Annotated in this window: 55 protein-coding genes, 1 pseudogene and 1 riboswitch (1 of these 57 cut by a window edge); of the genes and pseudogenes, 45 read left to right on the forward strand and 11 right to left on the reverse strand. The window is 43.6% G+C overall.

Annotation, left to right across the window (positions count from 1 at the left end):
* Positions 1-27: the beginning of a methyl-accepting chemotaxis protein gene (locus tag ACHUFW_RS12500; protein ID WP_394203502.1), read on the reverse strand. It extends 1470 nt beyond the left edge of the window; only the first 27 of its 1497 coding nucleotides appear in the window; the start codon lies at positions 25-27; its stop codon lies beyond the left edge, outside the window.
* Between the two features lie 388 nt (positions 28-415).
* On the opposite strand from ACHUFW_RS12500, the gene pheS reads away from it, so the two are divergent.
* The 4 genes from pheS (at position 416) to lpxM (ending at position 5163) form a co-directional block, all read left to right on the forward strand.
* On the forward strand, positions 416-1399 hold the full coding sequence (gene pheS, locus ACHUFW_RS12505) for a phenylalanine--tRNA ligase subunit alpha (protein ID WP_394203503.1): 984 nt from the start codon (positions 416-418) through the stop codon (positions 1397-1399).
* Between the two features lie 15 nt (positions 1400-1414).
* A complete protein-coding gene (pheT, locus tag ACHUFW_RS12510; protein WP_394203505.1) occupies positions 1415-3802 on the forward strand; it encodes a phenylalanine--tRNA ligase subunit beta in 2388 nt (795 codons plus the stop codon).
* A gap of 4 nt (positions 3803-3806) precedes the next feature.
* On the forward strand, positions 3807-4103 hold the full coding sequence (gene ihfA / locus ACHUFW_RS12515) for an integration host factor subunit alpha (RefSeq protein ID WP_394203507.1): 297 nt from the start codon (positions 3807-3809) through the stop codon (positions 4101-4103).
* A 121-nt stretch (positions 4104-4224) separates the two neighbouring features.
* Positions 4225-5163 (forward strand): lauroyl-Kdo(2)-lipid IV(A) myristoyltransferase, encoded by a 939-nt coding sequence (lpxM, locus tag ACHUFW_RS12520; protein ID WP_394203509.1) that lies wholly within the window; start codon positions 4225-4227, stop codon positions 5161-5163.
* A gap of 67 nt (positions 5164-5230) precedes the next feature.
* On the opposite strand, the gene ACHUFW_RS12525 is transcribed toward lpxM, so the two are convergent.
* The 3 genes from ACHUFW_RS12525 to ACHUFW_RS12535 all read right to left on the reverse strand — a co-directional run bounded on the left by ACHUFW_RS12525 (position 5231) and on the right by ACHUFW_RS12535 (position 8450).
* Positions 5231-6337: a phosphoribosylaminoimidazolesuccinocarboxamide synthase gene (locus ACHUFW_RS12525; RefSeq protein ID WP_394203511.1), complete on the reverse strand. Its 1107-nt coding sequence runs from the start codon at positions 6335-6337 to the stop codon at positions 5231-5233.
* 139 nt (positions 6338-6476) lie between these two features.
* Positions 6477-7289 (reverse strand): substrate-binding periplasmic protein, encoded by an 813-nt coding sequence (locus ACHUFW_RS12530; RefSeq protein WP_394203512.1) that lies wholly within the window; start codon positions 7287-7289, stop codon positions 6477-6479.
* Between the two features lie 321 nt (positions 7290-7610).
* Positions 7611-8450: an isopenicillin N synthase family dioxygenase gene (locus ACHUFW_RS12535; RefSeq protein WP_394203514.1), complete on the reverse strand. Its 840-nt coding sequence runs from the start codon at positions 8448-8450 to the stop codon at positions 7611-7613.
* 438 nt (positions 8451-8888) lie between these two features.
* Here ACHUFW_RS12535 and ACHUFW_RS12540 point away from each other — a divergent pair, with 438 nt between their 5' ends.
* Positions 8889-9794, forward strand: coding sequence for a bifunctional methionine sulfoxide reductase B/A protein (locus ACHUFW_RS12540; RefSeq protein ID WP_394203515.1), 906 nt, complete (start codon positions 8889-8891; stop codon positions 9792-9794).
* Positions 9795-9836: 42 nt separating this feature from the next.
* Here ACHUFW_RS12540 and ACHUFW_RS12545 read toward each other — a convergent pair whose 3' ends face one another.
* Together ACHUFW_RS12545 and ACHUFW_RS12550 are read right to left on the reverse strand one after the other, a co-directional pair.
* Positions 9837-10664: a DUF2797 domain-containing protein gene (locus ACHUFW_RS12545; protein WP_394203517.1), complete on the reverse strand. Its 828-nt coding sequence runs from the start codon at positions 10662-10664 to the stop codon at positions 9837-9839.
* A 178-nt stretch (positions 10665-10842) separates the two neighbouring features.
* Positions 10843-11343, reverse strand: coding sequence for a glycine cleavage system transcriptional repressor (locus tag ACHUFW_RS12550; RefSeq protein ID WP_394203519.1), 501 nt, complete (start codon positions 11341-11343; stop codon positions 10843-10845).
* 178 nt (positions 11344-11521) lie between these two features.
* On the opposite strand from ACHUFW_RS12550, the gene ACHUFW_RS12555 reads away from it, so the two are divergent.
* From ACHUFW_RS12555 to ACHUFW_RS12575, 5 genes are all read left to right on the forward strand, one after another.
* Positions 11522-13780: an ABC transporter permease subunit gene (locus tag ACHUFW_RS12555; protein ID WP_394203521.1), complete on the forward strand. Its 2259-nt coding sequence runs from the start codon at positions 11522-11524 to the stop codon at positions 13778-13780.
* Between the two features lie 60 nt (positions 13781-13840).
* Positions 13841-15493, forward strand: coding sequence for a phosphate ABC transporter permease PstA (gene pstA, locus ACHUFW_RS12560; protein ID WP_394203522.1), 1653 nt, complete (start codon positions 13841-13843; stop codon positions 15491-15493).
* A 79-nt stretch (positions 15494-15572) separates the two neighbouring features.
* On the forward strand, positions 15573-16391 hold the full coding sequence (gene pstB, locus ACHUFW_RS12565) for a phosphate ABC transporter ATP-binding protein PstB (protein ID WP_394203524.1): 819 nt from the start codon (positions 15573-15575) through the stop codon (positions 16389-16391).
* A 320-nt stretch (positions 16392-16711) separates the two neighbouring features.
* On the forward strand, positions 16712-17413 hold the full coding sequence (gene phoU / locus ACHUFW_RS12570; RefSeq protein ID WP_394203526.1) for a phosphate signaling complex protein PhoU: 702 nt from the start codon (positions 16712-16714) through the stop codon (positions 17411-17413).
* 243 nt (positions 17414-17656) lie between these two features.
* On the forward strand, positions 17657-18019 hold the full coding sequence (locus ACHUFW_RS12575) for a YajD family HNH nuclease (protein WP_394203528.1): 363 nt from the start codon (positions 17657-17659) through the stop codon (positions 18017-18019).
* Positions 18020-18200: 181 nt separating this feature from the next.
* Here ACHUFW_RS12575 and ACHUFW_RS12580 read toward each other — a convergent pair whose 3' ends face one another.
* Positions 18201-19157 (reverse strand): integron integrase, encoded by a 957-nt coding sequence (locus ACHUFW_RS12580; RefSeq protein ID WP_394203530.1) that lies wholly within the window; start codon positions 19155-19157, stop codon positions 18201-18203.
* A gap of 350 nt (positions 19158-19507) precedes the next feature.
* Between ACHUFW_RS12580 and ACHUFW_RS12585 the strand changes: the two genes are divergently transcribed.
* The 3 genes and pseudogenes from ACHUFW_RS12585 to ACHUFW_RS12595 all read left to right on the forward strand — a co-directional run.
* Positions 19508-19927: a T6SS immunity protein Tdi1 domain-containing protein gene (locus ACHUFW_RS12585; protein WP_394203531.1), complete on the forward strand. Its 420-nt coding sequence runs from the start codon at positions 19508-19510 to the stop codon at positions 19925-19927.
* 123 nt (positions 19928-20050) lie between these two features.
* The gene (locus ACHUFW_RS12590) at positions 20051-20914 is read left to right on the forward strand and encodes a hypothetical protein (protein WP_394203532.1); all 864 of its coding nucleotides are present in this window, start codon (positions 20051-20053) and stop codon (positions 20912-20914) included.
* Between the two features lie 246 nt (positions 20915-21160).
* A pseudogene (locus ACHUFW_RS12595) lies at positions 21161-21437 on the forward strand (hypothetical protein); the annotation flags it as partial.
* 125 nt (positions 21438-21562) lie between these two features.
* Here ACHUFW_RS12595 and ACHUFW_RS12600 read toward each other — a convergent pair.
* Positions 21563-22486 carry a hypothetical protein gene (locus ACHUFW_RS12600; protein ID WP_394203534.1) on the reverse strand — a complete coding sequence of 308 codons (924 nt, stop codon included), beginning with the start codon at positions 22484-22486 and terminating at the stop codon, positions 21563-21565.
* A 440-nt stretch (positions 22487-22926) separates the two neighbouring features.
* Here ACHUFW_RS12600 and ACHUFW_RS12605 point away from each other — a divergent pair, with 440 nt between their 5' ends.
* From ACHUFW_RS12605 to ACHUFW_RS12615, 3 genes are all read left to right on the forward strand, one after another.
* On the forward strand, positions 22927-23523 hold the full coding sequence (locus tag ACHUFW_RS12605) for a class I SAM-dependent methyltransferase (protein WP_394203536.1): 597 nt from the start codon (positions 22927-22929) through the stop codon (positions 23521-23523).
* 113 nt (positions 23524-23636) lie between these two features.
* Positions 23637-23885 (forward strand): hypothetical protein, encoded by a 249-nt coding sequence (locus ACHUFW_RS12610; RefSeq protein WP_394203537.1) that lies wholly within the window; start codon positions 23637-23639, stop codon positions 23883-23885.
* Positions 23886-23983: 98 nt separating this feature from the next.
* Positions 23984-24286, forward strand: a complete 303-nt coding sequence (locus ACHUFW_RS12615; RefSeq protein WP_394203538.1) for a hypothetical protein — start codon at positions 23984-23986, stop codon at positions 24284-24286.
* Between the two features lie 138 nt (positions 24287-24424).
* On the opposite strand, the gene ACHUFW_RS12620 is transcribed toward ACHUFW_RS12615, so the two are convergent.
* Complete coding sequence (locus tag ACHUFW_RS12620; RefSeq protein WP_394203539.1) at positions 24425-24664, reverse strand: DUF1289 domain-containing protein; 240 nt, start codon at positions 24662-24664, stop codon at positions 24425-24427.
* Positions 24665-24886: 222 nt separating this feature from the next.
* On the opposite strand from ACHUFW_RS12620, the gene ACHUFW_RS12625 reads away from it, so the two are divergent.
* The 11 genes from ACHUFW_RS12625 to ACHUFW_RS12675 all read left to right on the forward strand — a co-directional run bounded on the left by ACHUFW_RS12625 (position 24887) and on the right by ACHUFW_RS12675 (position 39052).
* Positions 24887-26074, forward strand: coding sequence for a chemotaxis protein (locus ACHUFW_RS12625; protein ID WP_394203541.1), 1188 nt, complete (start codon positions 24887-24889; stop codon positions 26072-26074).
* An 88-nt stretch (positions 26075-26162) separates the two neighbouring features.
* The gene (locus ACHUFW_RS12630) at positions 26163-27398 is read left to right on the forward strand and encodes a methyltransferase (protein WP_394203542.1); all 1236 of its coding nucleotides are present in this window, start codon (positions 26163-26165) and stop codon (positions 27396-27398) included.
* A gap of 258 nt (positions 27399-27656) precedes the next feature.
* Positions 27657-28706 carry a 3-oxoacyl-ACP synthase III gene (locus tag ACHUFW_RS12635; protein ID WP_394203543.1) on the forward strand — a complete coding sequence of 350 codons (1050 nt, stop codon included), beginning with the start codon at positions 27657-27659 and terminating at the stop codon, positions 28704-28706.
* Between the two features lie 93 nt (positions 28707-28799).
* Complete coding sequence (locus tag ACHUFW_RS12640) at positions 28800-29675, forward strand: alpha/beta fold hydrolase (protein WP_394203545.1); 876 nt, start codon at positions 28800-28802, stop codon at positions 29673-29675.
* A 37-nt stretch (positions 29676-29712) separates the two neighbouring features.
* Positions 29713-31401, forward strand: a complete 1689-nt coding sequence (oleC, locus tag ACHUFW_RS12645) for an olefin beta-lactone synthetase (RefSeq protein WP_394203547.1) — start codon at positions 29713-29715, stop codon at positions 31399-31401.
* Between the two features lie 2 nt (positions 31402-31403).
* Entirely contained in the window at positions 31404-32501 is a 1098-nt protein-coding gene (gene oleD, locus ACHUFW_RS12650; RefSeq protein WP_394203549.1) for a 2-alkyl-3-oxoalkanoate reductase, read from the forward strand.
* Between the two features lie 280 nt (positions 32502-32781).
* Positions 32782-33363, forward strand: a complete 582-nt coding sequence (locus ACHUFW_RS12655; protein WP_394203551.1) for a hypothetical protein — start codon at positions 32782-32784, stop codon at positions 33361-33363.
* A gap of 103 nt (positions 33364-33466) precedes the next feature.
* Complete coding sequence (locus ACHUFW_RS12660; RefSeq protein ID WP_394203552.1) at positions 33467-33667, forward strand: hypothetical protein; 201 nt, start codon at positions 33467-33469, stop codon at positions 33665-33667.
* Positions 33668-33828: 161 nt separating this feature from the next.
* Complete coding sequence (locus ACHUFW_RS12665) at positions 33829-37119, forward strand: nSTAND1 domain-containing NTPase (protein ID WP_394203554.1); 3291 nt, start codon at positions 33829-33831, stop codon at positions 37117-37119.
* Complete coding sequence (locus tag ACHUFW_RS12670; protein ID WP_394203556.1) at positions 37109-37474, forward strand: DP-EP family protein; 366 nt, start codon at positions 37109-37111, stop codon at positions 37472-37474. Before ACHUFW_RS12665 ends, ACHUFW_RS12670 begins: the two co-directional genes overlap by 11 nt.
* 432 nt (positions 37475-37906) lie before the next feature.
* Complete coding sequence (locus ACHUFW_RS12675; protein ID WP_394203557.1) at positions 37907-39052, forward strand: GGDEF domain-containing protein; 1146 nt, start codon at positions 37907-37909, stop codon at positions 39050-39052.
* Between the two features lie 76 nt (positions 39053-39128).
* On the opposite strand, the gene bioA is transcribed toward ACHUFW_RS12675, so the two are convergent.
* Positions 39129-40496: an adenosylmethionine--8-amino-7-oxononanoate transaminase gene (gene bioA, locus ACHUFW_RS12680; protein ID WP_394203559.1), complete on the reverse strand. Its 1368-nt coding sequence runs from the start codon at positions 40494-40496 to the stop codon at positions 39129-39131.
* Positions 40497-40659: 163 nt separating this feature from the next.
* On the opposite strand from bioA, the gene bioB reads away from it, so the two are divergent.
* The 8 genes from bioB (at position 40660) to ACHUFW_RS12720 (ending at position 49146) form a co-directional block, all read left to right on the forward strand.
* The gene (bioB, locus tag ACHUFW_RS12685) at positions 40660-41712 is read left to right on the forward strand and encodes a biotin synthase BioB (RefSeq protein WP_394203561.1); all 1053 of its coding nucleotides are present in this window, start codon (positions 40660-40662) and stop codon (positions 41710-41712) included.
* A 13-nt stretch (positions 41713-41725) separates the two neighbouring features.
* Complete coding sequence (locus tag ACHUFW_RS12690) at positions 41726-42952, forward strand: aminotransferase class I/II-fold pyridoxal phosphate-dependent enzyme (protein ID WP_394203562.1); 1227 nt, start codon at positions 41726-41728, stop codon at positions 42950-42952.
* Positions 42953-42968: 16 nt separating this feature from the next.
* On the forward strand, positions 42969-43766 hold the full coding sequence (locus ACHUFW_RS12695; protein WP_394203563.1) for a methyltransferase domain-containing protein: 798 nt from the start codon (positions 42969-42971) through the stop codon (positions 43764-43766).
* Positions 43767-43833: 67 nt separating this feature from the next.
* The gene (bioD, locus tag ACHUFW_RS12700; protein ID WP_394203564.1) at positions 43834-44520 is read left to right on the forward strand and encodes a dethiobiotin synthase; all 687 of its coding nucleotides are present in this window, start codon (positions 43834-43836) and stop codon (positions 44518-44520) included.
* A 281-nt stretch (positions 44521-44801) separates the two neighbouring features.
* A complete protein-coding gene (htpX, locus tag ACHUFW_RS12705; protein WP_394203566.1) occupies positions 44802-45665 on the forward strand; it encodes a protease HtpX in 864 nt (287 codons plus the stop codon).
* 402 nt (positions 45666-46067) lie between these two features.
* Positions 46068-46415, forward strand: coding sequence for a tetraheme c-type cytochrome CctA (gene cctA / locus ACHUFW_RS12710; RefSeq protein WP_394203568.1), 348 nt, complete (start codon positions 46068-46070; stop codon positions 46413-46415).
* A gap of 129 nt (positions 46416-46544) precedes the next feature.
* The gene (locus tag ACHUFW_RS12715; protein ID WP_394203570.1) at positions 46545-47696 is read left to right on the forward strand and encodes a tetratricopeptide repeat protein; all 1152 of its coding nucleotides are present in this window, start codon (positions 46545-46547) and stop codon (positions 47694-47696) included.
* An 817-nt stretch (positions 47697-48513) separates the two neighbouring features.
* Positions 48514-49146, forward strand: coding sequence for a LuxR C-terminal-related transcriptional regulator (locus ACHUFW_RS12720; protein WP_394203571.1), 633 nt, complete (start codon positions 48514-48516; stop codon positions 49144-49146).
* Between the two features lie 89 nt (positions 49147-49235).
* On the opposite strand, the gene ACHUFW_RS12725 is transcribed toward ACHUFW_RS12720, so the two are convergent.
* Positions 49236-49652: a TetR/AcrR family transcriptional regulator gene (locus tag ACHUFW_RS12725; protein ID WP_394203573.1), complete on the reverse strand. Its 417-nt coding sequence runs from the start codon at positions 49650-49652 to the stop codon at positions 49236-49238.
* 394 nt (positions 49653-50046) lie between these two features.
* Here ACHUFW_RS12725 and hinT point away from each other — a divergent pair, with 394 nt between their 5' ends.
* From hinT to ACHUFW_RS12775, 10 genes are all read left to right on the forward strand, one after another.
* Positions 50047-50403 carry a purine nucleoside phosphoramidase gene (gene hinT / locus ACHUFW_RS12730; RefSeq protein ID WP_394203574.1) on the forward strand — a complete coding sequence of 119 codons (357 nt, stop codon included), beginning with the start codon at positions 50047-50049 and terminating at the stop codon, positions 50401-50403.
* A 16-nt stretch (positions 50404-50419) separates the two neighbouring features.
* Positions 50420-50920, forward strand: a complete 501-nt coding sequence (locus tag ACHUFW_RS12735) for a PaaI family thioesterase (RefSeq protein ID WP_394203576.1) — start codon at positions 50420-50422, stop codon at positions 50918-50920.
* Positions 50913-51374 (forward strand): PaaI family thioesterase, encoded by a 462-nt coding sequence (locus ACHUFW_RS12740; RefSeq protein WP_394203578.1) that lies wholly within the window; start codon positions 50913-50915, stop codon positions 51372-51374. The genes ACHUFW_RS12735 and ACHUFW_RS12740 overlap by 8 nt, the downstream gene beginning before the upstream one ends.
* A 40-nt stretch (positions 51375-51414) precedes the next feature.
* Entirely contained in the window at positions 51415-51804 is a 390-nt protein-coding gene (locus tag ACHUFW_RS12745) for a YcfL family putative periplasmic lipoprotein (protein WP_394203579.1), read from the forward strand.
* A 114-nt stretch (positions 51805-51918) separates the two neighbouring features.
* Positions 51919-52027, forward strand: a riboswitch (TPP riboswitch).
* 69 nt (positions 52028-52096) lie between these two features.
* The gene (locus ACHUFW_RS12750; protein ID WP_394203581.1) at positions 52097-54247 is read left to right on the forward strand and encodes a TonB-dependent receptor; all 2151 of its coding nucleotides are present in this window, start codon (positions 52097-52099) and stop codon (positions 54245-54247) included.
* A 50-nt stretch (positions 54248-54297) separates the two neighbouring features.
* A complete protein-coding gene (locus ACHUFW_RS12755; RefSeq protein WP_394203583.1) occupies positions 54298-54558 on the forward strand; it encodes a YkoF family thiamine/hydroxymethylpyrimidine-binding protein in 261 nt (86 codons plus the stop codon).
* A gap of 26 nt (positions 54559-54584) precedes the next feature.
* Positions 54585-55235 carry a nicotinamide riboside transporter PnuC gene (pnuC, locus tag ACHUFW_RS12760; protein WP_394203585.1) on the forward strand — a complete coding sequence of 217 codons (651 nt, stop codon included), beginning with the start codon at positions 54585-54587 and terminating at the stop codon, positions 55233-55235.
* Entirely contained in the window at positions 55235-56278 is a 1044-nt protein-coding gene (locus ACHUFW_RS12765; RefSeq protein WP_394203586.1) for a phosphotransferase, read from the forward strand. Before pnuC ends, ACHUFW_RS12765 begins: the two co-directional genes overlap by 1 nt.
* Positions 56279-56392: 114 nt before the next feature.
* Positions 56393-56983, forward strand: a complete 591-nt coding sequence (locus tag ACHUFW_RS12770; protein ID WP_394203588.1) for an HvfX family Cu-binding RiPP maturation protein — start codon at positions 56393-56395, stop codon at positions 56981-56983.
* 97 nt (positions 56984-57080) lie between these two features.
* Positions 57081-57629: an NAD(P)H nitroreductase gene (locus ACHUFW_RS12775; protein WP_394203589.1), complete on the forward strand. Its 549-nt coding sequence runs from the start codon at positions 57081-57083 to the stop codon at positions 57627-57629.
* The last annotated feature ends 42 nt before the right edge of the window (positions 57630-57671 follow it).

Here is a 57671-nt window from a genome sequence, read left to right on the forward strand (position 1 = left end):
TATCCAGCGAAATTTAACTTCTTTCATAGTTTATTCTCTATTACGGCTAGCTTTTTCATTGCTTGTCTGTGTTGTTATCGGTTGAAGTTCACACAACTTAATTAAAATAGCGTGATCTTTTACTTAACTGTTGCTTATTTGTGCTGGTAGGGTTGCATTGTTGTAATTTTTATCTGCCAGAGTGTATACCGCAAATCCTCAGACCGCGAGAAATACTGCAAGCTAAGTCGAAGGTTGTTCAATTATGCCGCAGCAAACGAGAATCGGCTTTTTTGTGGTAAAAAAGAAACAATTACCCCTAGTCAAAATCGCTTAGCTCACGTAAAATTTGTCTCTTTTTCTATTTTCGTAAGATAAATAGCTAGCAATGAACGCCATGGCCTAAAAAGCTAGGCCAAACGCACTGGAAGAGATGATGTCAAACTTAACAGAGATCGTAGAACAGGCCTTGGAGGCTATCGAAAGGGAAAATGATTTAAAATCCCTCGATGAGATTCGTGTCGATTACCTAGGTAAAAAAGGTAAAATTACTGACATGATGAAGATGATGGGGAAACTAAGTGCAGAAGAGAAGCCTGCATTTGGTCAAGCTGTCAACCAAGCTAAACAAGCTGTTCAAAAGCAATTGACACAGCGCATAGAGAAACTCAAAGCGGCTGAATTAGAAGCTAAGCTTGCGGCAGAGAGTATTGATGTCACCCTGCCGGGACGTCGCATTGACAATGGTGGGTTACACCCAGTCACTCGTACTATCGAACGTATTGAAACTTTCTTTGGTGAGTTAGGTTTTAGCGTTAAGCAGGGCCCAGAAATTGAAGATGATTTCCATAATTTCGATGCGTTGAATATCTCTGAGCATCATCCTGCTCGTGCGGATCACGATACCTTCTATTTTAATCCTAAAACCATGCTGCGTACTCAGACCTCTGGCGTGCAGATCCGTACCATGGAAACGGAGCAACCTCCGCTTCGCATTATTTCTCCAGGCCGTGTTTATCGTAATGATTATGATCAAACTCATACACCGATGTTCCATCAGGTAGAAGGCCTATTGGTTGACGAAAATGTTAACTTCGCAGAGTTAAAAGGCATTTTGCACGACTTTTTACGTAACTTCTTCGAAGAAGACCTACAGGTTCGTTTCCGCCCATCTTACTTCCCGTTCACTGAGCCGTCTGCAGAAGTCGACGTGATGGGTAAAAATGGTAAATGGCTAGAAGTGCTTGGATGCGGCATGGTTCATCCAAACGTGTTGCGCAGTGTCGGCATTGACCCTGAAAAGTATCAAGGGTTTGCATTTGGTATGGGTGTTGAGCGGTTATCAATGTTGCGCTATGGCGTAAATGATTTACGTTCATTCTTTGAGAACGACCTACGTTTTCTCAAGCAATTCAAATAGCGGAGCAGTATTAGCATGAAATTTAGTGAATCTTGGCTCCGCGAGTGGGTCAATCCATCAGTTACTCGCGATGAGCTTTCTCATCAAATCACCATGGCCGGCCTTGAGGTTGATGGTGTCGACCCAGTTGCTGGCACCTTCAGTGGTGTGGTTGTGGGTGAAGTGGTTGAGTGTGGACAACATCCAGACGCAGACAAACTACGTGTGACGAAAATCAACGTAGGTGAAGCAGAATTAATCGATATCGTTTGTGGCGCACCTAACTGCCGTCAAGGGCTTAAAGTTGCTGTGGCAATGGTCGGCGCTAAGCTACCTGGCGATTTTAAAATCAAGAAAGCCAAACTACGTGGTCAGCCATCGTTTGGCATGCTGTGTTCATACGGTGAGCTAGGCATTGATATTGAAAGTGATGGCATTATTGAATTGCCAAGCGATGCACCGATTGGTCAAGACATTCGCGAGTATCTCGATCTTGAAGATGCTGTGATTGATGTCGACTTAACAGCGAACCGTGCTGATTGTCTTGGTATGGTTGGTTTAGCCCGTGAAGTGGGAGTGTTAAACCGTCACAGCGTTACTGAGCCAACGTGGGAAGCGGTAACGGCAACGATTGATGATGTGATTGCGATTGATAACCAAGCGCCAGCATCTTGCCCAAGATATCTAGGTCGCGTGGTGAAGAACGTTAACCTGAATGCGCAATCTCCTCTTTGGATGCAAGAAAAATTGCGTCGTAGTGGTATTCGTTCAATCGACCCGATTGTCGATGTGACTAACTATGTGTTGATTGAATACGGTCAGCCAATGCATGCATTCGATTTAGCAACCTTAAATGGCGACATCACTATTCGTTTAGCTGATGGTAAAGAGAAGCTAACATTACTTGATGGTAACGAAATCACCGTCCCTGATGACACGTTAGTGATTGCTGATCAGCAAAATGCGTTGGCGTTAGCCGGTGTGTTTGGTGGTGAAGCTTCAGGTGTGACTGATAAAACTCAAGATATTATGCTTGAGTGTGCATTCTTTGCACCACTTGCCATTATGGGCAAATCTCGTCGCCTAGGGTTACACACTGATTCTTCGCATCGTTTTGAGCGCGGTGTTGATCCAGAACTGCAACATAAAGTGATTGATCGTGCGACTCGTCTAATTCTTGATATCTGTGGCGGTGAAGCTGGGCCAGTTGTCGAGTCTAAGTCCGATGAGCACCTACCAAAACCTGCCGATATTGTATTGCGTCGTAGCAAGCTAGATCGCGTTTTGGGCCATCATATCAGCGATGAAGATGTCTCGGAGATCTTAACTCGTCTAGGTTTCAGCGTAGAAGCATCTGCAGACAGCTGGAAAGTGACTACTGCAACTTACCGTTTTGATATGGCCATTGAAGAAGACCTTATCGAAGAAGTTGCCCGCATCTACGGTTACAACAACATTCCTAACGTAGCGCCTGTTGCTTCACTTAGCATGCCAGATCACAAAGAGTCAGACATTAGCTTGCGCCGCGTTCGCAGCATGCTTGGTGCCCGTGGTTTCCAAGAGGCTGTGACCTATAGTTTCGTTGACCCTAAATTGCAGGCTTTAGTACATCCTGAGCAAGAAGCGATGGTGTTGCCAAACCCAATTTCTGTCGAAATGTCAGCGATGCGTTTGTCAATGTTTACCGGACTATTGGGCGCAGTGGGTTATAACCAAAGCCGTCAACAAAGTCGGGTGCGCTTATTTGAAACAGGTCTGCGTTTTGTTCCTGATGAGACGGCTGATTCTAATGTTCGCCAACAAGCGATGTTAGGTGCGGTGATTTCAGGTACTCAAAACGATGAACACTGGTCAATGGATGCTAAAACAGTTGATTTCTTCGATTTGAAGGGCGACCTTGAAGCAATTATCGGCTTGACAGTTTCAGAACAAGAATTTACTTTTAGATCAGCAACACACCCAGCGCTTCACCCTGGGCAATGTGCTGAAATATTAAGAAATGATCGAGTAATTGGTGTCATTGGTGCGGTTCATCCATCACTTGAAAAGCCTTTTGGTCTAAATGGAAAGACCATCGTTTTTGAGCTTGAATTAGACGCTTTATTACATGCAAGTTTGCCGCAAGCCCAGACTGTATCTAAGTTTCCAGCAAACCGCCGAGACATCGCAATCGTAGTTGATGACAGTGTTTCTGCAGGTAATGTTGTAAAATTGATAAGAAAAGTTGGCGAAAATCAGTTGGTTGGCTTAAACTTGTTCGATGTATACCAAGGTAAAGGTGTTGAAACAGGCAAAAAGAGTCTGGCGATCGCACTTACACTACAAGACAACACTCGTACACTTGAAGAAAAAGAAATTGCTGAGATGGTAGATAAGGTAGTTTCTGAACTCAAGTCAGAGTTCAACGCATTGTTGAGGGATTAAAAGTATGGCACTTACCAAAGCCGAAATGGCAGAGCATCTTTTTGAAACACTTGGAATTAATAAACGAGTAGCAAAAGAGATGGTTGAGTCGTTTTTCGAAGAAATTCGTCAAGCGTTAGAAAGTGGTGAGCAGGTCAAGTTATCTGGCTTTGGCAACTTTGACCTAAGGGACAAGAATCAAAGACCGGGAAGAAACCCTAAAACAGGTGAAGATATCCCGATCTCAGCTCGTCGCGTGGTGACTTTCCGTCCAGGACAGAAGCTTAAGAGCAGAGTTGAAGTCGCCAACGCAGATAAGTAATACTGCGCGTTAATCATTAAAGGCCACTCCTATGAGTGGCTTTTTCTGTTAGGCGATTGATTAATCAATAAAGAATTTACGTCAATACGATTGCATTGTCGTGTTAGTTTGAGGTTTATTTTTGTCCAGAAAACCTAAGTATTTTGATCGGCGATTTCGCTGGTCTTTATTGCATCCTAAGCTGTGGTCCACATGGTTAGCGATAGCTATTCTCGTTGGCTTTGGTTTGTTACCTGCGTGGCTAAGAGATCCTATTGCTAAGCAACTTGCCAAGTTAGTAAAGAAAATCGCTAAAAAGCCGTTGAAAGTGGCGCGAGCCAATTTAACCGCTTGTTTTCCTGATAAATCAGCGGCAGAGATTGAGCAGCTAGTTGATGAAAATGTCGAAAATTTTGTCATGATCTTGCTGGCTCAATCGGAGTTAATGGTGCGCTCTACGTCCAACCTTAAGCGTCGAGTCGAGCTTCACGGTTTTGAGCACGTAGAAGCCGCTAAAAAGGCCGGTCAACCTGTCATATTCATCATGCCCCATGTATGGGGAATCGAATACGCGGGCTTACGTCTTAATACGCAGTTGCCTATGGTCACTATGGCAAAAGCACATCGTAATGAGCTATTTGATTGGTTTAATAACCGCATGCGTAGTTCTCAAGGTGGGAATGTGTATATGCGTGAGGCGGGTATACGCGCGTTATTATCTGAGTTAAAGCTGGGTAATAGCTTTTTTTACTTACCCGATGAAGACCTAGGCCCGGATAAAAGTGTGTTTGCGCCATTTCTTGGTACCGTAAAAGCAACGTTGCCAGTAGTGGGGCGATTAGCGATGGCCGGAAATGCGCAGGTGATGCCGGTGAAAATTGGTTATGACCAATCCCAGCGCAAATACCAACTTACCGTGATGGCGCCAATCGATCCTGATACCATGAAAGGTAAAGAGAACGAGGCACTGGCATTGAACCAAGCGGTAGAGCAGGTGATTAATGCGTACCCTGAGCAGTACATGTGGTTTTTGAAGGTGTTGCAAACCCGTCCTCCAGGTGAGCCTTCGATTTACCAATAATAAATAAAAAAATAAACAAAAAAGCCGTCATTATTGACGGCTTTTTTTCTGATGTTTCTATCGTGAATTATTCAACAATCAGTTGATATTCGTCACGCAGAACATCAATAATTTCTTGGCGTGGGTTATCGCTTAAAGTGAGCTTTTTACCAATAACCGTTTCAGCAATCCCAACATAGGTATTGGAGATATCCATCATCACACTGGTTGGTAGCTTGTTATCTCGCGCTAACGCATTGCGCTCAGGCATACGGTTTTTGTTTAACAAGATATCAGGATCGGGGAAGTGATTAAGCAGCCACTGTCTGAATCCTTCTTTAGACTTTTCAATAATCTTGCCGTCTTTGTGTGCCGCACCATCCCATATACGTGATGAATCTGGTGTACCGACTTCATCCATATAGATGAGTTTTTCCTTGCCACTTGCATCATTGACATAACCAAATTCAAATTTGGTATCGACAAAGATTTGATCTTGCGCAGCTAATGCATCGCTAATGACAGCAAAACCTTCTCTAAGTAGCTTCTCATACAGGTCAATATCGTCCTGGCTATGGAAGTTAAAGCCAGCAAGGTTTTGCTCCAAATTGGCGCGTGATACGTTTACATCATCAGCCTCAGGTACATCTTTAAGGCCAGTTAGAATCCCTTTAGTCGATGGTGTAATGAGAATTTCAGCTAGCTTTTGATCTTTCTCTAAACCTTCAGGCAAGGTGATACCGCAGAATTCGCGTTCACCTTGAGAGTAGGCACGCCACATTGAACCTGTGATGTATTGGCGAGCAATGGCTTCAACCATAACAGGTTGTGCTTTTTGTACGATCCATACAAATGGATGAGGTACATCGAGAATATGGCTGTCCGCTAATCCTTTATCTTTAAACAGTTTAAACCAGTGATTAGAGATAGCGTTCAGCGCTGCCCCTTTGCCTGGCACGCCATTTAATCCATTTTCACCTTGCCAGATACAGTCAAAAGCTGAAATGCGATCGCTAATTACCATGATTGCCAGTGGTGTATCGGCGGGAACATCGTAACCTTTTTGTTCAATAAGGCGAGCACTGTCTTCGGCGGTTAACCAGTAGACGCTGCGTACTTTACCTGAATGAACCGCTTTATCAGTACGGATAGGCAGGTCGTCATTGACGGCTAAAACTTTGTTTGACTGATTCATAGGGTCTATTGTTATTTATCGTATTAGTGGAGGAGGATTTTCGGCGGGAATTGTAGCAGAAGTTGCCATAGGCCACAGCTTTTTCATACGACATTTCAATGACTAAACAGTGTGTTTTAAATTAAAGATAATCTGAGTTTTATTGCTGTGCTTCCAAAGATGTGCGGTTTTTACTGGCAAGGGTATATTTAGCAATTATTTGAGCAATTTTGTGGTCTTGATGCATGCTTATGATAGCCGCATTAAGCTTATTGATCAGAGCTTGTGGCAGATCTTCACTGTGGGATAGGTGGATGGTGTTAGGTTTTATGGTGTCGCTAAAATCGGCAAAATCGAAATCTTGTTTATTAAAGTGATATCGGTTGATGGTGTAATGGCTACGAATACCCATAGACACAAACGCAATACCACGTCGGTTTTTTAACGCTTTTAACGCGCTCTGGTGGCTGTTAACCGTCACCGCATTGATTTGCCCTGACTCAATATACTGATCCAATCCAGGGTAGCTATATCCGGTTAATAAAATAACCGATTTTCCAAATAGCTCGTCGATAGTGCGGTAGTTGAGCTCGGTGGCAGCCAAACTGACTAACTGATGTTTAACGGTAAATAGTGGCGTCGCAATCAGGTTACTATTTTGAATTTCAACGCCGCTCACTTTAGCCCATGCTGGCGAGCCGTAACTTAACCATGGCTGTTTGTCTTTATCATGCATACTGCGTATATAGCGCAGAAATGGCGCATGCTCGGTGGCTAAGCTGATGTCTAAATGATGCTCTGCGAGTTCGTAGACAATATCAGTAATAATGCCACTGTAATGAATGGCATGGTGTTGCGCATCCACGATTTGGAAAGGCTCAGCTTGCTGGGCGATGACTAAGTAGGTCAGAGGTTTTGCGGTGACTGCAGTCGGTGCCAACAGGAATAGGCAAAAGACAAGCCATTTGAGCATTTCTGAGCAACCTTTATTATCAATGTGTTAGCTATTTGTTGTGCTAAAACATAATCGTTTGTGATTGCCTTGGCAAGGCTGGAATTTAAATAACTTGCTGTTTCTTTGAGTTTTTGTGAGCTGTCGCTGTAACGGTTCTATCTGATATTGAAGCCGCAAAAGTGATGTGAAATGTTAAAATTGGCTGTTTATATATCCAAAGTGAGTGTTTGTGGGGAAAGATGTTGAAATATGTATTGTTTGTGGATTTTTATCTGGCAAATTATTTCTATGCGAGGTCAGCACATTGCCCTTGGGGCAATGTGCCATAAATTAGGTTATTTAAATTACGCCAAGCTCACGTAACCGCTCCATTAAATAACTATCCGCGGTGTAGCGCTCAGATAACACCACCTCTGGTTTAGGGTGTAAAAACAGGGGTAGAGAAATTCGAGAGCGGCTCATGTCAGTCCCTTGTGGGTTAATCACGCGATGAGTCGTCGACGGGAAGTAACCATTAGACGCTTCTTGGAGCATGTCACCAATGTTGATAATTAAATTACCAAAATCACAGGGCACATCCAGCCAGCTGCCATCTTTCGCTTTTACCTGTAAGCCAGGTTCGTTTGCTGCAGGTAAAATAGTGAGTAGATTAATATCTTCGTGAGCTGCTGCACGAATGGCACCAGGCTCCTCATCACCAGACATTGGCGGGTAATGTAGCACCCTAAGCAAGGTTTTGTGGCTTTGCTCAATCATTTTAGGCAGAGCAATTGAGTAGTTAACGGCAATGTCTGCGGGCGTATGTTGCTCAACCCAATCTAAAAGCTCCGCGGCGAGATCATTGGCTTGCTGATAATAAGCTAAAATATTATCTCGCAATGCGTCAGGGATCCGGCCCCAAGGATAGACATGATAGTACTCTTTAATATCTTTGACCGTCGCGCCTTTTGCTGTCTCTGAAATTTCGGCTGGAAAAAAGCCGTCCTGAGTTTCTGGTTTAAAAAGAAACTGCTGCTTTTCATCGCTATTAAAAAACGCTTGCCATTGTTGATAAATGGTTTCAACCAGCTGTTTATCAATAGGGTGCTGTGTTAGCACACCAAAACCGGTTTCGCGTAATGACTGCACAAATTTCTCAGCACTATCTTTAGCTTGGTAATTAATCGTTGGTAGTTGCATAGTTGGTATTATTTGTTTATTCGACCCAGCAAAGATAGTAGCGTGCAAAATTATTTGCTGCAAACAAGTGTGACATAAGTCACTGTTTTATTGTTTTAAATTATAATAAGGGTGATCGTTCTTTACGAATAGCTTCGTATTAACATGAGGATAGCGATAAACAAGCCATGGTCATTTAATTTTGCTAATATCTTAGTGGTTTAGTCGGATATTGTGTTGTTAAGCGAATAAGTAAAATTCGCTGACAAGTTTTCCTGATATGGTCGGTCTATATAGGGAGCTTTTTTGGCTGCCTACTTCTTCGTTGAATAACTTTCTAATAGAACCACTATTACTAAAGTTATTCGTCTCGAACTAGTTTGCCCAAAATAGCTCTGAGTAGATCACTTTCTTATGCCGATTGGTATAAACAGAGTCAATAGAAAAGGTAACAATGAGATGCGCAAACTAACCGAGTTTGAACGTTATGTCATAGAACAAAAAGGCACCGAGCGGCCATTCAGTGGCGAATACCACATACATGATGCTAAAGGGGTTTATCACTGTAAACGTTGTGATCAGCCGCTTTATCTCAGTGAACACAAATTTAATGCCCATTGTGGCTGGCCGGCATTTGATGACGAAATTGCTGGCGCAGTTAATCGTTATCCCGACGCAGATGGTCAGCGCACCGAAATTGTATGTAGTGGTTGTGATGCACACCTTGGTCACGTGTTTACTGGCGAAAGGCTAACGGAGAAAAACTTACGCCATTGTGTTAATTCGGTGTCGATGACATTTAAGGCCATTGATAACATTGACGATGCGGCCACATCAACTCAGATGGCAACATTTGGCGCAGGCTGTTTTTGGTGCATAGAAGCGATATTTGGTCAGCTAAAAGGTGTGGTTAATGTCCAGTCTGGCTACAGTGGTGGCAGTGAAGCCGACGCCAACTATAAAGCAGTATGTCGTGGTGACACTGGTCATGCTGAGGTGGTTCATATTGAGTTTGACCCTAAAGTGATTGGTTTTGATGAACTGCTAGCAGTATTTTGGCAAAGCCATGATCCGACCACGTTAAATCGTCAAGGTAATGATGTCGGCCCGCAATATCGTTCGGTGGTGTTTATCCATAATAGCAGCCAAAGTGATTTGGTTAATCAACAGATAGAAGAGATGACCAGAGCTCGTGTATGGGCTGACCCCATCGTGACTCAAGTGGTTGCCTTTGAGCGGTTTTATCCTGCAGAGTCATATCATGATGACTATTTCGCACAAAATGGCGAGCAGCCATACTGCCAAATGGTGGTGAAGCCAAAAGTGGATAAAGTAAAGAAGTTGTTTGCAGAAAAGCTCAAGTAAACAAGGATGCGTTGCCCTGATTGCAACGCATCCACAACACGGTTAACTCAGCTCAATTTCATATGAAGTGAATTTACGAAGGTTGATGACGCCAGTGTCGAAAATTAAATATTGGCCTTTAATACCTTGCAAAATACCGGACACTTCAGGGTTTTTGTCAAAGTTGTGTGAGGCAATTTTGCTAGGGTAAACCGTCACAGGGAAGCGGATAGATTGTGGGTCAATATCCAAACGCTCAATGGCATCTGCGCCAAACTGGCTGCTAAGCTCAACCAGCTTGGGTTCAATTTGCGCAATGAGTTGTTTCGTTTTCGCCGTTAAATCAATGGCTGACTCATCGCCTTTAAGCATGGCACGCCAATTGGTTTTATCGGCAATCATCTTAGCCAGTTCAACCTCAATCAGTCCAGATAACTGCCTACTGGCCACTTTTAAAATAGCGAGTGCTTGCGTTGCACCTTGGTCAATCCATCTTGTGGGCAATTGCGTGTGGCGAGTAATACCCACCTTTAAGCCGGATGTGTTAGACAAGTAGACATAATGCGGCACAAAGCAGTTTGCTTGGCCCCACTCAGGTTCACGGCAGGTCCCTTGGTCATAGTGGCAAGTTTCTGGTTTCATAATACACATGTCGCAGCTAGCGAGTTTTTTCATGCAAACAAAACAGTGACCTTGGGAGTAGCTCTTTTTGGTCTTCTTACCGCAGTTACAGCAGTGAATATTACCGGTATGTACCAGTTTAAGTGGTTTACCAATAAATTGGTTCATATCGACGAGCTGTTCGTCTAATGGAAGTTGATAATTGACATCGCCTTGCTCGTTTAAGGCGCTTTTCATTTTTCTAATATGGCCAATAGTGGTGTTTGACATTGCGTTTCCAAAGCTATTTTTATGATTTGGTAGCAAGTCTAACAGATTATTATTGACAACTTAGAACGATTTTATCGATTAGCAGTCGCGCTAAATAGCCCAAATGGGCAGGATATATTTGTTAATAAAAAAGGCCAGCTGTAAAGGCTGGCCCATTAGCATTGAGTGTGTGGCTAATTTAGCGTTCAAGTTTGTCTAAAACAACATCATCACCAATGGTATACAGCGCTTCCGTTAAGGCTTCATCACTGTTTTGCGCGGTCTGGCCAACGGTAAAGGTGGCTTTAAACAGTGCGACACCTGTGTGGCTGGCACTTTCATATTGGGTACTAAAGTGTTCAATATTCATGCCGGTTGCGTTAATCTTGTTCGAGATTTCATGCACCAAGCCTGGGCGGTCGTAAGCCACAACACTATAGCTAAGTTGCTGTGTGGGTGGATTTTCTTTCCCGGTCTTTGCGTAAGTTAAACTTAGCCCTTCAATACACTCTAGGCTGTCGACGAGGTCATCCCAGTTATTTGCAGGAACTTCAAGTAACAAAATGGCAGCAAAAATACCATTAATGTGACGTAGTTCAGAATCTAACCAGTTACCCCCATGACGGCTGACAGCATGGGCTATTTGTTCTACTAAACCGGTTTTGTCGGCAACCTGTAAGGTTACTAAATATCGTAACATTTTGATAAAACTCCACTAATTAATAAAAAAGCTGACATTGCCCCACTGTAACACTAGTGTCATCTTTACGTCATATAATCCCACACGTCTGAAATTGGGTTGCGATGACTATTGTTAGCATAGCGATGTTCACAATCCCAGAAAAAAGTCTACTGAAACATAATAAACGAGGTTTTTAATGGAAGCTCAGGTATCTCAACCTGGTTCTACGCCGACAAACCTATTAATGGTTAAAGGCTCTAGTAGAAGGGCGATTAAAGATAGATTGACACAGGCAGGTGTAACCTTAGGTGGCACAATGGTATTTGTGGCACTACTGCTGATTTTTTTCTATCTCCTATATGTAGTAAAGCCCATTTTTGATGGGGCAGAAGTTGCGCCTGTTAGCCAAATCAGCCTAGGTAGCGATACTGCACCGGCACTGATGGTTGGTGGTGATGAGCAAAATGAAGTCCTGTACCGTGCCGGTACAGATGGTGTCGTAAGTTTTTATCGCGCATCAAGTGGCAGCGAGATTGAGACCAATACCATTGCTATTCCAGAGGGTGCGAGCATCGTAAGTAGCGCGACATCCGTCCCTAGTGAGCAACGTTTTGCTTATGGGTTATCAAATGGTCAGCTGATTATTGCGGGTATCGATTTTACTGTCACATACCCTAACAACCAACGCCTGATCACCCCAAAACTGCGCTTTCCGCTAGGTGATCAGCCGCTACAAGTTTCAGAAGATGGTTCTGGATTAAATAATCTCGCCTTTGCCTATGAAAGTGACAAAATGTCATTTGCCTACCAAAGTGACGACAAAACATGGTTTCTGACTCGCAAAGAGGGTGAAGAAAACATGATGACTGAAGAGGTTGAATGGAGCAGTTACCGTGGTGTGATTGCTGATGCCCCGCGCAATGTCGATCAACAGCTGATGACACCCGATCAGCGCCAATTGATGCTGCGTGCTAACAATAAACTGTTCGTGTATGACATTCGTGATGCAGAAGCGGTTCGCCTATTACAAGTATTAGAACTTGAAAGAAGCCAAGCTAAAGTGACTCAAGTGAGTTTGCTGGCGGGTGCCAGCTCAGTGCTTGTGTCTTATGACAACGGTTTAGTGCTGCAGTATTTCCAAGTCAATGGTGAGAAAGGTCGCCAATATCAGCAAATTCGCGAATTTAAAAACAAAAGCGCGATTGCGGCGATGGCCAGTGAATTTTACAGAAAGAGTTTTGTGACAGTCAGTGAGCAAGGTGAACTCAATCTGCTTTATACGACCAGCCAACGTAAATTACTGACTGAAACATTTGATATTAGCAATCCCGTAGCGCTTGGCTTTACACCTCGCTCTAACGCCTTAGTGGTTGAAGCAAACAATCAGCTTCACCTATTTAGTGTCGACAACACCCACCCTGAAGTCTCATGGAGCGCCATGTGGAGCAAGGTTTGGTATGAAGGTTATCCAGAGCCACAGTTTGTATGGCAGTCGACATCGGGTTCTGATGATTTTGAAGCTAAGTTAAGCCTGACGCCACTGGCATTTGGTACCATGAAAGCGGCCTTGTATGCGATGCTATTTGCAACGCCATTAGCCATTGCTGGTGCCATTTATACTGCTTACTTCATGTCGCCTAAAGTGCGCGCTGTGGTCAAACCTACCATTGAAATTATGGAGGCTTTACCAACGGTTATTTTAGGTTTCTTAGCTGGCCTTTGGTTAGCACCGCTGATTGAAGATAACTTACCCGGCATCTTAGTGTTACTGCTACTGTTACCGCTGTCGATATTAGTGACTGCCTTTGCATGGTATCAGCTACCTGGTAAGTGGAAGCAACGTTTACCAGAAGTTTACCAAGAGCTGATGCTGTTACCTGTGATTATTTTCGTCGGCTGGTTCTCTTTTTACATCAGCCCAACCATTGAACTGGCGTTCTTTGGTGGCGATTCACGGATGTTTATCACCAATGAGCTTGGGATTACCTTTGACCAACGAAATGCACTGGTAGTTGGAATTGCAATGGGCTTTGCAGTTATTCCAACCATCTTCTCTATTGCCGAAGATGCGGTATTCTCGGTACCTCGTCACCTATCAAACGGCAGTTTGGCGCTAGGAGCAACTAACTGGCAAACCTTGACTCGAGTGGTACTACTGACCGCAAGTCCAGGGATCTTCTCTGCGGTAATGATGGGATTAGGCCGCGCCGTAGGTGAAACCATGATTGTACTGATGGCAACGGGTAACACTGCGATTATGGAGTGGAGTGTATTTGAGGGGATGCGTACGCTAGCGGCGAACATTGCGGTAGAAATGCCTGAATCAGCCATTGGTAGTTCTCATTACCGCGTACTGTTCTTAGCGGCCTTTGTGTTGTTTATCTTCACCTTCTTCTTTAACACCATTGCAGAAGTGGTGCGTCAGCGTCTACGTGAACGCTATAGCTCACTTTAAGGGGAAAATGGATGTTTAACGTAAAAGTATTATCGCCTGAATCCGTAAGAGGTTGTTGCAATGGGTAAGTGGTTTAAGTCAGGGTCTCCATGGATATGGATGACAGGTGGTGCAGTCAGTATCAGCCTCATCGCCGTATTAGGATTGTTATTGTTAATTGCATGGCGTGGACTCAGCTTCTTTTGGCCTGCTGAAATTTACCAGTGGGAGCTGGTAGACCAGTATGGCAATGAATCGACACTGATTGGTGAGATTTATGACCGTGAAGAAGTGCCAACAGAGCGATTAATCTCTGCCGGACACAAGTTTAATGATCACCCAGGTGACACGGTCACACGTTATTTGATTAAAACCGGTAACCGTGAGTTTGTTGGCCTCGATTTCCGCTGGGTGTTGGCAACCGATATTGTTTCTCGCACTGTCCCTGAAGGGATTGCCAAAATGGAGCGTACCAAAAATGGTGACTTCTATGGTTATCCAATTGCGATTGTCGAGGATGGTAAACGATTAAATTCAGACGATGTCGAAGCCGAATTTGAAACCTATATTGAGCGTGCGGTAGAGCTAAGTGAAAAAGCGGTTGGTCTGCAAAAGCGTGAAATTGGTGCCATTAACCATAAGCTTGAGCAGCTGCGACTCAAAGAGCGTCGTTATGAGCTAGAAAATGCATTGACCGATAGCCGCAAATTAGAGCTACAAGCGCAGCGTGACACCTTGCAAGCTGATTACCTCGTGCTTGAAAAAGAGTTCTTTAACCTGCGCAGTGAAGCGGGTCGTGATGCAGTTATTGTTAAAGATATGCGCGGCCAAGAAGTTACCTTGAAAATGGATAGTATTCTGGGCGTGACTTACTCAAACCGTCTAGGGGTATTTGGTAAGGCGGCGCACTGGGTAAAAGGGGTGATCAACTTTATTACCCACGACCCACGTGAAGCCAATACTGAAGGTGGGGTGTTCCCAGCGATTTTCGGTACCGTGTTCATGGTGATGCTAATGGCGGTGATTGTGACCCCATTTGGCGTGATTGCCGCAATTTACCTGCATGAATATGCTAAGAAGGGCCCAATCACTAAGATGATCCGTATCGCGGTGATTAACTTAGCCGGTGTACCATCGATTGTTTACGGCGTATTTGGTCTAGGCTTCTTCGTCTACATGCTTGGTGGCTCAATTGACCAACTCTTTTACCCAGAGGCACTTCCTGCGCCAACATTTGGCTCGCCAGGGGTGATTTGGTCTGCACTGACATTAGCAATTTTGACATTACCGGTTGTGATTGTGTCGACAGAAGAAGGCTTAAGCCGTATTCCAAGCTCAGTACGCCAAGGTAGTTTGGCACTGGGGGCAACTAAAGCTGAAACCCTATGGCGGATTATTATTCCGATGGCAAGCCCAGCAATTATGACCGGATTAATTCTTGCGGTTGCGCGCGCGGCTGGTGAAGTTGCGCCGCTAATGCTGGTTGGTGTGGTGAAGTTAGCGCCAACATTGCCAATTGATATGAACTTCCCATTTGTGCATTTAGAAAGAAAGTTCATGCACTTAGGTTTCCATATTTATGATGTCGGTTTCCAAAGCCCCAATGTTGAAGCCGCACGTCCTTTGGTTTATGCAACGTCGTTTTTGCTGGTATCGGTTATCGTGACCTTGAACTTAACCGCCATTGCAGTGCGTAACCATTTACGTGAAAAATATCGTTCACTAGAACATTAATTTACAGCCAAATTTGAAAGCGCTCGCGTAGTGGTCGAGCGCTTTAAAAACAGTTATCCTGAAGTGATTAGGAATAGATATGATTTCGATAGACAAATCGGTAATGAAAACAGACACCTTAGATTTGGACAACCTAACTCCAGAGCAGACCGCGTTAGAGATCCGTAACTTGGATTTGAAATACGGCGACAAGCAAGCGCTTTTCGACGTTTCGATGAAAATTCCGAAAAAGAAAGTCACTGCTTTTATTGGACCAAGTGGTTGCGGTAAATCAACCTTATTGCGTTGTATTAACCGCATGAATGACTTGGTTGATAACTGTCATATTGGCGGTGAAATCATGCTTCATGGCCAAAATATCTATGACAAGAAAGTCGATGTTGCGTCATTGCGCCGCAACGTGGGTATGGTGTTCCAGCGTCCTAATCCGTTTCCTAAGTCAATTTATGAAAACGTGGTTTACGGCCTGCGTCTGCAAGGTATCAATAACCGTCGCGAATTAGATGAAGCCGCTGAACGTTCACTACGTGGTGCAGCGATTTGGGATGAAGTGAAAGACCGTCTACATGATAACGCGTTTGGCTTATCAGGTGGTCAGCAGCAGCGTTTGGTTATTGCCCGTGCTATCGCTATTGAGCCTGAAGTACTCTTGCTTGATGAACCTACATCAGCACTGGATCCGATTTCAACGCTGACGATTGAAGAGTTGATCACCGACTTAAAATCTAAATACACCGTGGTTATCGTTACTCACAACATGCAACAGGCGGCACGTGTGTCTGATCAAACCGCGTTTATGTATATGGGTGAGCTGATTGAGTACGCCGATACCAACACCATCTTTACCACGCCAAAACAGCGCAAAACAGAAGATTACATCACTGGACGATATGGCTAATCGCCTTATACCAATCGGTATAAGAAAGTGATCTACTCAGAGCTATTTTTGGCAAACTAGTTCGAGACGAATAACTTAAGTAATAGTGGTTCTATTGGGAAGTTATTCAACGAAGAAGTAGGCAGCCAAAAAAGCGCCCAAAGGGCGAGTTTTAGCACTTCTGATACTGTGTAAACGAACTTGAACGTAGAGTAACTATGTCCTTCATTCGTTGCCTTGTCTCAGAAGCGCTAAACTCTCGCTGAGTGATCACATCTTTATGCCGATTGGTATTAGTTTAATAGTGCTATTTTAAATCAGATTATTAAGGTTATTAGATAATGGAAAACATGAATTTAAATCGTCATATCTCAGGCCAGTTTAACGCCGAGCTTGATGATATTCGCAACCGCGTTTTGGCGATGGGTGGTTTAGTTGAAAACCAACTGCAAGAAGCCCTCAATGCATTGGTATCACTTGACGCTGACTTGGCACAAAAGGTGATTGAAGGCGACCATCGAGTTAATGACATGGAAGTGTCAATTGACGAAGAGTGTACCCGCATCATTGCTAAGCGCCAGCCTGCTGCCAGCGATTTACGTATGATTATCGCGATCTCAAAAACCATTGCTGATTTAGAGCGTATTGGCGATGCTTGCGTAAAGATTGCCAATGCCGCACTCGATAAACGTTTAAAGAACCAGCAGCCGCTTTTAGTGAGCATTGAAAACATGGGACGCCATGCCACACGTACTTTGCATGATACCTTAGATGCGTTAGCGCGTATGGATGCAGAGGTGGCGATTGAGCTGCACCGTGAAGATAAAAAACTCGACAGTGAATACGAAGGTATCATTCGTCAATTAATGACTTACATGATGGAAGACCCGCGCTCAATTCCAGAAGTGCTTGATGTACTTTGGGCTGCCCGCGCAGTAGAGCGTGTAGGCGATCGTTGTCAAAATATTTGCGAATACATTATCTACTTCGTTAAAGGTAAAGATGTACGTCATACTTCATATGAAGAGATGAAAAAAGTCTAAACCGCCAAGGGCGAATTTACGCAAGTAAGCGATGAAACTAAAAAGCAGCCATTAGGCTGCTTTTTGTTTTTTTAATGGCGCAAAGTAGTATTTGTCGATCGGGCGCCAATTGCTGAGGCTTAAGGTTGAAACTGGTGTTATCCAAGCTTATTCTTGGCAGATGCGCCAAATAAGGCAAACAATGCAAAACAGCACAAAATAAGACAAAACAACACAAAACAAATGTGAATAAGAGAGTAAGCAATGTCTGATCAACCAAGTAAACTGGACCGCGTATTGGCTCAAGCAAGAGAGTACAAAGCCAAACGCGAAATGGGGTATCGCGAGCAAGCGTTAAAACTATATCCGTGGATCTGCGGCCGCTGTACCCGTGAATTTACCCATGCCAACTTAAGAGAGCTCACAGTGCACCATGTGGATCATAACCACGACAATAATCCCTCAGATGGCTCTAATTGGGAATTGTTGTGCTTGTACTGCCACGACAACGAACATGCCAAATATGAAGAACTGATCCAGTACGGTGACACCACTGAAACCAAAGTCGAAGCCGCCACATACAATCCATTTGCGGATTTAAAAGGCATGATGAATAAGAAGAAGTAAGGGGTGGTGGCCGTTGTGGTTGAGTGATTAGATAGAAGCGAACAACTGAAGTTGGCTTAATATCATGGTAACAATTGGTTTTTCGAACTTAGGATGGCAATGTTTAATCAAATTAAACGCAACAGGCTTATCCATATGGAAATTAGGTTAGAGAGGAGTTAACGCTAGCAAGCACTTTACGTTATTTATCGAATGGACTAACAATTCCTGATTGGTGTAGGCCCGCTACGTGTGTGTATATTTGTGTCGTTTTAATATCTTTATGGCCCAATAGTTCTTGTAAAGTCCGTATATCTGCACCGCTTTTTAATATGCTGGTAGCAATTGAGTGCCTGAAGGTGTGTGCGGTAACCCGCTTTTCGATACCCACATCTTTAACCGCTGATCGTAATGCCCTAGTAAATGCTGTTGGGTGTATGTGATGACGACAGACATACCCGTCAGTAGGATGGAGGCAGCGGTGACTCGCAGGAAAAATATATTGCCAGTACCATTGTTTTGCATTGTGTTGGTATTTTCTTAATAAGGCAGAGGGTAGGGATGCAATACCGTGACCATCACTTAGATCACGCTCGTGGATTAACTTCACCAGCTCAAGATGAGTTTTTAATCTTTCATTTAAGCCTTTAGGTAGTATAGTTTTACGATCTTTTCGGCCTTTGCCACGAAATATAAATAGTGAGTTATCGGTAAAATCAACATCTTTTACCCTTAACTTTAGCGCCTCATTAAGCCTTAAACCACCACCAAATAAAATTGAAGCAATGAGACTATATTTTGCCGGTAAAGCGCCAATGATTGTCATTGCCTCATCTTCATTCAACACCTGAGGTAACCTAACGGGTTGTTTAGCATAGGCATAATTTAATGCTTGTGTATCGATATTGAGGACATGCTTATAAGCAAACACGATGGCACATAATGCTTGTTGTTGTGTACTACTAGATACCTTGCGATGTACAGCAATATAGGTCAAAAAGTCTTCTATATGCTTAACAATAAGTTCTCTAGCATTATTAATTTGATGAAACCTTATGATGCAACGATTCCAAGATAAATAGCTCTTTTCTGTTTGGTAACTGTAGTGACGGATGCGAATCGCATTGCGTATGGCCTCTAAAAATCCGAGTTTAGACATATTCTTTCCAAAATCTATCGATACTGTATATTTATACAGTTATAATTTATTTCAAAGAATTTGCCACTTTTATCGGACAAAAAATAGTAATAATACGCACCGATAAATTTGTCGGGTTTAAAATAATTACTATTTATCATAGGCTTAAAAAATCCTTGCGAACTTTCAATGGACTCGATAAATGTGCTTGTTCAGTTTTGCGGCGTGTTTAAATCTTAACGTTGTAGCTGGAATAAGATTAGTCTCTTTACATCAATAAGTTACATTGATATGTTGAATGTAAATTAACATTTTAAGCAGGGATTTATCCGAGACGCAGGATAATAAGCTGTTAAATTTAAAGGGAACTTATGTACCACTTATTCGAAGAACCCCTATCTTCGGAAGTCTTAGATGAATGGGTAGATCTGGCTGGAGAATACTCTCTAGTTAAAGGCTACACCGATTTTGGTGATCTTTTCCTTATCAACCCTAAGTCAAACGAAGTCGCCATTCTATTTACAATGGAAAACACTATCGAGCCTATGGGGTTTACAGATTGGCAGCGCTTTGTAGATAGAGTTCTGCTAAATCCCGGGTTTCAAGAAGATGTCATGGACTTCGCCTTCAGAGATAAGGTACGAGCTCACTGCGGGGAGCTAGGAGAGGAAGAGGTATATATTGCTACTCCTTATCCATTTATTGGCGGTTCAGGGGCTCCCGACACCTATAAAAAGGGCAATGTCTGGGTCTATCTAGCTATTTCATCCCAAACGTGGGCGAAAATTTAACAAAGCTATTCACCGGAACAGCAGTCCTTCGTTGCAATTTATGCACTACGCTGCCGCTTCGTTAACATAAATTATAACTACAGCCCGCTGTCCAGTGATAGCGGCGTTATCTGAAGGAATAGTATGAAGCTAAAGGTCGAGCATTTAAATGATAAAGGACAAATAGAAGACATAGAGCTTAACTTGTCCTACTTGCAATTTATTAAGCATTTAGCTTTTGCTGGAATGGGAGTAAATAGGTCTCCGTATAATTCATTTCGATTTTTGGGGTTTATGTTTGAATTTGTCCAATATTGGGGGCCTGAACCTGACCATTTTTCTATCCCAGAAATAATTTTTAATGACCCAACTGAGCTGGGTCAAATTTCAAATAAAATTGGAAAGGCTCTAGCAGATTTCTTGTCGAAGAAAATATATGGTGCCAAATATACTCATAACTATGAGGATGCAATGGTCCAGAACGGTTATCCAATAAAGGGCGAAAGACCCGATTTATACTGTGATACTCGATCAAAACAGTTTGCAGTGGAAGCAAAAGGGTTCAAAGCCTCAACAGTGTCTGCGAATAAAATGCTTAAACACAAGTCACAGTCTAGGAAAGGCCCTGTTCAGGTACATTTTTCAGTAGCCAGTGTGGCTTATAATTTGTACCAAGCTCCGAGTGTGAAATTCCACGACCCAATTGGTGATGATGTCAAATACTCGATAGATATTAATAACAAATTGATCGCACTCTACTATCGCTCAATCATAGACTCTATTAAGCAATTACATTTGGAACAGTCTGAAGACGCTGAACGTATACCAAATGATTTCATTGCATATCACCTTCCAGCAATATACCCAAAAAATAAAGTATATTTATTGCTACATGAATCAATAGTGAGTGGGGAATGGGATCAAGTGGAAGAGTTTAACCCGCGTAGAACCGAAGAAAGGTATGATACATATATTGATGCAGATGGTGTTGGGCTGTGCATCAGATAACAAGTCAATAAACTACGCGCCCTTTGGGCGCCGGACGCAGCAAGCTGCGCTGGTTATTGAAGCGTTAAGTTACCAAGGAAGATATGCGTAAATTTCTGGCATTGGATAAACAATCTCAAATAGACTTGCGAGAAAAGTATCCTGATCTTGATAAGTTGTACGCTGTGGAAGATACTGATTATTAATGGCTGGCTTATATTTTAATGGGCTTATATTTTTATTTTGCGCATATAACAAGGAGGTTGCATGCCAAGGCCTAGAAGAACCCTCATTAGTCTCGAAGATACTGCTTACTATCATTGCTGTAGTCGCGTTGTTCGGCGCGCTTTCTTATGTGGTGATGATAAATACACGGGCAAAAATTATGACCACCGTCGTGGTTGGGTAGAGGCTCAAATCTTGAAACTTACCGAAGTATTTGCCATTGACGTGGCAGCCTATGCGCTCTCTGTTATAGACAGGGAGCAACCACCTTCATGTCGTCCTACATATTGATATTGAACAAGTTAATGCCTGGTCAGATTGATTACTAATGGCTTATGTTTTAGCATTTGTTTCGCAAAAGAGTATACAACGGTTTCAGGCACTTTAGCTTGGCGTTATGTGTATTAACCCTAGCTATTTGCATTTTTCAAAGTGCAAGAACAGTTATTTGGAAAAATACTGTTTCTTTAGTTCGTGAATCACTTGTGTACTTACCCAATAAATATTCGACGCGCCGCTAGGTTCATTGTAGCGGCCAAAAAATAAGAACTTACCATCAGGCGTAATTCTAGCGACAGATTCTGTGTGATGTGTGTTAACTGCGAGACCTAGGTTTAAGGGCTTTGACCATGATCCATTTTTTTCCTTAAAATAAACAAATATGTCATGGTCTTTTCTATCTTGGTTGTCTTTGTTAGGGGCGTTCACTAATAAATAATCTTCATTTGGTGAGATATACCCATGAATACCGAACTCAATATCCATAGGCTTGGGTGTTAGAAACTCACCATTCTTATTTTCAGCATAATACATTTTACGCTCTGACATATTCGTAAAAATTAGGTCTCCATTTAGCCCTTGATTCATATCAGATAATCGCCCGTCGTTATAGGGTAGTTCATACCTTTTAGCCTCACTAAACCCGCTTTTAGTGGGAATTACATACCAGACTCCAGAATCCTTGGAGCCAGGCTTGCGCCCTGTAAAGTAAACTCTGTTTTCATTTAAGCTTGCATGCGGGGTTAACTCATAGGCCATTTTACTTTTCGTAAAATTAGCTCTTTCGGGCTTTGTCCATATGTTGTTTTCCACTTTTGAATAATAAATTTGTGGGTCTGTATCAACGCCTTCGATAATATCTAACGTTGTAAAGTACATTTCTGTTAAATCTTGCGAAAATGAAACACCAAACTCATAGCGCCCATCGATTGAAACTGTTGCAGGAGCAAAGGGTTCAGCTATTAAACCAGGTGTTTCTTGACCAAACCATGGTCCCTGCAAATTAGGAAACGATTTAGTTTCACTCGCATTGACGACTATAGAGGTAAGCGCGATTAACATACAGCATATTTTTGTTATGTTTGTCATGATGGACCTTTAAATGTTCTATTGTAATTATTAAGTACGCTATCTAATAATTGCCGGGTTAAAGTAAAAAGGTGCTAGCGAATAAACTGTATTTATTCTGACATTGTTAAACCTGTGGGAAATATATCACTTTAATAAAAATACACATTCTAGTTAACTGTAACATGATGTAAATTATCAGCTTAAATACTGGGCGTATGCTGTCTAAAGTGAATGTAATTAGTACGAAGGTGTTTTGACTTATGTAATAATAGGGGCTTTGGGGTCGGTTTGTTTTTGTATGTTTTCACCAAAAGTAAAATTAGTACGTCTAGTATCTTTTAAACATAACAAGCAAATCAACGGGAAAAATAACAGTTGGTTTTGCTCCTTCGTCGCTTATTTTATCCAAGCACTATGCGCCGATTAGTAAGGCATTACGTGTTTAATGGAGAAACAACTTGAGTAAATGGGATTCAGTGGCAAGTTGTGTAGATTTTAATCTAGAAATTTCCACACCTGATCTGTTAAACATAATCCCAACCGATTCAAAAATTCTTGATTTTGGTTGTGGCTATGGACGTATATCTCAGCAACTGTACTCGTTGGGCTACCTTAATTTGGTTGGCGTCGATAGTTCGCCGGAAATGATTAACCGTGGCCTTACTGAGTTCCCTCATCTCGACCTGAGGTTTTCTAAATCAGCTAAGCTACCATTTAGAGACAACACGTTCGAGGCAGTCATAACCTGTGCAGTTTTTACTTGCATCAACGACATTGCAGAGCGCATGTCGGTATTTGAAGAGTTAACACGAGTGCTTAAACCTCAAGGTATAGCCTACCTAGCTGAATTCAGCTCCCAAGAGAGTATTAAATTTGATTCTGGACAAGGCATCCCCATGTGGCACAGCAGTCATTATGAGTTAGAAAACTTAATCAAACCGATGAGCTTGTTAGTATCAAAACAGTCTAATACTGAAACCATGTCTGGGTATAAAAGTTACGTAAGCCACATCTTTGCGCAAAAAACACCTAAAAAGTCATTTGGCAATGGATGATTACTCTCTTTACATCAATAAGTTACATTGGTGTGTTGTGCGATTGTTAAATTTTCGGCAGGGATTTATCCAAATCGCTGGATAATAAGCCGTTAGTTGATTAAGGATGTACATTGAAAAATCTCGTTCCTCTGGTTTCATTAGGCTTTATTTTAGGTGGCTGCGTTTCTGCAAAGTCCATTATGTTTCCCGTCTATGTTGAACCCAGTTCTAATATCAAGCAGGCAAGCTTAACCATTGAATTTGAAGATGCGAATTTTATTAAGAATAGTAATTCCGTTAACAAGAAAATACTGCGTTTTAAAGGAGAGGATGAGTCACCTTATTGCTCTGCAGAATCACCTGAATTATTGCGATTTTAAATAATGTTGCTTATGCGGCAGGAATCGACTGGTACGCTGATAAGGGTGAAAATATTAATGCTGTCACAGTTAAGGTCCCAGCAAACGAGCCTTTTAGAATGTCTGCTTTTTTTTCTATCACCAAGACGTTTGAGCAACGGGCCCAAGGGGTTTATATTGAAACTGAGTATTGCCAACCAAACCTTGAGTTTGTTCCACAAGAAGGTAAGCGTTATCTAGCTTCTTATAATCATATTAAGAAGCAGTGTAACTGGACGTTATCAGACATATCAGATGACGATAAAAAGCCATTGAAGTTTACTGCATTCAAGCCGTGTATTACTGACAAAGATCCAAGTCGAGCGGAGTTTAATCATGAGCCCGCAGGTTGGGAAGACCATGTTAGGAAGTTGAACTTATAACTGCTCATTCAGATGCTTACAAATCAATTGGCACAAAGGTGATTGTGGCAATTATTGCCGTTTCGCTATTTATCGACTGGGCGCTGGTACTTTCAAGACTGTTGTAATCACCTAGCTGTCGTAATCAATAGCGCTACGCTAATCAACAGGGCGATCGGCGATACGTGCTTCAGCTGCTAACCATTTTGCACGGCTAATGATTTGTTTATTTTCTGTGGGGCTGACAAGGTGCTTTCGAGCTTGGGCCTTTTGGCAAATTTCGGCTTTAACTGCATCACTGGCGGCAGACCAACCGACGATTTCATCGATGTGTCGAAAGCATCCAACGCAATAGTCTTCATCATTTAAGCCGCACTTGGCTACACAGGGGGATTGCATAATTGTTCTCTTGTCGACGGGATGGCGACAGTGTATGTGACTCAGCTCACATCTTCAATTGCTTTCAATGCAAACTAACAGACAAAATTGCATAAAACCTTTGCGACTAAAGCGTAAAGCTCAGTTGAATATTGGTTGAGATATCAATGCGGTGATAAACTTATGTAGTTAACAACCGCTGCAGTAACCGATATTGTTCGGTTAGATAGGTATGAGGCATTTATGAAAACAGTTTGGCGCAGTGTATTGGCGTTTTTTGTCGCGATGATTTTGTCCGCATGTTCACTACTTGAGGTAAAACTTGAAAGTGGTATTGAGCCTTTACCCCAAGAGCAGCTTAATATGCGCTTGTTTAGTCGTGACTATAGTCAGTCGTTCTTTATCGGGGTAGAGCACGCTGCCGATGATATTGCCGAGCGCGCTAAACAAGATGAGCTTACCTCTGCCGATATCACGGTGCGTTCTAATACGTTAATGTGGAAAATTAATGCCGAAGAAGCACTGAGCCGAAGCATTTATCAAAGCTCGCCTGTAGCAGCGATGGTCGATACCTGGGTATTAACCGCGCAGATGAGTCAGTTTTTTAGCCAAGGTGCCGGAAAAGACTTATTTGGTGAGCATCAGTTAATCGCAGTTAATGCGAGTAAAAAATTACAGCAAGATTTTGAAACCACAGTAAAAGGTTTTGTGTCCAAGTCAGATTTTAGCAAGCATCAAAAGTTTGTTGAGCAGTATGTCGCGAGTAACCCATTGCCCGACCTTAGCTTTGCTAGGCAAACGGCTTTTCAAGCATGGTTACAGTACAACCAAATTAATGAGTTTGAAGCTGTCACTACCTTTGGTACCTTGCCAGAGGTGATGAGTGACATATCAGATCGTATGGCGATGATTTCAGAGCAAATGCCGAAGATATTGGGATGGAAAGCAGAATTGTACGCACTGCACTCTAATATCAACTCCGAAGAGGTACAACGCACCCTTGAGAGCATTGCTGATACCTCAGCTAAATTTCAAGTGCTAATGGCCCAAAGCCCCGAAATGATGCAGTCGTTAGCGGTTGATTTACGCCGTGAATTAACACCGCTATTGAATCAATTAAGTGCGGTGACTGACGATAAACTATTGCAGTTATCGACAGAGCGTGAAGCACTAACCTTAATGGTGAAAAATGAGCGCTTGGCCATAGAAGAGATGGTGGCCAGAGAACGTATGGCAGCCGCTGCCAATTTAGAGCATATTTCCCAGCTTACTGTGGCAAAAGTTTTTGATGAACTGGGTAAGTTACTGCAAGATCTGATTATTTATATCATTCTATTTATTATGATCGTGGTATTTGTGCCGCTATTTTTGGGGATTTGGTTAGGTAAACGCATGGGACAACGCGCTGACGCCAAGCTTGTCGGTAAATAGTCTCAATAATGAGTAGCCTTGTTAATGTATAGCCCTGTAGATAAATCGGTATGTTGAGCAATAGCCAAGTAGATTGGCAGTCAAACACATGAAGCTAGCAAGTCAATTTAAACAGCTTGATCAGCTGTTAACCCAATTGCGGCCATTATGGCAGGTCGAGGCATTTAAATGTCGTCATCTGCCATGGGCTGAGCTGTTTCCAACACTTGCCGACAAAGTCTGGCAGATTGCAGATCAAGAGCTAGAATCGCTCGATGCGGACCGCCATTCCTTGTATCACACCTTTCTGCCGGCATTGCAGCGCGACTTACAAGCAAATGGGGCCGATATTACTGTTGAGTTATTACACCCCGATGCACTGCCTTTGCTAACGCCAGCAGCAAAAGCGCAAGGGACTCAATTGGCCGATGATGTTGCAGCCCATTTTAGTGCTCACATTAAAGGGCGCAAGTGGCAACAAATCCAACTTTTTGCAGATACCATCCCGCAATCTGAACGGACTGTATTGGAGTGGTGTGCGGGTAAAGGTCATTTAGGTCGATTGATTGCTAAACAGCAAAACCGCCATGTCACCAGTGTTGAGTGGCAAGCGCCGCTTTGTGAGTCAGGCCAAGCGTTTGCGACTAAGTGGCAATTGTCCCAAGAGTTTGTCTGCCAAGATGCCTTTGCTGCTGATAGTGGCCAGTATTTTAAAGCAAAGCAAACAGCGGTTGCCTTGCATGCCTGTGGCGACCTGCATGTGCGTTTGCTCAAGCAAGCCAGTGAAGCCGGAACTCAGCAGATTGCTATTTCCCCTTGTTGCTACCACCTTATTCAAGATAAGTATTACCAGCCGTTAAGTACGTTTGCCAAACAGAGTGAATTAACCTTAAGTCGCCATGATCTACAACTGCCATTGCAGCAAAGCGTGATTGCCAGCGATAAACAGCGACAACAACGGTTGCAGCAAGTGGCTTGGCGGCTCGGTTTTGATGAGTTGCAACGCTATCAAACCGGAGTTGATGCCTATTTGCCGGTGCCGACCATGAAGCAAAGCCAGTTAAACCAGGGCTTTGAGGCATTTTGCTATTGGGCGGCAGAGCAAAAGCAGGTTAAGTTAACCGCCCCTTGGCAAGCGCAAACGTTTTTAGATAAAGGCATTGCAAGGCAAAGACTCACCAGGCGAATCGATCTGGTTGCCCATCTGTTTCGGCAAGCACTAGAGCGCTGGCTACTTCTTGACCGAGTTTGTTACTTGCAAGAGCAGGGATATCGGGTCGAATTGTTTAATTTTTGTGATTTCTCTGTCACACCTAGAAATGGCTTAATTTGGGCTGAAAAATGATGAAAAATGCAGCTTGCGAATGAAAACGGCCATAAGGTTATGTTTCTTAATAGTTAAAATAAGATATCATATTTAAATCGTGGTCGATTTGCTGCAAAAACAGCGCCCTACATTGTGGCCTATAAGTGAAAAAAAGCCATTTAAAGTGGTTTTTTATTGAATGATGCGTGTTTTCTTGTTCAAATGACGGGTTAACATTGAATAATAATATTTGTCGACGCCAATTTTGTCGATAAAGTGAGCGAAATATACTGTTTCATGAAATATTCCCGCGTTTATATTAATAGCCTAGCTTATGAGTTGGCGCCTGAAGTCGTCTCAACCTCGGAGCTAGAGTCTAGACTGGCTCCTTTATATCAAAAGTTTCGTATTCCAATGGGGCAGTTAGCTGCACTTACGGGTATTGATGAGCGTCGTTGGTGGCCAAAAGGGCATAGATTATCGGATGGTGCATTGGTTGCGGCCAATAAAGCCATTGATGAAACTGGCATCAAGGTCAGCGACCTTGGAGCTGTTGTGTATACCGGCGTATGCCGTGATCAACACGAACCTGCCACAGCTTGCCGTATTGCCGCTGAATTAGGCGTGTCAAAAGATACAGCAATTTACGATATCAGCAACGCTTGCCTAGGTGTATTAAGTGGTATTTTAGATATCGCTAACCGTATTGAGTTAGGCCAAATTAAAGCGGGTCTTGTGGTGTCATGTGAGTCAGCAAGACACATTGTGGATATCACCATAGACAATATGCTCGCTGAGCCAACCATGAAAAACTACGCACAATCATTGGCAACGCTGACTGGTGGCTCAGGTGCGGTAGCGGTGCTGTTGACCGACGGCAGTGTTGATTTGAAATCAGATCGTCAACATCAACTATTAGGTGCAAGTCATTTATCGGCGCCCGAGCATCATAATCTGTGTCAGTGGGGATTACAGGAAGCTGGCTTACAGCTTTACCGCGAATTCATGCGCACAGATGGTGTGGCACTGTTAAAAGAAGGGGTTGAGCTTGCCAGACACACTTGGACTCACTTCCTTGAACAGCGCAACTGGTTGGTTGAGCAAGTCGATAAAGTGATTTGTCATCAGGTTGGCGCGTCAAATCGTAAACAAGTGCTAACCGCATTGAATATCCCTCAAGAGAAAGAGTTCCCGACCTATCAACTGCTCGGCAATATGGGGACGGTGTCTCTACCAGTGACCGCGGCGATCGCCCACGATCAAGGCTTCTTGCAAAAGGGCGACCAAGTCAGTTTCCTCGGTATTGGCAGTGGTTTGAACTGCATGATGCTGGGTATTAAGTGGTAATGCTTAGCCACGATTGATATTCACGTCCCCTACAAAAATGACCTGTGGCAGCGATAGCGCTGACCACGGGCTAGAACAATTTTAGGACAAGTCATGTTAGATACGCTTTTTCCTTACCAACGCCACTATTTAGATCTAAACGGCAATAAACTGCATTATGTTAATGAAGGCCAAGGCGAGCCTGTTGTCATGGTGCATGGTAATCCAAGTTGGTCTTTCTATTATCGCAATGTGATTGAAAGCCTTAAGTCGACTCATCAATGTATTGCGCCTGATCATATCGGTTGTGGTTTATCAGATAAGCCCGGTGATGATGGCTACGACTACACTTTGCCTCAGCGTATCGATGATTTAGAAGCCTTACTCGATTCCCTTAATGTTAAGCAAGATATTACCCTGATTGTGCATGACTGGGGCGGTATGATTGGTATGGGGTACGCGGCACGTTACCCTGAGCGCATTAAGAAGCTGGTGATTTTAAATACCGGTGCGTTTCATCTGCCAAAATCTAAACCGTTTCCTTGGCCACTATGGATTTGCCGTAACACCTTTATCGGTACTGGCCTCGTGCGTGGTTTTAATGCGTTTTCATCCATAGCAAGTTACGTCGGCGTGAAGCGCAAACCCATGCCAAGTGAAATCCGTAAAGCCTATGTTGCGCCGTTTAATTCTTGGGAAAATCGCATTTCTACTTTACGTTTTGTGCAGGATATTCCGCTTAAACCGGAAGATAGAAACTACGACTTAGTTAGCGAGATAGCAGCATCTTTGTCTAAGTTTAGTCAGGTTCCAACCTTGATCTGCTGGGGACTTAAAGATTTTGTTTTCGATAAGCACTTTTTAGCTCAATGGAAGCAAGAGATGCCCCATGCTCAAGTGCATGAGTTTGCAGATTGTGGTCACTACATTCTTGAAGATGCCAGTGAAGAAGTGGTGGGTCATATTCAACAGTTTATGACGACGTCCTGATAGTCATTCACAACACCATTTGTAAAAGGATTAGGCGATGACTCAATCTAGCGCACAGCCAGCTAATCTTTGTCGACATCTCATTGATGCGGCTCAACACTCGCCTAATGAACTTGCCGTCGCGGTTCAGCAAGCTAAAGGCTTGCCATGGCAGGCCAGTACACTGAGTTATGATGAGATTGATTTTTCAGCGCTTAATGCCTTGAGCGACCGCATGGCGTTTGCCTTAACTCAGCATGGCATTCAGCCCGGTATGAAAGCGGTGTTGATGGTGACACCCAGTATCGACTTTTTCGCGTTAACTTTTGCGCTGTTTAAAGCCGGCATCGTGCCGATATTTGTCGATCCTGGAATGGGGATTGCTAACCTAAAGCAGTGTTTCGAAGAAGCTGAGCCCGATGCGTTTATCGGCATTCCCAAAGCCCATATTGCCAGAAAACTGTTTGGTTGGGGCAAGGGCAGCGTAAAGCATTTAATTAATGTGGGGAGCGCTAGCTGGTTAACAGGGGCAACAAGTTTAACCAGCCTCGTCAATGCGGTGCCAAAAGAAGTATCTTTTGATATGCAGTGGCTCGATGGTAACGCCATGTGTGCCATCTTGTTCACTAGCGGTAGCACAGGCACCCCCAAAGGGGTGGTCTATTCACACAATATGTTTGAAGCCCAAATTGCCGCTTTGCGTGAAGACTACCAAATTACCGCCGGCGAGCGAGACTTAGCCACATTCCCACTGTTTTCGTTATTTGGCCCAGCACTGGGGATGGCTTCAATCGTGCCGGATATGGACGCCAGCAAACCCATTACTGCCAATCCAGACTATATTTTCGCAGCCATTGAGCGCTACCAATGTAGCAATATGTTCGTTAACCCCGCCTTGATTGAGCGCTTAGGCCAAGCAGGTACACAAGCTGATAAGCCAGTTAAACTTGAAAGTTTAAAGCGCGTTATTTCAGCGGGCGCGCCTGCCACTTTACCGTCGATTGCACGGTTCACCACCATGCTAAATCCTGGGGCGCAGGTATTGAATTCCTACGGTGCGACTGAATCATTGCCCATTAGTATGATGGGGAGTGATGCCTTATTGACGACCACTGACATTACCGACAATGGTGGCGGAATTTGTGTCGGTAAGCCGATTAGTAGTGTTGATATCGCCATTATTGATATTGATGAAAGTCCATTAACTAGTTTGCAGCAAGCAAGGCTTTTACCGCCAAATACCATTGGCGAAATTATTGTTAGTGGGCCAATGGTGAGTCGCCGCTATTATCGCCGTGATACCGCCACTAAGTTGGCTAAAATGACCGATGGCGACCAGCATTATCATCGTATGGGGGATTTAGGTTACCTTGATGAGTCGGGTCAGTTGTGGATGTGCGGCCGTAAAGCGCATCGAGTCGATGCCGCCTCGGGTAAGCGCTATTTCTCTATTCCAGTTGAGCGTATTTTTAATACTCACCCTCAGGTAAAACGTTCAGCATTGGTAGGCATTGATGTTAAAGGCCAGCGGGTGCCATTGCTGTGTATCGAGCTTGATAAAAGTTTAGCGTGTAGTCAATCCGCTACTTTGTTCCAAGCTTTATCGGAGCTTGCGGAGCAACACCAACAAACACAAGGGATTAGCCGATTCTTAATCCATGAAAACTTTCCTGTTGATATTCGCCATAATGCTAAGATTTTTCGTGAAAAACTGGCCGTTTGGGCACAAAAGACCCACAAGGAATAACCATGAGCCAAGTTACGCTTAATAGCACGATTACCATTGAATCATTACATCCTCTTGAGCAACAAGCATTAGTCAGCTTGAATAGCTCGGTCAAACACGCATTTGTGACTGGGGCGGGTGGCTTCTTAGGTAAAGCTATCTGTGTGCGTTTGCTAGCAGCGGGTATTGCGGTGACAGGATTTGCCCGCGGTGACTACCCAGAGTTGCAAGCCATGGGCGTGAATATGATCTCCGGTGACATTGCCGACCTTGGCGCGGTTGAAGCGGCGATGCAGGGGTGTGATGTGATATTTCATGTGGCGTCTAAGGCCGGAGTTTGGGGCAGTAAGGCGAGCTACTATTCACCGAATGTTGATGGCGTGGCCAATATCATCAATGCGGCAAAGAAACATAATATTACCCATCTTGTTTATACCAGTACACCAAGCGTGACTTTTGCTGGAGTTGATGAACAAGGGATTGATGAGTCAGCTCCCTATGCCAATCGATATTTGAATTTTTACGCTGAGTCTAAAGCCAAAGCTGAGCAAATGGTTTGCCAGGCAAGCGGTACAGCAGTTGCTAACGGTCAACGTTTGCAAACCGTATCGATTCGTCCGCACCTTATTTGGGGGCCAGAAGATCCACATCTGGTGCCTCGGGTAATAGAGCGCGCACGCTTAGGTAAACTGAAGCTGGTGGGTAAGCAAGATAAATTGGTTGATACTATTTTTGTTGAAAACGCCGCTTATGCGCATGTTCTAGCGGCATTGGCGTTAACTAAAAATAGTCCTACTTGTGCCGGTAAAGCTTACTTTGTCAGTAACGATGAACCTATTACCATGGCGGCGATGCTAAACAAAATATTAGCCTGTGTAGATTTACCGCCCGTCACCAAGCGAGTGCCAGCGCCAGTTGCGTATGCGGCCGGTTTTGTGTTGGAAACCGTTTATTCTATGCTTGGCAAAGCTGAAGAGCCGATGATGACACGCTTTGTTGCCCGCCAGTTATCCACTAGTCATTACTTTAATATTGATGCCATTAAACGTGATTTAGGGTATCAATCCATAGTCAGTATTGATGAGGGCATGAAAAAGCTGACTAGGAGCCTACAGCGCTAGTGGTATTGCTCTTTTAGCGGTTTAGCCCTGTTGCTGGTAGTAAACCTCTTGCTGTATTGATGAGTACTTTTTAAATACTTTTTACATTAATTCTTTGATTAGTCTTTTGAAGATTCTGCGAAGGGATTGGCCAACGACCTAGTTAACGGCTTAGTTTGCCACTTTGTTACGTACTAAAAGCTGTTCTGTTTAGAGAAAAATATTTTCAACGACTGTGGGTTGCGATATAGCTAAGCCACTGGCATTTTAGGTGTTTTTATCAAAGCAGGATGCTGACACTATGCCGTATATACCTTCTCAATTACCACGCCGTTATTTTTCACGTCATTACCGTCTTTCGTTGTCATCAATTGCTAAAGTCAGCGCATTATCTGCCGCACTGGCATGCACTTCTATTGTGACACAAGCTGAAACAGCGCCTCAAGTGGCTAAAACAGCACCCTTAGTGACACAAAACCAACTACAAAATGGCGATCCACTGCAAGGCGCTTGGCAGTTGCAGCAAGGTAAGTATGTTGATGATAAAGGTCAGTGGCACGATTATGCAGATCTGCACCTGCAGGCGATCAAAGTTCTCGCTGATGGCTACTTTAGTTTCACCACGATTAAGCAGGCTCCTGCCAACAAAGGTATTGCAGCCGATGTACCTAAACCGGAGTTTTGGGCCGCAGGTGCAGGTAAGTATAAAGTGACCGCCACCCATTACACGGAGTTTTTATCAATTAACTCTTTTGGCGCCCAACAAGGTCAGGCGTTTTCTTTTGAATACCGTATCGAAAAACTAGCCGATAAAACTCTGCTTCACACCAAACGCATTGAAGAAGGTGAACTTAAAGAAGTGGAAGTTTGGCTAAAGCAGTAACTATTACCTAAATACGCATATTGATATACATGTGTATAGTTGGTAATATCTCAATCGCTAATAAACGGTAACGTGGTGAAATAGCTGCGGTTGAGGAGAGGCGATGAAATTACCCGATGGTGTCCAGTTAGTTGATAACAAGTATCAGGTTGAAATTGTGCAGGCAAACGGTGTAAAAGTACGCCGCTATAGCAGCGCAATTGAAGCCTATACGGCAAAACGCTTTGCTGAGGCCAAGCTACAAGCTAAATTGAGTAAACACACCTGTAAAGTGACCGGTCAATTTTCTGCCCATCCCTCATAAGAAAGTACCGTTTTTAATCTGGACGACAGTGAAATTTGACATCGCTGTCGCTCGCCTATTAGAGTAGGTTCAGCATATAGGCTAATACTTAATAACTATCCTATTTACAAAGATTTGCTGTTGTCAGCTAAGGTAGCTGAGCTTACTGAGTAGGCAATTCAATGGACGAGACCAGCTTTTATTTTGGTGATTGGCAAATAGACCCGAAATCTAATCGGGTTCGATCTGGCGATACCGTAAAACAACTTGAGCCCAAGGCGATGGACGTACTCAAGTTGTTGTGTCACCACCAAGGTGATGTGCTCAGTAGTGATGAGATAGTCAGTCATTGTTGGCCGGACTTTGATGTAGGTGACAACCCGCTCCATAAAGTCATTAATCAGTTACGCCGTGCCCTGGGCGATAGCGCTAGCTCACCGATTTACATCGAAACCATCCGTAAACGCGGTTACCGAACCGTCGCCCCGGTAAAGTACCTTGTGGGAGATCAGCAAGGTGCACAAACTAATGTTTGGCAAAAAGGTTCTCCTTTTCCAGGATTACAAGCTTTTGATGCTGAGCACGCCGACGTGTTTTTTGGTCGAAAAGCCCAGGTTGATACCTTACTCGATCGCATCGCTAATCAAGTGCACTTTGGTCGTAGCTTTTGTTTAGTGTTGGGGCCCAGTGGTAGCGGAAAATCATCGTTAGTACAAGCAGGGGTGATCCCTAACTTGATGACAGAGCAGGGCTATAACGGGATTAAAGTTAACAGTTATACAAGCCTTGATCTTGCTGACGTTGGCGTTCATCAACTGTTTTTAGAACTCGCGAGTGTGCTTCTTGATTGGGAGATCAAAGGCACTGCGGTATTTTATGGTGAAAGTGCGCAGGAGCTTGCCCAGAAGCTAGTTGAACGACCTCAAGAAATTGTTAAGCATTGCAAGCGGGTGTTACAAGAACAAGCTGATCATCTTTCGATGTTGGCGCTGTTTATTGATCGCTTGGAAGTGTTGCTTTCTTCTCCTTTGTACAGCGAAGCGGTAAGACTGCAATTTGTTGAGCTTATCGAGCGTTTCGTGACTTCTGGTGTCATTTTAGTTATCAGTGCCTGTCGTAACGACTTCTATCCACAATTAGTGGCTTATCAACCCTTAATGGCGGGTAAAGCAAAAGGGGCGCATTTCGATCTGTCACCGCCCAACCGTGCCGAACTATTACAGATGATTCGCCTACCGGCACAAGCGGCGCAACTGGAGTGGCAAGTCGATCCCGTTACTGGCATATCGCTCGATGAACAACTTTGTGATGATGCGGCGATGAGTCAAGACTGTTTACCAATGCTGCAATATACCTTGCAAGCGCTGTATTTAAATCGTGATGACCGCGGTCATTTGTTGGTGTCGGTTTATCAAGAACTAGGCGGTATCGAAGGTGCCATAGGTAAAAATGCCGAACAAGCGATCGCCGCGCTCAGCGACGCGGAAAAAGAATGCTTGCCGCAAGTGTTATCGCAATTGGTAACCATGCAACACGATGATGCCAGTATAACCAGTCGCAGTGGCCGCTGGAGTTTACTCAGCAGCGAAGCTGAAAAAGCGTTAGTACAAGCCATGGTGGACAGCCGCTTGTTTGTCTCACACCTACAAAATGAAGCCGCATGTTTTAGTATTGCCCACGAAGCGCTGTTACGCCGTTGGCCTAGGGCCACTGAATGGATTGCTGATCACCAAGAAAGTTTAGCGGCTAAGTCGAGGCTGCATTACCTGGCAAAGCGTTGGCAAGATGAGCACAAAAGTCCTGCTTATCTATTACCGGCAGGTAAACCTTTGCAAGAAGCGCAAGCACTCGTTGCGAGCAACTTGTTCAGTGTTAATGCTGATGAAAGCGAGTTTATTCGTGCTTCATCTCAACGGCAGAATGTAAAGACCTGGACCTTACGCGGCACAGTTTTGCTGCTGATTATGCTGACGATTACGTCCGTTTCAATGACTGTAAAAAGTATTGATGCAGAAAATCGTGCATTGGAAAAACGTTTGGCAGCGGAAAACTTATTGGGATTCATGGTGGGCGAGTTTGCCGATAAACTGCGTGGCATTGGACGAATGGATTTACTCGACGGTATCAGCAACAAAGCGCTGGAGTATTTCAGTGAGCAGTCCAATACCAGTGATACCAGCCTTTATAGTTTTGATGCCCGCTTTCAACATGGTCAAACCCTCGAAGCTATGGGGGAGGTGGCTTATTCACGAGGAAAAATCGATGAAGCCACTGCGGCGCTGCTCAGTGCTAAAAGCAAACTCGAAGCCTTATTAACTGAGCAGCCGCAAAACCTTGAGTTACTTAAAACTCTGGGCGCCAATGCCTTCTGGCTTGGCCAGATCCAATATGATGCCAGTGACTGGCAAGCCACTCAGCCTTTCTTTGAGCTGTATTATCAATACAGTCAGCAGATGTACCAAATTGCCCCAAATGATGCCGATGCGTTAATGGAGCTGTCTTATGCGACTAACTCGTTAGGGTCGTTGTTGATGAAGCGCCAGGAGTTTAAGCAGGCAAAAGATTTTTTTGAAGAGTCTTTACAGTTAAAAATAACGGCGTTAGCAGCCGATCAAGGTAATCCAGTTTTGATTGCAGATCTCATTGATACACGATCTTGGTTGGCTGATTCAGAGTTATCGGCAGGCAATTTGGCTCAAAGCATAGAATATCTAGAGATAACGAAGTCGGAATATTTGAGTATGGACGACTCGATATTTGAAAATGCCAATTTGTTAGAAAACATAGCTATGAGCCTACATGATTTATCTATCCAATACATGTATATCGGGCGTACGAAAGATGCTGTTAATACGGGTTTGCAAAGCTATCACTTGTTTAAAGCAGTGGTAAATAAAGATAATAAAAATAGGTTTTGGCAGCAAAGGCTATTTGTAGTGACGCTGCATTTGATAAAAATAGACCCAAATATGGTTTATCAGAGGACTCTTAGAGTAGAAGAATTGCTAAATACCTTGAAGCGCGCAGCCGGCTTAATGGAGGATAGTAGGCGAGAAATGCATTTAAAGCTGCTACTCAACAACCTACTTGCACTGAACTATCTTAGGGACGGCAGAATTCAGAAAAGCGAACAATATTTAGCTAAAAGTCGTCAGTTCGTTGATGCTCTCTTGGAGCTCAATGCTGAAAGTATGGAGTACAAAAGACTCAGCTCGGTTATTGATCTAATTTCTGCTGAAAAAAGTGCCCATGAAAAAGATGTGGTAGAGATGATTGAGCTTTGTACGTCAGCTAGTAAAAAACTATATGATTTGCAATTGCTTAATCAAAACCCTAAATATGTTATCCCATATGCTGATAGCGTTAGATGTAAAGACCGATTGAGTTCTACAGATGATTTATCCAGTTTGGTGAAGGGGCAAAATTTGGTGAGTGAGTATTTTATAACAGAGGAGGTTAGAAATGGGCGATAAAAAATTAGATGTAATGGTTTGGTTGACTGAAATTGGTGGGAAAGTTACGGTTAATTTTAAACCAGAAATGGTTACGGTGACTCAAATGAGCAGCAAGATAAATTACTTGCTCGACAAAGAAAAAAGTTTGGGCTACTCCTTCGCAGGAGCTGTGTTTCCAATAGCCAATCAAAATCCACCATCGATTTTAGATGATGTAACCTCTTTCAAAGTAAAAGAGGGGGGCTACCGGCTAACAATTAAAGATTCAAATATTAATGCTGGCATCATTGGAGTAAAGTTACTATTGGTAAATGCAGAGGGGAATATTGTGGAATCATCAGATCCACAAGTGAAAAATGACCCAACCTTTTAAAGTCCACTATAAACCGATGACCATTTGTAGTTGTAGTTAATGTAAAGCCCCAAACGGGGCTTTCTTTTCACTTGATGCGTCGAAAAATACCCTAAATGGTAGACCCATTCACTCACCCCCTCACATAGTTCGTTAGCACTTAATAAGTCTTATGATTGCATTTTTATATGGTCACTTTCACCATGACTTTAACGCCTTACTGCGCAGTAAATTATGCAATTACAAGTGAAACGAGCTCTAAAATATACGGAAGTAACTCAGAAGGTTTGGTTTTTTTGATAGTTTAGTATAATAAAAACATACAGTTAATTCGGAAGGTAATCAGAAGGTAACTCTTGCTCCTTTGTTGCAAAATGGGTGTCATCAAATTAGGTATCAATGCCAAGTTTAGGTAAACAATGATATCGACACAGGGTGACAGGGAGAGCAACCATGATAGATACACCATCCAAATCACAGCCGTCGGCGATAACCAAGTGGGTAAATGAGTTATCAACATCCGCTTCGCAGCCCAAGGCGATAACTCAGTTTTATCCAATAAATGGCACCACTGAGGATAACAATACCGAAGAGCAACCACTGAAGGTATCGCGTTTATATGGCGATAACGAGCATTGTGCCAACGCTACCATGCGCAGTGCCGCAGATGCGCTATTACCCTCCGATGCTAATATCGATTTTATGCAAGCGCTCAGCACGGTAATTGCTTATGTATCAGAAGCAATATTTGTGGTGAATGATGAAGGGATCATTGAAATGGTGAATCCTTTGGCTGCTAAGATTTTTGGTGATGCACAAGAGGCGTTAATTGGTCAGTCTTGGTGCGCTTTTCTAGCAGAGACATACCGTGATGATTACTTAGCTAAGTTTATCCATTGGAAAACCAGCCGCAGTAAAACCTTTTACTATGGTCCCAAAGAGGTGGTGATTGATAGTGCCGACGATAGTCAATTAGAAGTCGATTTATCCCTGTCATGTATTCCACAATCCCAAACAGGGGCACGGCCATTATTTATTGGTGTGATGCACGACTTAAGTCATCATAAGTCCGAATATCGCAAGTTACAGCATCAAGCACGTACCGATGCATTAACAGGGCTTGCCAATCGCCATGCATTTGATGATGTATTGCAACATTGCTGGACAAAAATCACCACCGAGCTTAAGCCATTGAGTTTAGTGATGATCGATGTTGATTACTTTAAGCTGTTTAATGACCGATTTGGTCATGTTAATGGTGATAGATGCCTGAAAATGATTGCAGAGCAGTTGCAGTTAGTCTTGCCTAACGATCAATGTATTGCGGCGAGATATGGTGGGGAAGAGTTTGCTTTAATTATGCCGAACTGCAATCAGCTAACGGCTGAATTAACCGCTAAAAAAGTGCAGCATGCCATCAACAACTTAGTCTTTACCGAGCTTGGACTTCATCCGTCTGTACGGGTCAGTGTTAGTCAGGGAATCGCGGTAGAAAAAATGGGTGAGTACCCGAATGCGGTGGCAATATTGTGCGCTGCAGACACGGCGCTGTATCGTGCGAAATCAGATGGCCGAAATCGAATCAAAGTCAGTTGCTAGATGTGTTACTCGATTAATCATTTACTGTGATGGCAGCAACGCTGCCATCACCCATGCAAACTCATTATCTGATAGTTTATCCGTGGCTAACAAACTTAACCTCGGCTTGATGTTGATGATGCTTGTCAATGTCAGTGTCACTGATGTGTTTTGCCACCTGTTTCATGGCGTCAGTGAGCTGACTAAGCTGTGAAGGGCTGATGCTATAGGGCGGCATGATATAAATCAGTTTGCCAAATGGTCGGATCCATACACCTAAATCGGCGAACCGGCTCTGCAACGCCGCAGTATCGACAGTGTGTTGCATCTCTATGACGCCAATGGCGCCTAGTACTCTAACATCGGTGACAGCGGCGTAGTCAATTGCAGTAGCGAGCTGTTGCTTCAGTTGCGTTTCTATATTGCTAACTTGTTGTGGCCATTGGTTTTGCGCAAGCAGATCTAAACTTGCACAAGCAGCAGCACAGGCAAGAGGGTTGCCCATAAAGGTGGGCCCATGCATGAAGACACCAGAGGGTGACTCACTCACTCCTTGGGCTACTTTGTCACTGCATAGCGTGGCGGCCAGTGAAATGTAGCCACCGGTAAGGGCTTTGCCTAAACATAGGATGTCGGCTTCGATATCAGCATGTTGATAGGCAAACAATTTGCCGGTGCGACCAAAGCCTGTGGCAATTTCGTCTAAGATGAGTAACACGTTATGGCGATCGCATAGCTTGCGTAAACCGCGTAGGTATTCGGGGTGATAAAAACGCATTCCCCCTGCGCCTTGTAAGATAGGTTCTATAATCACCGCGGCAATCTCGTTGCCTTGTTGCGATAACAATTGTGCGATGGGCTCAAGGTCGCTGGTATCAAAATCGCCATCAAACTTGCTTTGTGGTGCAGGGGCAAATAATTGTGGCGTCACTGCATTGCCAAACATGGTATGCATTCCGCCTTCGGGATCGCACACACTCATGGCGGCAAAAGTATCACCATGGTAACCATTTTTTACGGTCAAAATTCGCTGTTTCTGTGGCTGGTTTTGTCCTTGCCAATACTGCAACGCCATTTTTAAGGCGACTTCCACCGCAATGGAGCCAGAATCGGCTAAGAATACTTTAGTGAGTGAGTCGCTGCTCATCGCCACTAAGCGTTTACACAAGGCGACAGCGGGTGGGTGAGTGATGCCGCCAAACATGACGTGGCTTAAGTTATGCAGTTGAGTTTGCATTGCCTCGATTATGACTGGGTGATTATAGCCGTGAACACAAGCCCACCAAGAACTGGTGCCATCGACTAGGCGGCGACCATCATCAAGTATCAATTCACACCCTTGTGCTGCAACAACCCCCGTCACCGCTTGACTGTGTAACATTGAGCTGTAGGGGTGCCATATATGTTCAGAATCGAATTGATAATCAATAGGGCCGTTATGATAGCCTTCGCTGCAGTTAGTCATCTTCGAATTATCTCGTATTTTTTTGATTAAAAATTAATCGTTAGTCAACTTACTATAAATAATTACGTTGACAGGTTACGACTTCAAGGTATGCTAAGCAACATTAACTTAAATAAAAATAGCCTTTAAGCTGGCACTTCAAAGATTATAAAGGGTTGTAACCATGTCGGATATTGCACTGCGTCACGATTGGACACGTGAAGAAATACTTGCGTTGTTCGCTAAACCGATGAACGATTTATTGTTTGAAGCACAAACAATCCACCGCCAAGTCTATGATCCCAATGAAGTTCAGATTAGTCGTTTATTGTCTATCAAAACCGGCGCTTGTCCTGAAGACTGTAAGTATTGCCCACAAAGTGCACGTTATGACACTGGTCTTGAAAAAGAGCGCTTACTTGAGATTGAAAAGGTGTTGACTGAGGCCAGAAGTGCCAAAGCAGCAGGCGCTTCACGTTTTTGTATGGGCGCAGCGTGGCGAAACCCCCATGAACGCGACATGCCGTATCTTAAGGATATGGTCAGTGAAGTCAAAGCCATGGGGATGGAAACGTGTATGACATTAGGGATGTTGTCAGCCCATCAAGCACAAGAGTTGGCCGATGCCGGGCTGGATTACTACAACCACAACCTTGATACCTCGCCTGAATACTATGGCGATATTATTACCACGCGCACTTACCAAGAACGTTTAGATACTTTAGCGAATGTCCGTGCTTCAGGTATGAAAGTGTGCTCTGGCGGTATTGTAGGCATGGGCGAGCAGGCTACCGATCGTGCAGGCCTAATACAGCAGCTGGCTAATATGGAGAAGCACCCAGACTCGGTGCCCATTAATATGTTAGTTAAAGTGGCGGGCACCCCATTTGCCGATTTAGATGATTTAGACCCGCTGGAGTTTGTGCGGACTATTGCCGTGGCGCGGATCACCATGCCACATTCTCGGGTTCGTTTGTCAGCAGGGCGAGAAAGCATGACAGATGAACTGCAAGCAATGTGTTTCTTTGCCGGTGCAAATTCAATTTTCTATGGCTGTAAGCTGCTGACCACAGCGAATCCTGAAGAAAATAAAGACATGACATTATTTAAACGGCTTGGACTGCATCCAGAGCAAGGGCCTGCTGCGAAAATCGAAGAAGAAAAGCAAGTGTTTGCCAAAGCAGAAGCGATTAAAGCGAAACAGACAAGTCAGTTTTATGATGCCGCCGCGCTGTGATTAGATTGAATTAATGGACCCATTGCTGCGAACAAAACTACAGGCCTCTATGGCTGCTGCAACACAAAGTGACGCTTTGCGTCAACGTAAGTTAATGCAGCCAGTCGGGGATGAGTTGTCAGTCATGTTAAGTCATGATGGACAGCAATACTGCAATTTTAGTGGTAATGATTATCTCGGCCTGGCGAGTAGTCAAAGTTTGAAACAGGCTGCCAAGGATGCCGCTGATGCGTATGGCGTCGGGGCCATGGCATCACCATTAGTCACGGGTTATAGCCAAGCGCACCAGCAGCTAGAGCAGTTATTATGTGAAACCACTGGGCACGAAGCAGCATTGCTGTTTTGTTCGGGGTTTAGCGCCAATAGCGCGTTAATGCAGACCTTGTTTGACCGCGAAGATTATCTTATTTGTGACCGCTTGGTGCATGCATCGATTATTGACGGCTTATTACATAGTAAAGCCAAGTTTGGCCGCTTTAAGCATAATGATGTTGCCCATGCTGCGCATTTAACCGCGAAACAATTACCTAGTGCAATTGTCACCGAGTCCGTTTTTAGTATGGATGGTGATAGTGCACCGATAGACGCATTGAACAAACTGGCCAAGCAGGCTAATTGTTGGTTGATTGTGGATGATGCCCACGGATTCGGTATTCACCATGATGCCGACCCAGCTAAAGAAAGTGCAGGTGAGCAGCAGACGCTTAATGCGCCGATATTAGCGCTTACTCATCAGCAGTGTGACGTGCAAATAGTGACCTTTGGCAAAGCATTAGGTTGCCAAGGCGCGGCGATTTTAGGCCGCCAACTGTTAATTGACTATTTAGTTGCTAATGCTCGTCATTATATTTACTCCACAGCCCTGTCACCATTAAATGCCCATATTGCCTATAACGCAGTGAAACTAAGCTTAACAGCAACTTCACGGCGTCAGCAGTTGCACCGGAACATTGCACTTTTTAAACAATGCTGTCAGCACCGCCAAGTCAGTTTAGTTGCTTCAAACTCACCGATACAGCCGATTATTGTTGGCGGTAATCGTCAGGTGATTCAGTTGGCCGATAAATTAAAGCAGCAAGGATTCATTGTTGGTGCAATTCGACCACCGACCGTGCCTAAAGGCAGTGCTAGGCTAAGAGTAACCTTATCAGCGCTGCATAGTGCCGAGCAAATTACTAAGCTGGTTGATGTCATTGCCGCTGAGCTAGCTCAGATTGCCCAGCAACCTGTAACTGATTAACAAGGAACCCCAAGTAGTGATTAGCGGGTCAGCAACTAATAAACACCATAGCGATTGCGCTCAATCGGTGGAGCTCCATGATGAACAGATAGCGCGTCATTTCTCTGCCGCAGCAGGTCAGTATGCGCAGCATGATGCATTGCAACGCATGAGCCGCGATGTGCTGCTTGAGCATGGGCGCTTTGCCAGTCGTATGCTCGATATTGGTTGTGGCCCTGGCACAGCGTTGGCAGCTCAAGGGGTCAGCCATACAACTGGTGTTGATATTGCTTTGGGGATGTTGCAGCAGGCGCGGGCGCAGCTAACCAACTTCTTGCCGATTTGCGCTAACGCTGAGTGTCTACCTATCCAGTCGCAATCTATTGCAGGTATATATTCGAACTTGGCGTTGCAGTGGTGTGATGATCTATCCTTGGCCATTGCTGAAATGCAGCGGGTATTGCAACCTAGAGGCTATGCCAATATTGCCATCGTTACCCAGGGAAGCTTGCCACAATTACAGCAGTTGGGTTTACATGTGAATCCATTTTTGACCGCTGAAACCATTCTAAAATCTTTCAATAAACAGCAGTGGCAGCTGGCTTGGCACGAGACGCAGACTCTCACCTGCTATTTTGATGATTTAAAGCAACTGCTGTACTCAATCAAAGGCGTTGGCGCTTCAACCCACACCGCTAACGCCACACAGAGTAAACCGGTGTTAAGTGGACGTCGATCTTGGCAAGCATTGCAACAAAAAGCATCTCAACTTCGGACACAAGAAGGCATGCCGCTGAGTTATAAAATCGTTTTTGTTTGCGCACAAAAGCGCTAATACGCCGAGAGGTTAGGCGGCATTGTTATTAGCCGTCTCGGCGAATTTTGAGTGAATAGGTAAGGTTATGGTCTATTTTATTGCGGGTACTGATACCGATTGTGGCAAAACGTTAGTTGCCAGTGCATTGCTATACAGATTTAGTGAGCTTGGCTCTACCTTGGGCGTTAAGCCGATTGCGTCAGGCTGTGAACACACGCCTTCGGGGCTGAGAAATAGTGATGCGCTGTCATTGATAGCGCATGCCAATATTGCTTTGGATTATCAAATTATTAATCCGATTGCATTTGAACCCGCAATCGCTCCTCATATCGCAGCCAAACAGCAAGGCTTGGCATTGACCTGTGATGTTATTCATCAAGCGCTGGCAAAAGTGCCTTTTGAGGGGGTCGACTTTGGCTTAGTTGAAGGTGCGGGTGGGTGGCGATTGCCATTAGGGCAGGGGGAATACCTGTCACAAGTGGTGGTGCAGCAACAATATCCAGTGATTTTGGTTGTGGGATTAAAGCTGGGCTGCTTAAACCATGCACTGTTAACCCAAGAAGCGCTGCAAGCCGATGGCGTTGAGATAGCAGGTTGGGTGGGCAACTTAGTGGATCCTCACATGAGCTGCCTTGAAGAAAACATCGACTCTTTACATCAGATGATGTCTGCCCCTTGTCTCGGTATTATCCCCCATGTACCAGGTGGTAATGTGTACCAAGCAGCCACTTACCTTGATATTTCAGCGCTACAGACTAACTTTGAAAATTAAGCTTGAACGATTAACCACAATCTAACGGAATAAAATTAACCAAATTTAATGCTAAATTAGCTTAAATAAAGGCTAACTAAAATCGCGTTTAAGTTTCAATTAATTGTTTAATTTTAGACTGTTGCGCTTGCTCAAAGTGTGAGTAGTAAAACAGATCGTACGGGTTATAAGCATCTATACATTTTTTTACTCTTCTCCCCTTGAATTCTAGTTTTGGGGACATATTATGTCCTTAAGAGTGTAAAGTTAACCAATAGTGGTTACGATCTAAAGGAGCGTACATGAAACGTATTTTTTTGTTGATAGCAACGAATATGGCAGTTTTGCTAGTTGCGTCAATTGTAATGTCTATCCTCGGAGTTAATACTTCGACTATGGGTGGCTTACTGGTATTCGCTGCCATATTTGGTTTTGGTGGTGCATTTATCAGTTTGGCTATCTCTAAGTGGATGGCAAAGAAAACCATGGGTTGCGAAGTCATCACCACACCTCGTGATGAAACTGAGCGTTGGTTAGTTGAAACGGTAGCCCGTCAAGCAGAGCAAGCTGGCATCAAAATGCCAGAAGTTGCGATTTACCAATCGCCAGAGCTTAATGCGTTTGCAACAGGTCCAAGCAAAGACAACTCGTTAGTTGCGGTAAGTAGTGGTCTACTTTATGGCATGACACGTGACGAAATTGAAGGGGTACTAGCACACGAAGTGAGCCACGTAGCCAACGGCGATATGGTGACATTGACCTTGATTCAAGGCGTGGTGAATACCTTTGTTATTTTTGCCGCCCGTGTTGTAGCTGGCATTATTAATAACTTTGTTGCTAGTAACGATGAAGAAGGCGAAGGTTTAGGCATGTTTGCCTACATGGCAGTCGTGTTTGTACTTGATATGCTATTTGGTATTTTAGCGTCAATGATTGTTGCTTACTTCTCACGTATCCGTGAATACAAAGCTGACGAAGGTGGTGCTAAGCTCGCTGGCAAGCATAAGATGATTGCTGCGCTAGACCGTTTACGTCAAGGCCCAGAAACAGGGGCAATGCCTGCTAATATGGCTGCATTTGGCATCAACGGTAAGAAATCGATGGCTGAGCTACTAATGAGCCACCCGCCGCTAGAGAAGCGTATTGCTGCACTACAAGCTCGTTAATACTTCGCAGCTGGATTAATTAGTGTGATAAAACGGCAGTTTACTCGATAAACTGCCGTTTTTTATTGCAATGAAAAATCTGTAGATACCTCCAAAGTTGTAGTTTTTATGTTGCGCCAGCCTTAATCTAATCTTAAAAAAGCTGTTATTTATTCACTTTTGCATACAAAAATTGTGACAGCCGTCACTATCGTGTTGTTTATTAGTCATATTTTCTCGGTAATATTGACGTAGCGCACGGTTTCGCTGATGACGAGACAGTATTCTGCGCCCAACAAAGTTTGCGAATTAGCGTCTCCTTAGCTACGTTTAGCTAAGTCGTGCTATAGAATTCGATCACAAGATAACGGCAGCCAAATCAAATAAGTCGTTACTATGTGGTTGTAAAATGAGGAATATACTGTGAGCAAAAAAATACTAAGTGCTTTATTTGGTGCGGGCCTAGCGGCATTAGCTTTATCTCCAGCAGCGATGGCACAGCCACAAGAACTTGCAGAAATGCATGCCGAAATGGATGGTTGTGAAGCTTGTCACCAAGATGGCGAGCCATCAGCAGATGGTGCGTTTGAGTTTGAGCAGTGCCAAAGCTGTCACGGTACTCTGGCAGAGATGGATGCAGTGCATCAACCCCATGATGGTGCACTAGTTTGTGCTGATTGCCATGCGCCACATGATATGAATGTTGGAGATAAGCCTACTTGTGATAGTTGCCATGATGATGGGCGCACAGCAGAGTCTGTATTGAAATAATCAATGAGGCTTCATAACGATAAACACCAGCGATAAAGCTGGTGTTTTTGTTTGAGTTTGGCGAATTTTTTATGTTAGTTTAAAAGTTGACCGTGAAGGCGAGGTATTAACAACTGAAAAGGAAGTCAGATGAGAAACGCGTTATTCATTTGTTCATTGTTACTGTTATCTGCATGCGCGACACAAAAGACTCAAGCCATTAACCCCCCACCTCCGCCGATTAATAGTGATTTGTTTAATCTAACGGCTCAAAACGTGATAACCAAGCGTGAGCTAATCCAATTAACTCCGCGTCAAATTGAAGAAATCAATGTATTTGCTCTGCAACCACATATCGCAGCGTTGTCAAAGCGTGAACAAGCAACTGCGTTTATCAAGCGTAAAATGGTCAACTTTGATTATGAAGGTAAAAACTTGCCGGCTAACGTGGCATTTGACCAGATGCACGGTAATTGTATGACGCTAGCGCTGCTGTCTTATTCTATTGCAATGGCTTTTGATGTAGATATTAGCTTTCAACGAATGTTTACAGCGCCTATGTTGCTTAATATTGATAGCGATTTTATGGTGACCTCTGATCATGTTAGAAGCTTCTTGTCGGAAAAAACTGGGCAGCCTAATAGTGCTAGTGATGAACCCCAAATGGTCACCGTTATCGATTACTTTCCAGATAGATTCGATAGAGCGGGAGAAAAAATATCCGAGGCACAATTTTTTGCGATGTTATATCGCAATTTTGCCGCTGATGCATTACTTGAGGGGCGTTATGTACAAGCTATGGCTTTGCTAAATGAAGCCATAACTTATGCTCCTTATTTTGCTCCGGCGTTAGACATGGTAGCCATCGCCCATCGGCGTATGGGCGATGCCGCAAGTGCACAAGCATTTTATCAATTTGCGCTTGAGAATGGTTCAACGAGCAAGCTCAATACTTTAAATAATTATTATGTTCTGTTGTTGAGTATTGGGGATACCCACGGGGCTGAAAATTTACAAAGGCAGTTACAGCGCCTCGATGATGAGTCCCCCTATGGCTGGTATCTAGTGGCTAATGATGCGATTAACGCTGGGGATTTGTCCGCTGCTAAGCTCTACTTAGAACGATTTATTGAGCGTACCGCGTATTATTACCCTGCCTATTTGCAGTTAGCTAAGGTGGAATATCAATTAGGTAATACTGCAGCAGCGAAAAGAGCTTTGAATAAGGCACTGGTTTACGTTGAGATTCCTGAGCGAGAACGTCAGTACCGGGCAAAGCTGGCCTGGTTGTCAGATAAGTAAATTTTTGCTGGGTAAGGCTATGTAAAACTGCTTGCGTCTTGTGAAGGATAATCAACATAAAGTGCTAAGCTTGAAACGTTTTGGGTTGCTTAATTGCGGCAAATCTTTTTGCTGTAGTTAGCAATAATGATTACTAGAAAAGCATAAATTATTTATTTTAAATAAGTTTTTTTCTTTTGAGTTTAGAGGTGATTCAGCCTTCAGATTGTCGCACCTATATTTATCTTTATAGTAATTAAGTACTAGTCCTGATTTTGAAATAGCCTATTAGTCTATTCTCGCTTCATACTCAAGTTGGACGATGTCATTGGGGTAAACTTTCATACTAGTTCCTGTTACCAGTTATTTCATACAGACTGTTTATAGGGTTAGCCGTATTTGTTGTCTCATTAAGAAATGTCTTGTGAGGTGAATCCTGTTTATGTCGAAAAAGAGCGTGATGACCTTGTGGGTTCTTGCTAGCGCAAATAGTGAATGAGCCTATTTTTGTTTGGGTGTTTATAACATCACTTGTTTTGATTTTGACTGCTTTGTTTAACTGCTTTGTTTAACTGCTTTAGACGTTAGCAGTGCGATGTTAGTTAGTCTAGCTTGTAACATAATTTTGGTATTTTACCGTGGGTCGATATTTACAACCGTGATCACTAAAGTTTGCTAGCTAAGGGCGCTATTGGGCCTTTGATGATTAACCATGGGGTTTGACCAGTTTGAAATTTATTCGCCTTGGTCGATACAAAGGTTAATAAATTGTTGTTTGACTGCTATCATACTTTGGTTTGATATGGATGCTCAGATCACAAGTCAAGGAGAGAGTCATATGTTTAAAGTTATCAATTGGGTGGTTGTCACCCGTTCACAATTATTAGCCGACCTACTTGATACCCGCTGGCCGCAAGAGTTCCTTGTTAAATTGGCCAAAGTCTCTCCCGAACGTATGGAAAGTGTCATAAGAGAGGGAGCTTATTCGCTCGTGATTATTGACCTCTCTACTGTTGATGTACAAAAAGCCTATCAGTTACAAAAGCATATAGAAAAAGAGTATGCAGCAAGGGTGGTGTTTATTCATTACCCTAAACAAATCGATGCGCGTTTTCTTATTCAGCAAACTGTTACCGCAGGCGTGTTTTACAGTGATGTGTCTTTGGAAGATATTGGCCAAGGGCTTGCCAGCATATTGCGTGGTAAAACTGTCTACCCACCACAATTGATAAGTGCAAGTTATGATAATAGCAATGGTGTTGATAGCAGCGAAAATTTAACGATTCGTGAGCGAGAGGTGCTACAGGCGTTGCTGACAGGAAGCACTAACGTCGATATTGCCAATCAACTATTTGTTAGTGAGAGCACTATTAAGACACATTTATACCGTGCTTTTAGAAAAATTGGTGTATCGAGTCGAGGTCAAGCTATCGCTTGGGCACAGACTCATTTGCATGAAGTGCACCAGTAACTAAATTCAAACTGCGATACAGAGCGGTAAAATATTTTAAGCTGCTATGCTTTAAAGTAAAAAGGGATGCTAAGCATCCCTTTTGTTGTCTATTTGATACTTCGCTTTCTTTCAGCATCTAAGAATCCGAATGCTCTTTTAATAAAATTGCAGTGCTCGGTATCGGGTAATGATTGGGTCTCACTGAGTAATTGATTAAAGGCTGAGTCAATCATTAATCTATCAGCCAGTTTCAAATAGTTATAGACAACTGGGCGTAATACCACAGAAAAGTCACCAGTGAGGTCTTCGTATCTTTCTTGTTTGATTGCTTCGGTGCTCTGAACTAACTCGCGCATACACAGCGCCGCTAACAGCGAATTTTTATCACTAAATGATTGGTATTGCGCGGCGCGAGAATAACCTGCTTTCTTATGCACATCTGACATATTTAGCGCGATAATCCCTTTTTCCGCAATGAGTTCAGCTGCTGCATCAAGCAAAGCTTGTTCTTTATCAGTTAACATAGATTTCCATCCATTGGTGATTCAAGGCCGAGTAGTGGCCATTAAAATGGTTGGTTACATAGTTGTCAATGATTAACGCTATACAAATGTATAACTTGTCGGATTAACATATAAAATTAGCGCATAATTTTAGATTTTTGTTTACATGTCGTGGTTTCCCCCGCATTTTGTGAACTGCGTGGTGAAATAGCCAGCACTTGGTGTGCTGCAGTGCACACAAAAAACCAAACCTAGCTAAATTTGCGTATACTATGGCCAACTTTCATGTGTATCGTTTAGACCGTGAATCACATGTTAATCATCAACAAAACGTTAGTTGGTAATTCAACTTAATCAATATTTTATTGTATATTGCTGAAGTTAAGATTAAACCAATCAATACGGAGTGCCTGTTATGTCTGAAGAGACTATTTTTAGTAAAATCATCCGCAGAGAGATCCCCGCTGACATTCTTTATCAAGATGATCTTGTGACAGCTTTTCGTGATATTCAACCACAAGCGCCCACCCATATTTTGATTATCCCTAATCATTTGATCCCCACGGCTAATGATATTAAAGCATCGGATGAAAAAGCACTGGGGCGAATGATGAGTGTCGCGGCAAAGTTGGCTGATGAAGCTGGTATTGCAGAAGATGGATACCGTTTAATCATGAACTGTAATAAACATGGCGGACAAGAGGTGTATCACATTCATATGCATCTTGTTGGCGGTCGCCCACTTGGACCAATGCTAACTAAGCAATCTTAATCACGGGAATGAATACATGCCTGACAACTCGGAGTTTTTCCCATTAACACAGTTAGCGACACGCTTTGTTGATCAACTAACCCATTGTCGCCGCCTAGGCTTAAAGGTCCATGAGGCCAGTGAGCATCATGTGTTAATCGAGTTACCCTATAATGAAGCGTTGATTGGTTATCCAGATACGGGTGTTATCCATGGTGGTGTGATCACCACATTGATGGATACCGCAAGTGGCAGTGCAGTGGTGTGTTCTATTTATGATAAATATCAATCACTAGAATTGTCACCCACTTTAGATTTGCGGGTAGATTATATGAAACCGGCGCAGCCCAACCAGCCTGTTTTTGGTTTTGCTGAGTGCTACAAGCTGTCTTCAAGTGTGGCTTTTACTCGGGCTATTGCTTATCAAGAATCGATTGATGATCCGATAGCCCATGCCGTTGGTTCATTTATGCGTATTAGTCCGGAACTAATCGGTAAAGAGTTTCAGCAGGCGTTAATGGGGAATCAACATGGCTGATATGATGCTTAATTCGAGCCCGTTAGATGTAAAAGAAATCGTTAAGAAAGCAACCGAACTTAATGACTTTTCACATCTATTAGCCCATGTTCCTTATGCGAAATTTATAGGTATGAATGTGTCGCGTTTTGGTGATGAACTGGTGTTTCAGTTACCGGCTAAGGAAGACAATATTGGTAACCCGACCTTGCCAGCTATCCACGGCGGTGTGATAGCGGGGTTTATGGAAATGTCAGCGATTGTGCAGTTGATGGTGTTTATGCAAACCACTAAAGTACCTAAAGTTGTTGATTTTTCGATTGATTACCTTAGGGCGGGCCATCACAGGGATAGTTTTGCTGAGTGTAAAATCACTCGCCAAGGCAGACGAGTCGCCAATGTAAATATTAATTGTTGGCAAACGAACCGCAAAAAGCTAATTGCTACTGCGCGAGCGCACTTTTTAATTGATTAATGCACTCGTAGATTATTTACCCAATGCATAGGAGTATTTTATGAAGCATGTTTTAGTGATGTTGAGCGTCCTTTTAGTATTAGTAGGCTGCGCACCTCATACTGCAGGAATTATGGCAAGCTCTACAGGCGAGTCACGAATTGATAATCGCTCTTTTGCAAATGAAGTGACGCTGACTCAACTTAAAGCACGTCCAGAAGGTGGTTTACTGCAGGGCGCAGGATTAATAAGTAGCCAAGTAGCTACCGATCTGCGCTTGCAGTATAAATTTACTTGGTTTGACGCCGCAGATTTTGCCATTGAGGATGAAGGTGTTAGCTGGAAGTCGGTTAAATTACATGGAAAACAGCAGATGCAAGTGGTTGGCCTAGCACCCAATGCCAATGCTGTTCGTTATGAGATTTATGTAAGAAAAGCATTTTCAAATTAAGTAAATAGTCATCAGTATAGCATTAGCTATAAAAATCGGTTGGCGTTTTTCACAGCACTTGCGAGTAAAAAGTGCTGTAAAGATGTCAACAATTTGTAGGACTCATGTATAATCAGTGCCGCCAAGGGGTGTAATGGTATTTTACTGTTACTGAGATGTCGTAGACGAACCCTTAGAACCTGATCCGGCTTGTACCGGCGTAGGAATGGGCTGACTATTTGATGATTGCATCAAGACCGACTCTCTCTTACCTAAAAGTGCCGGATCTCAAGCAGATATATTTTGAGGTCCCATGTTTAACATCAGTTCGTACTCAAAAGTGGCCGTTGCTGTCGTAGCAGCCCTTACTAGTAACACCAGTTTCGCTAATCCAGAAAATAATAGCGTATCCAGCAATGATGAGATGGAAGTTATTGTCGTGACTTCTGATTTTCGTCAGTCAAGCATTGAGAAAATGCCGTCTAGTATTACTGTGATTGACCAGCAACAAATTGAAGATGAAGGCGCCCAGCACTTTGAAGACTTGCTGAACTCTGTGGCTAACTTCAACTGGTCTGGTGGTAGCTCTCGGCCTAAATATTTTCAGATCCGCGGTGTAGGCGAGCAGGAAGAATATCAGGGGGCACCGAATTCATCCGTTGGCTATATCATTGATGATATTGATATGTCAGGCCTAGGCATGATCTCAAGCATGTATGATTTGCAACAGGTAGAAGTGCTTCGCGGTCCACAAGGTACTCGCTACGGTGCTAATGCGCTTGCAGGTCTAATTTATTTAAAGAGTAACGATCCCACTGATGTGTTTGAACACGGCGCCGAAGTGTCCATGGGCGATGATGACCTCAGAACCTTTAGTGGTTTTAGCTCTGGCCCATTAACTGATTCGGGCAAACTGCTTTACCGCGTATCTTTGCAGCAACATGAGCAAAATGGCTATCGCAACAATATGTACTTAGGCCGTGAAGATACCAATGCCAGAGATGAGTTTACCGCGCGGGCCAAGTTACGTTGGTATGCCACTGATGATCTTTCCATCGATTTGACCATGCTGCATGCTGATTTTAGTAACGGCTATGATGCGTGGACGTTGGATAATAATGGTTTCGACACATTGACCGATGAGCCGGGCGTAGATAAGCAACGTACTACAGGTAGCTCACTTAAGTTTACCTACAGTGGGGCAGAGCAGTTTGAACTGGTGTCTCTGACCTCATATGCCAGCACTGATCATCACCATGGTTACGATGGTGACTGGGCTAATTCAGACTACTGGGCTGGCTTAGATTGTGGCGGTGAAGCGTGTGTTTATGATTACACTTGGGACAAAGTGGGTGATCGTAAAACCTTATCGCAAGAGTTTAGAATGAGCTCAACGGATGCTGGCCGCTGGTTCTCTGGCAGCACCGATTGGCTATTTGGTATTTATGGTATGCAGTTAGAAGAAGATAACGATACCACAGAGGTTTATAACGGCTGGATTGATGGACTTCAAGCGCAATATGAAGCTAAAAATTTGGCAGTTTTTGGGCAACTTGATTCTGATTTAGGTCGAGGATATGCATTGTCATTTGGCTTGCGTGCAGAACGCCGAGATAGTGATTACCAAGATAGTGCAGGTGATGCATTTGCCCCTTCAGAAACCATGTGGGGTGGCCACATAGCACTAAGCAAAGCGTTGTCGGACGATCATGAGAGCTATATTCGTATCGCAAGGGGTTACAAAGCCGGTGGCTTTAATATGTCCTTGCCGATAGAGCTTAGTGATAAAAAGGAGTTTGATGCGGAAACCCTTTACAACTATGAGCTAGGATTAAAATCAACTTGGTTACAAGGTGATTTGTCGACTAATCTTTCAATTTTCTATATGGACAGACGAGATCAACAGGTTTCTGCATCACAGCAAAACCCTGAAGAGCCTCAAAAATTTATTCTATATACTGAAAATGCGGGTAGTTCACATAACTATGGTGCCGAGCTTGATGCTAATTGGTACGCCACTGATAATCTGTATTTCTATGCCAGTTTAGGTTGGCTAGAAACGGCTTACGGTGACTATCAATACCAGGATAAGTATGGCGGCATTGTCGATCTTAGTGGGCGTGAACTGGCTCATTCGCCAAACTTTACTTATGCGTTAGGCGGCACATATCGCAGTGATTCCGGTTGGTTTGCCAATATTACCACCAGTGGCAAGAGTGAATTCTATTATTCTGATAGTAACGATTCACGCTCAGATCCTTACACCATTTTTAATGCCCGAGTGGGTTATGAAACGGATGTTTGGTCAGCCTACTTATGGGGTAAAAACCTATTTGATGAAAAATATGGTGTTCGTGGGTTCTATTTTGGTAATGAACCCGATCAAGATTGGGCTGATAAGCAGTACATACGTTATGGTGACCCTCGCCAGTTAGGCGTCACTGTCAACGTCAAATTTATGTAAATATGATAAAGCGGCGTCATTGGACGCCGTTTTGATTTAAGGGGTAAGTAATGAAATTAACTGCAGAAATTAGTATGTATCCACTGAAAGACAACTACCTTGACCCCATCAAGTGGTTTATCGGTCGAGTCGATAGTTATGCCAATATTGAACGTAAAACCAATGCCATGGCGACACAGGTGTGTGGAGAGTATGCAGACGTGATGGCGATGTTAGCTACGGAGATGGAAGCTGCCCATGAGCAATGGGGTAAGGCGGTTTTTGTGGTTAAATTTATTAGTGGTGAGCTTAATTTAAGCCACAGTGAATAGAAATAGGTGGATAGGCTAAGTGCAACATGGCTGAAATTTGGCAAGTAATACAAACAACAGTATTGGCAGCGGTCTCGGAAGTGTCTGTGATGACATTCTGGGAGCTCATTGCCGTTATTTTAGCCGTAGGCTATTTGCTATTGGCGATGAGGACCAACATTTGGTGTTGGGCAGCAGCATTTTTTAGTACAGCTATCTATACGGCGCTGTTTTGGCATGTGTCATTACTGATGGAGTCTTTGTTAAACGTCTATTATATGGCCATGGCGGTTTACGGTTTCTATTTGTGGCGAGGCGGCAGGCTACAAAGTGAATTGAAAGTGGTGAGCTGGTCTGGTGGCCGTCATGCAAGCTTGATTTTGGTGACCTCAGCAGTATCTGTTGCCGTTGGCTATGGCATGGCAACTTATACGCAAGCCTCGTTCCCTTATATTGATGCGGCAACTACCTGTTTCGCTGTCATGACCACCTATTTAGTGGCCAAAAAAGTATTAGAAAATTGGTTATATTGGGTCGTGATTGACCTTGTCTCTATCTATCTTTATTTCAGTAAAGGCTTAATGCTAACTTCGGTATTGTTTGTGTTTTATGTCGGCATGGCGATCGCAGGTTACTTTATGTGGCGGCAAAAAATGCAACTACCGCCACAAGCTAGTCAATCGGTACAGGCAGCGTAGTGTCCACCGATAACGGCAAGATTGATTTAATGAATCTGGCGGCATATCTTCAGCAGATCCGTCAAAACAGCGATATTGTCTTTAGTGAAAACTTGTGTGCTTTTCAATTAGGCAGCGGTTTAAGCAATCACAACTATTTGTTGCAAGATGGCGTTAATAAGTGGGTGTTAAGAGTCAATCAGAATGCTAGTGATGGATTTGTTCGTCGCAAGGATGAGCTAGCGAGTTGGCAAATAGCCGGCAATGCCGGCTTAGCCCCGCAATTACGGTTTGTTAGTTCAACAATGGACTGCTTTTTAAGTGACTATGTTGAGACGCAAAGCGACTGGTCGCAGTTGGCCCATGATGTTGATGGGGCTGCAGTTGATAATCAATCTATTTGCCTGCGACAACGGGCCCCGCAATTATTGGCGCAACTATTGTTGGCCATGCAGGACTTGCCATTACCGCAAAACCACATTTCACTTTCACGGCAATGGCAGCATTATTTAACTCAGCTTCACCACATCGCTGTAAAACTCGAAACCATGGCTTCTAGCGGTCCTCCAAATACAAACCAACTCGCAATCAGTATCGAACAGTGGCAAACCCAATGGCAACGGTTACAACGTCTTCACCATGATACTCAACTGAAGATAGATAGCTGTGATGCAGTGTCATTACGAAATCAATACAGCCACCGAGATTTAACGCCCTATAACTTATTACTTAGTGATGAGCATTTGCTGTGCATCGACTTTGAGTATGCGTGTCAATCTCATCCGCTTTTTGATTTGGCCGTAGTGCTACAAACCCATGGCATATCATCGTCACAACAAGCTCAGTTAAAAGCGCTTTATTTTTCAAAGCAGCAAAATTTGAAACTCGGAGCAGAACAAGCGCTACCTGCAATGGGGGCGCTGTATTGGACATACAGTGCGGCTTGGGCGTTATTGATGGCGGGACAATCACTGCTCAATGGCGACGAAAGCAAATTACTACCCCATTTAGCCAAGGATTACCTTAGTTGGTTTGAAAACTATTATACCCAAGCCGCCAAGTAGTAGCGCCTTCTGTTACTGGCTTAAATATCATTAAAACACGGTATTTTTAATAGTTTGAAAGATAAACTTCATTGTTATGGTCTATTCTGTCAAGAGTAGTGAAGAGGAATTCCTATGCATTTGGCACAATATTATCAGCAATTTTTAAACTTTCTAAAACAGCTTGAGGGCGTTGCACCGCTAGCGTTAAGGCTGTATTTAGCCCCCGTTATGATGCAGGCTGGATACAACAAGTTATCCCATTTTCAAGATACAGCCGCTTGGTTTGGTAATCCACAGTGGGGACTTGGTCTACCTATGCCGGAAGTTATGGTGGCCTTGGCCGCTGGCACGGAGTTTTTCGGTGGTTTGTTATTGATTGTCGGATTAGCAACAAGGCTGATATCGATTCCTTTGATGGTCACCATGCTAGTGGCAGCGTTTGCAGTGCATTGGCCTAACGGCTGGCTTGCCATTGCAGATTCAAGTTCTTGGTTAGCTAACGAGCAGGTCCTCGCGTCGGCAGAGAAGCTTGATAGGGCAAAATCGATTTTGCAAGAGCATGGCAATTACGATTGGCTTACCAGCTCTGGTAATTTTGTGGTGCTTAACAACGGTATTGAGTTTGCCATTACTTATTTCGTGATGTTGTTGGCACTACTGTTTATGGGAGGTGGGCGTTATACCAGTGTGGACTATTGGATTGCGAAGAAAAACCAACACTAATGTTTTTTTGATGTAAATTAAATCCTACCTTTTAGGTAGGATTTTTTTTTGCGCTTTGATATTCTTTTGCTTAACTTTTTTATTCGGAGCGTATGCAGTGAACGCCATTGAATTATTGACCACTCGCCAATCAACCCCTCGCTTACAACACCCAAGTCCAGATAGTGAACAGCTAGCAACTATCATTGAAGCAGGGTGTCGAGTCCCCGATCATGCAGGGTTGCAACCATTTGAGTTTATTATTGCAAAGGACGATGGAGTGCAACGATTAGCTGACCAATTTGTAGCCGCTGCCAAAGCCGATGGTGCAGATGAAGAGTTACAGCAAAAGTGTGCCAAAATGCCTTTTCGCGCGCCAATGGTGATAACCGTTGTTGCCAAAGTAACCGCTCATCCAAAGGTGCCAGCGTTGGAGCAACAACTGACGGCAGGTTGTGCAGTGATGGCCATGCAACAAGCGGCTTTTGCACTAGGGTTAGGCGGTATTTGGCGCACCGGTGGTTTAGCTTTTAATCCTCATCTGCACACAAGTTTAGGTTTAGGTGAGTCTGATCAAATCGTTGGTTTCTTGTATTTGGGGACGCCAGTGGTTAAAGCACCCGTCAAGCCCGCTCGCAGTAGTGATTCGGTTGTGCGTTACTTGTAACGTGTTTTGTGGATTAACCTTAAAATTGTTCAAGTCGGCTAA

Source organism: Shewanella waksmanii (assembly GCF_043643685.1).
In the GTDB taxonomy this organism is placed as follows: domain Bacteria; phylum Pseudomonadota; class Gammaproteobacteria; order Enterobacterales; family Shewanellaceae; genus Shewanella; species Shewanella waksmanii_A.

Excerpts from the sequence above, each read along its gene's own strand:
- pheS (WP_394203503.1), top strand. The coding sequence starts at position 416 with ATGTCAAACTTAACAGAGATCGTAGAACAGGCCTTGGAGGCTATCGAA.
- pheT (WP_394203505.1), top strand. The coding sequence starts at position 1,415 with ATGAAATTTAGTGAATCTTGGCTCCGCGAGTGGGTCAATCCATCAGTT.
- ihfA (WP_394203507.1), top strand. The coding sequence starts at position 3,807 with ATGGCACTTACCAAAGCCGAAATGGCAGAGCATCTTTTTGAAACACTT.
- ACHUFW_RS12525 (WP_394203511.1), bottom strand. The coding sequence starts at position 6,337 with ATGAATCAGTCAAACAAAGTTTTAGCCGTCAATGACGACCTGCCTATC.
- ACHUFW_RS12530 (WP_394203512.1), bottom strand. The coding sequence starts at position 7,289 with ATGCTCAAATGGCTTGTCTTTTGCCTATTCCTGTTGGCACCGACTGCA.
- ACHUFW_RS12535 (WP_394203514.1), bottom strand. The coding sequence starts at position 8,450 with ATGCAACTACCAACGATTAATTACCAAGCTAAAGATAGTGCTGAGAAA.
- ACHUFW_RS12540 (WP_394203515.1), top strand. The coding sequence starts at position 8,889 with ATGCGCAAACTAACCGAGTTTGAACGTTATGTCATAGAACAAAAAGGC.
- ACHUFW_RS12545 (WP_394203517.1), bottom strand. The coding sequence starts at position 10,664 with ATGTCAAACACCACTATTGGCCATATTAGAAAAATGAAAAGCGCCTTA.
- ACHUFW_RS12550 (WP_394203519.1), bottom strand. The coding sequence starts at position 11,343 with ATGTTACGATATTTAGTAACCTTACAGGTTGCCGACAAAACCGGTTTA.
- ACHUFW_RS12555 (WP_394203521.1), top strand. The coding sequence starts at position 11,522 with ATGGAAGCTCAGGTATCTCAACCTGGTTCTACGCCGACAAACCTATTA.
- pstA (WP_394203522.1), top strand. The coding sequence starts at position 13,841 with ATGGGTAAGTGGTTTAAGTCAGGGTCTCCATGGATATGGATGACAGGT.
- pstB (WP_394203524.1), top strand. The coding sequence starts at position 15,573 with ATGATTTCGATAGACAAATCGGTAATGAAAACAGACACCTTAGATTTG.
- phoU (WP_394203526.1), top strand. The coding sequence starts at position 16,712 with ATGGAAAACATGAATTTAAATCGTCATATCTCAGGCCAGTTTAACGCC.
- ACHUFW_RS12575 (WP_394203528.1), top strand. The coding sequence starts at position 17,657 with ATGTCTGATCAACCAAGTAAACTGGACCGCGTATTGGCTCAAGCAAGA.
- ACHUFW_RS12580 (WP_394203530.1), bottom strand. The coding sequence starts at position 19,157 with ATGTCTAAACTCGGATTTTTAGAGGCCATACGCAATGCGATTCGCATC.
- ACHUFW_RS12585 (WP_394203531.1), top strand. The coding sequence starts at position 19,508 with ATGTACCACTTATTCGAAGAACCCCTATCTTCGGAAGTCTTAGATGAA.
- ACHUFW_RS12590 (WP_394203532.1), top strand. The coding sequence starts at position 20,051 with ATGAAGCTAAAGGTCGAGCATTTAAATGATAAAGGACAAATAGAAGAC.
- ACHUFW_RS12600 (WP_394203534.1), bottom strand. The coding sequence starts at position 22,486 with ATGACAAACATAACAAAAATATGCTGTATGTTAATCGCGCTTACCTCT.
- ACHUFW_RS12615 (WP_394203538.1), top strand. The coding sequence starts at position 23,984 with ATGTCTGCTTTTTTTTCTATCACCAAGACGTTTGAGCAACGGGCCCAA.
- ACHUFW_RS12620 (WP_394203539.1), bottom strand. The coding sequence starts at position 24,664 with ATGCAATCCCCCTGTGTAGCCAAGTGCGGCTTAAATGATGAAGACTAT.
- ACHUFW_RS12625 (WP_394203541.1), top strand. The coding sequence starts at position 24,887 with ATGAAAACAGTTTGGCGCAGTGTATTGGCGTTTTTTGTCGCGATGATT.
- ACHUFW_RS12630 (WP_394203542.1), top strand. The coding sequence starts at position 26,163 with ATGAAGCTAGCAAGTCAATTTAAACAGCTTGATCAGCTGTTAACCCAA.
- ACHUFW_RS12635 (WP_394203543.1), top strand. The coding sequence starts at position 27,657 with ATGAAATATTCCCGCGTTTATATTAATAGCCTAGCTTATGAGTTGGCG.
- ACHUFW_RS12640 (WP_394203545.1), top strand. The coding sequence starts at position 28,800 with ATGTTAGATACGCTTTTTCCTTACCAACGCCACTATTTAGATCTAAAC.
- oleC (WP_394203547.1), top strand. The coding sequence starts at position 29,713 with ATGACTCAATCTAGCGCACAGCCAGCTAATCTTTGTCGACATCTCATT.
- oleD (WP_394203549.1), top strand. The coding sequence starts at position 31,404 with ATGAGCCAAGTTACGCTTAATAGCACGATTACCATTGAATCATTACAT.
- ACHUFW_RS12655 (WP_394203551.1), top strand. The coding sequence starts at position 32,782 with ATGCCGTATATACCTTCTCAATTACCACGCCGTTATTTTTCACGTCAT.
- ACHUFW_RS12660 (WP_394203552.1), top strand. The coding sequence starts at position 33,467 with ATGAAATTACCCGATGGTGTCCAGTTAGTTGATAACAAGTATCAGGTT.
- ACHUFW_RS12665 (WP_394203554.1), top strand. The coding sequence starts at position 33,829 with ATGGACGAGACCAGCTTTTATTTTGGTGATTGGCAAATAGACCCGAAA.
- ACHUFW_RS12670 (WP_394203556.1), top strand. The coding sequence starts at position 37,109 with ATGGGCGATAAAAAATTAGATGTAATGGTTTGGTTGACTGAAATTGGT.
- ACHUFW_RS12675 (WP_394203557.1), top strand. The coding sequence starts at position 37,907 with ATGATAGATACACCATCCAAATCACAGCCGTCGGCGATAACCAAGTGG.
- bioA (WP_394203559.1), bottom strand. The coding sequence starts at position 40,496 with ATGACTAACTGCAGCGAAGGCTATCATAACGGCCCTATTGATTATCAA.
- bioB (WP_394203561.1), top strand. The coding sequence starts at position 40,660 with ATGTCGGATATTGCACTGCGTCACGATTGGACACGTGAAGAAATACTT.
- ACHUFW_RS12690 (WP_394203562.1), top strand. The coding sequence starts at position 41,726 with ATGGACCCATTGCTGCGAACAAAACTACAGGCCTCTATGGCTGCTGCA.
- bioD (WP_394203564.1), top strand. The coding sequence starts at position 43,834 with ATGGTCTATTTTATTGCGGGTACTGATACCGATTGTGGCAAAACGTTA.
- htpX (WP_394203566.1), top strand. The coding sequence starts at position 44,802 with ATGAAACGTATTTTTTTGTTGATAGCAACGAATATGGCAGTTTTGCTA.
- ACHUFW_RS12715 (WP_394203570.1), top strand. The coding sequence starts at position 46,545 with ATGAGAAACGCGTTATTCATTTGTTCATTGTTACTGTTATCTGCATGC.
- ACHUFW_RS12720 (WP_394203571.1), top strand. The coding sequence starts at position 48,514 with ATGTTTAAAGTTATCAATTGGGTGGTTGTCACCCGTTCACAATTATTA.
- ACHUFW_RS12725 (WP_394203573.1), bottom strand. The coding sequence starts at position 49,652 with ATGTTAACTGATAAAGAACAAGCTTTGCTTGATGCAGCAGCTGAACTC.
- hinT (WP_394203574.1), top strand. The coding sequence starts at position 50,047 with ATGTCTGAAGAGACTATTTTTAGTAAAATCATCCGCAGAGAGATCCCC.
- ACHUFW_RS12735 (WP_394203576.1), top strand. The coding sequence starts at position 50,420 with ATGCCTGACAACTCGGAGTTTTTCCCATTAACACAGTTAGCGACACGC.
- ACHUFW_RS12740 (WP_394203578.1), top strand. The coding sequence starts at position 50,913 with ATGGCTGATATGATGCTTAATTCGAGCCCGTTAGATGTAAAAGAAATC.
- ACHUFW_RS12745 (WP_394203579.1), top strand. The coding sequence starts at position 51,415 with ATGAAGCATGTTTTAGTGATGTTGAGCGTCCTTTTAGTATTAGTAGGC.
- ACHUFW_RS12750 (WP_394203581.1), top strand. The coding sequence starts at position 52,097 with ATGTTTAACATCAGTTCGTACTCAAAAGTGGCCGTTGCTGTCGTAGCA.
- ACHUFW_RS12755 (WP_394203583.1), top strand. The coding sequence starts at position 54,298 with ATGAAATTAACTGCAGAAATTAGTATGTATCCACTGAAAGACAACTAC.
- pnuC (WP_394203585.1), top strand. The coding sequence starts at position 54,585 with ATGGCTGAAATTTGGCAAGTAATACAAACAACAGTATTGGCAGCGGTC.
- ACHUFW_RS12770 (WP_394203588.1), top strand. The coding sequence starts at position 56,393 with ATGCATTTGGCACAATATTATCAGCAATTTTTAAACTTTCTAAAACAG.